The sequence below is a fragment of the Pseudomonas sp. G34 genome, from assembly GCF_031119625.1.
Taxonomy (GTDB): Bacteria; Pseudomonadota; Gammaproteobacteria; order Pseudomonadales; family Pseudomonadaceae; genus Aquipseudomonas.
The window spans coordinates 56355-113811 of sequence record NZ_JAVHZV010000009.1; the positions used below are offsets into that span (position 1 = coordinate 56355).

48 protein-coding genes, 3 tRNA genes and 1 pseudogene (2 of these 52 only partly in view) are annotated in these 57457 nt (G+C 64.5%); 37 read left to right on the forward strand and 15 right to left on the reverse strand.

What is annotated here, in order from left to right; translation table 11 throughout:
• Window positions 1-284 carry the beginning of an SDR family oxidoreductase gene (locus tag QYS36_RS05705; RefSeq protein WP_308838574.1) on the reverse strand. The gene continues 463 nt to the left of window position 1, outside the view, so the window shows 284 of its 747 coding nt (coding positions 1-284); its start codon is at window positions 282-284; the stop codon falls past the left edge of the window.
• A 120-nt stretch (window positions 285-404) separates the two neighbouring features.
• Here QYS36_RS05705 and QYS36_RS05710 point away from each other — a divergent pair, with 120 nt between their 5' ends.
• Window positions 405-851 (forward strand): Hsp20 family protein, encoded by a 447-nt coding sequence (locus tag QYS36_RS05710; protein ID WP_308838575.1) that lies wholly within the window; start codon window positions 405-407, stop codon window positions 849-851.
• Between the two features lie 50 nt (window positions 852-901).
• Here QYS36_RS05710 and QYS36_RS05715 read toward each other — a convergent pair whose 3' ends face one another.
• Complete coding sequence (locus QYS36_RS05715) at window positions 902-3826, reverse strand: EAL domain-containing protein (RefSeq protein WP_308838576.1); 2925 nt, start codon at window positions 3824-3826, stop codon at window positions 902-904.
• A gap of 114 nt (window positions 3827-3940) precedes the next feature.
• A complete protein-coding gene (locus QYS36_RS05720; RefSeq protein WP_308838577.1) occupies window positions 3941-4822 on the reverse strand; it encodes a LysR family transcriptional regulator in 882 nt (293 codons plus the stop codon).
• Window positions 4823-4997: 175 nt separating this feature from the next.
• Here QYS36_RS05720 and leuC point away from each other — a divergent pair, with 175 nt between their 5' ends.
• From leuC to glpT, 19 genes are all read left to right on the forward strand, one after another.
• Window positions 4998-6425: a 3-isopropylmalate dehydratase large subunit gene (gene leuC, locus QYS36_RS05725; protein WP_308838578.1), complete on the forward strand. Its 1428-nt coding sequence runs from the start codon at window positions 4998-5000 to the stop codon at window positions 6423-6425.
• A 10-nt stretch (window positions 6426-6435) separates the two neighbouring features.
• Window positions 6436-7083: a 3-isopropylmalate dehydratase small subunit gene (gene leuD, locus QYS36_RS05730; RefSeq protein ID WP_308838579.1), complete on the forward strand. Its 648-nt coding sequence runs from the start codon at window positions 6436-6438 to the stop codon at window positions 7081-7083.
• Between the two features lie 197 nt (window positions 7084-7280).
• Window positions 7281-8363, forward strand: a complete 1083-nt coding sequence (gene leuB / locus QYS36_RS05735) for a 3-isopropylmalate dehydrogenase (RefSeq protein ID WP_308838580.1) — start codon at window positions 7281-7283, stop codon at window positions 8361-8363.
• A 54-nt stretch (window positions 8364-8417) separates the two neighbouring features.
• On the forward strand, window positions 8418-9530 hold the full coding sequence (gene asd / locus QYS36_RS05740; RefSeq protein WP_230125565.1) for an aspartate-semialdehyde dehydrogenase: 1113 nt from the start codon (window positions 8418-8420) through the stop codon (window positions 9528-9530).
• Between the two features lie 137 nt (window positions 9531-9667).
• On the forward strand, window positions 9668-10675 hold the full coding sequence (locus QYS36_RS05745; protein ID WP_308838581.1) for an aspartate-semialdehyde dehydrogenase: 1008 nt from the start codon (window positions 9668-9670) through the stop codon (window positions 10673-10675).
• Window positions 10676-10821: 146 nt separating this feature from the next.
• Complete coding sequence (locus QYS36_RS05750; RefSeq protein ID WP_308838582.1) at window positions 10822-13644, forward strand: FimV/HubP family polar landmark protein; 2823 nt, start codon at window positions 10822-10824, stop codon at window positions 13642-13644.
• 160 nt (window positions 13645-13804) lie between these two features.
• A complete protein-coding gene (gene truA, locus QYS36_RS05755) occupies window positions 13805-14650 on the forward strand; it encodes a tRNA pseudouridine(38-40) synthase TruA (protein ID WP_374990421.1) in 846 nt (281 codons plus the stop codon).
• An 80-nt stretch (window positions 14651-14730) separates the two neighbouring features.
• Window positions 14731-15363 (forward strand): phosphoribosylanthranilate isomerase, encoded by a 633-nt coding sequence (locus QYS36_RS05760; protein WP_308838583.1) that lies wholly within the window; start codon window positions 14731-14733, stop codon window positions 15361-15363.
• 172 nt (window positions 15364-15535) lie between these two features.
• Window positions 15536-16420 (forward strand): acetyl-CoA carboxylase, carboxyltransferase subunit beta, encoded by an 885-nt coding sequence (gene accD, locus QYS36_RS05765; protein ID WP_308838584.1) that lies wholly within the window; start codon window positions 15536-15538, stop codon window positions 16418-16420.
• Window positions 16417-17724: a bifunctional tetrahydrofolate synthase/dihydrofolate synthase gene (gene folC / locus QYS36_RS05770; RefSeq protein ID WP_308838585.1), complete on the forward strand. Its 1308-nt coding sequence runs from the start codon at window positions 16417-16419 to the stop codon at window positions 17722-17724. The genes accD and folC overlap by 4 nt, the downstream gene beginning before the upstream one ends.
• Window positions 17708-18349 carry an SPOR domain-containing protein gene (locus QYS36_RS05775; protein WP_111463295.1) on the forward strand — a complete coding sequence of 214 codons (642 nt, stop codon included), beginning with the start codon at window positions 17708-17710 and terminating at the stop codon, window positions 18347-18349. The genes folC and QYS36_RS05775 overlap by 17 nt, the downstream gene beginning before the upstream one ends.
• Window positions 18350-18428: 79 nt before the next feature.
• A complete protein-coding gene (locus QYS36_RS05780) occupies window positions 18429-18995 on the forward strand; it encodes a CvpA family protein (protein ID WP_111463296.1) in 567 nt (188 codons plus the stop codon).
• A 28-nt stretch (window positions 18996-19023) separates the two neighbouring features.
• Window positions 19024-20529 carry an amidophosphoribosyltransferase gene (gene purF / locus QYS36_RS05785; protein ID WP_192423258.1) on the forward strand — a complete coding sequence of 502 codons (1506 nt, stop codon included), beginning with the start codon at window positions 19024-19026 and terminating at the stop codon, window positions 20527-20529.
• A gap of 65 nt (window positions 20530-20594) precedes the next feature.
• Complete coding sequence (locus QYS36_RS05790) at window positions 20595-21806, forward strand: O-succinylhomoserine sulfhydrylase (protein WP_308838586.1); 1212 nt, start codon at window positions 20595-20597, stop codon at window positions 21804-21806.
• Complete coding sequence (locus QYS36_RS05795; protein ID WP_308838587.1) at window positions 21803-22567, forward strand: SDR family oxidoreductase; 765 nt, start codon at window positions 21803-21805, stop codon at window positions 22565-22567. Before QYS36_RS05790 ends, QYS36_RS05795 begins: the two co-directional genes overlap by 4 nt.
• Window positions 22568-22666: 99 nt before the next feature.
• Window positions 22667-22742, forward strand: a tRNA-Val gene (locus QYS36_RS05800).
• Between the two features lie 37 nt (window positions 22743-22779).
• Window positions 22780-22856 (forward strand) — tRNA-Asp (locus QYS36_RS05805).
• Between the two features lie 97 nt (window positions 22857-22953).
• A tRNA-Asp gene (locus QYS36_RS05810) sits at window positions 22954-23030 on the forward strand.
• 322 nt (window positions 23031-23352) lie between these two features.
• Window positions 23353-24699: a glycerol-3-phosphate transporter gene (gene glpT, locus QYS36_RS05815; RefSeq protein WP_111463300.1), complete on the forward strand. Its 1347-nt coding sequence runs from the start codon at window positions 23353-23355 to the stop codon at window positions 24697-24699.
• Between the two features lie 171 nt (window positions 24700-24870).
• On the opposite strand, the gene QYS36_RS05820 is transcribed toward glpT, so the two are convergent.
• Window positions 24871-25866 (reverse strand): AraC family transcriptional regulator, encoded by a 996-nt coding sequence (locus tag QYS36_RS05820; protein WP_308838588.1) that lies wholly within the window; start codon window positions 25864-25866, stop codon window positions 24871-24873.
• Window positions 25867-26200: 334 nt separating this feature from the next.
• Here QYS36_RS05820 and QYS36_RS05825 point away from each other — a divergent pair, with 334 nt between their 5' ends.
• The 3 genes and pseudogenes from QYS36_RS05825 (at window position 26201) to QYS36_RS05830 (ending at window position 28725) form a co-directional block, all read left to right on the forward strand.
• The gene (locus tag QYS36_RS05825; protein ID WP_308838589.1) at window positions 26201-27016 is read left to right on the forward strand and encodes an EAL domain-containing protein; all 816 of its coding nucleotides are present in this window, start codon (window positions 26201-26203) and stop codon (window positions 27014-27016) included.
• A gap of 98 nt (window positions 27017-27114) precedes the next feature.
• Window positions 27115-27639: pseudogene (locus QYS36_RS23890) on the forward strand (MCP four helix bundle domain-containing protein); the annotation flags it as partial.
• 9 nt (window positions 27640-27648) lie between these two features.
• Entirely contained in the window at window positions 27649-28725 is a 1077-nt protein-coding gene (locus QYS36_RS05830) for a methyl-accepting chemotaxis protein (RefSeq protein WP_371923733.1), read from the forward strand.
• 6 nt (window positions 28726-28731) lie between these two features.
• Here the strand turns inward: QYS36_RS05830 and QYS36_RS05835 are convergent, their stop codons facing one another.
• Window positions 28732-30129, reverse strand: coding sequence for a PLP-dependent aminotransferase family protein (locus QYS36_RS05835; RefSeq protein WP_308838590.1), 1398 nt, complete (start codon window positions 30127-30129; stop codon window positions 28732-28734).
• Between the two features lie 117 nt (window positions 30130-30246).
• Between QYS36_RS05835 and QYS36_RS05840 the strand changes: the two genes are divergently transcribed.
• The 7 genes from QYS36_RS05840 to QYS36_RS05870 all read left to right on the forward strand — a co-directional run bounded on the left by QYS36_RS05840 (window position 30247) and on the right by QYS36_RS05870 (window position 36734).
• The gene (locus QYS36_RS05840) at window positions 30247-31533 is read left to right on the forward strand and encodes a hydroxymethylglutaryl-CoA reductase, degradative (RefSeq protein ID WP_308838591.1); all 1287 of its coding nucleotides are present in this window, start codon (window positions 30247-30249) and stop codon (window positions 31531-31533) included.
• A complete protein-coding gene (locus QYS36_RS05845) occupies window positions 31530-32432 on the forward strand; it encodes a hydroxymethylglutaryl-CoA lyase (protein WP_308838592.1) in 903 nt (300 codons plus the stop codon). Before QYS36_RS05840 ends, QYS36_RS05845 begins: the two co-directional genes overlap by 4 nt.
• 157 nt (window positions 32433-32589) lie before the next feature.
• Window positions 32590-33828, forward strand: a complete 1239-nt coding sequence (locus tag QYS36_RS05850; protein ID WP_308838593.1) for a CoA transferase — start codon at window positions 32590-32592, stop codon at window positions 33826-33828.
• Complete coding sequence (locus QYS36_RS05855; protein WP_308838594.1) at window positions 33828-34286, forward strand: MaoC family dehydratase N-terminal domain-containing protein; 459 nt, start codon at window positions 33828-33830, stop codon at window positions 34284-34286. Before QYS36_RS05850 ends, QYS36_RS05855 begins: the two co-directional genes overlap by 1 nt.
• Window positions 34287-34288: 2 nt before the next feature.
• On the forward strand, window positions 34289-34699 hold the full coding sequence (locus QYS36_RS05860) for a hypothetical protein (protein ID WP_308838595.1): 411 nt from the start codon (window positions 34289-34291) through the stop codon (window positions 34697-34699).
• 116 nt (window positions 34700-34815) lie between these two features.
• Window positions 34816-35352 (forward strand): hypothetical protein, encoded by a 537-nt coding sequence (locus QYS36_RS05865; protein ID WP_308838596.1) that lies wholly within the window; start codon window positions 34816-34818, stop codon window positions 35350-35352.
• Entirely contained in the window at window positions 35352-36734 is a 1383-nt protein-coding gene (locus tag QYS36_RS05870) for a tripartite tricarboxylate transporter permease (RefSeq protein WP_308838939.1), read from the forward strand. Before QYS36_RS05865 ends, QYS36_RS05870 begins: the two co-directional genes overlap by 1 nt.
• Window positions 36735-36873: 139 nt before the next feature.
• Here the strand turns inward: QYS36_RS05870 and QYS36_RS05875 are convergent, their stop codons facing one another.
• Window positions 36874-40008, reverse strand: a complete 3135-nt coding sequence (locus QYS36_RS05875; RefSeq protein WP_308838597.1) for an efflux RND transporter permease subunit — start codon at window positions 40006-40008, stop codon at window positions 36874-36876.
• A gap of 14 nt (window positions 40009-40022) precedes the next feature.
• The gene (locus QYS36_RS05880; RefSeq protein WP_308838598.1) at window positions 40023-41189 is read right to left on the reverse strand and encodes a MexC family multidrug efflux RND transporter periplasmic adaptor subunit; all 1167 of its coding nucleotides are present in this window, start codon (window positions 41187-41189) and stop codon (window positions 40023-40025) included.
• A gap of 177 nt (window positions 41190-41366) precedes the next feature.
• Between QYS36_RS05880 and QYS36_RS05885 the strand changes: the two genes are divergently transcribed.
• The 3 genes from QYS36_RS05885 (at window position 41367) to QYS36_RS05895 (ending at window position 42725) form a co-directional block, all read left to right on the forward strand.
• Complete coding sequence (locus tag QYS36_RS05885) at window positions 41367-41918, forward strand: TetR/AcrR family transcriptional regulator (protein ID WP_308838599.1); 552 nt, start codon at window positions 41367-41369, stop codon at window positions 41916-41918.
• Window positions 41919-42045: 127 nt separating this feature from the next.
• The gene (locus QYS36_RS05890; RefSeq protein WP_308838600.1) at window positions 42046-42363 is read left to right on the forward strand and encodes a helix-turn-helix transcriptional regulator; all 318 of its coding nucleotides are present in this window, start codon (window positions 42046-42048) and stop codon (window positions 42361-42363) included.
• Window positions 42360-42725 (forward strand): hypothetical protein, encoded by a 366-nt coding sequence (locus QYS36_RS05895; RefSeq protein ID WP_308838601.1) that lies wholly within the window; start codon window positions 42360-42362, stop codon window positions 42723-42725. The genes QYS36_RS05890 and QYS36_RS05895 overlap by 4 nt, the downstream gene beginning before the upstream one ends.
• On the opposite strand, the gene QYS36_RS05900 is transcribed toward QYS36_RS05895, so the two are convergent.
• Both QYS36_RS05900 and QYS36_RS05905 read right to left on the reverse strand, forming a co-directional pair.
• Window positions 42707-44491 carry a bifunctional diguanylate cyclase/phosphodiesterase gene (locus tag QYS36_RS05900; protein WP_308838602.1) on the reverse strand — a complete coding sequence of 595 codons (1785 nt, stop codon included), beginning with the start codon at window positions 44489-44491 and terminating at the stop codon, window positions 42707-42709. The two genes, QYS36_RS05895 and QYS36_RS05900, sit on opposite strands and share 19 nt — an antisense overlap.
• Before the next feature lie 209 nt (window positions 44492-44700).
• The gene (locus QYS36_RS05905; RefSeq protein ID WP_308838603.1) at window positions 44701-46824 is read right to left on the reverse strand and encodes a carboxy terminal-processing peptidase; all 2124 of its coding nucleotides are present in this window, start codon (window positions 46822-46824) and stop codon (window positions 44701-44703) included.
• 95 nt (window positions 46825-46919) lie between these two features.
• Here QYS36_RS05905 and QYS36_RS05910 point away from each other — a divergent pair, with 95 nt between their 5' ends.
• On the forward strand, window positions 46920-47888 hold the full coding sequence (locus tag QYS36_RS05910) for an NAD(P)H-quinone oxidoreductase (protein ID WP_308838604.1): 969 nt from the start codon (window positions 46920-46922) through the stop codon (window positions 47886-47888).
• A gap of 356 nt (window positions 47889-48244) precedes the next feature.
• Window positions 48245-49369, forward strand: a complete 1125-nt coding sequence (locus QYS36_RS05915) for a beta-ketoacyl-ACP synthase III (protein ID WP_308838605.1) — start codon at window positions 48245-48247, stop codon at window positions 49367-49369.
• A gap of 79 nt (window positions 49370-49448) precedes the next feature.
• Here the strand turns inward: QYS36_RS05915 and QYS36_RS05920 are convergent, their stop codons facing one another.
• Together QYS36_RS05920 and QYS36_RS05925 are read right to left on the reverse strand one after the other, a co-directional pair.
• Window positions 49449-50144, reverse strand: a complete 696-nt coding sequence (locus QYS36_RS05920; protein ID WP_230123873.1) for a DUF2057 family protein — start codon at window positions 50142-50144, stop codon at window positions 49449-49451.
• 157 nt (window positions 50145-50301) lie between these two features.
• Window positions 50302-51408, reverse strand: coding sequence for a porin (locus tag QYS36_RS05925; protein ID WP_230123874.1), 1107 nt, complete (start codon window positions 51406-51408; stop codon window positions 50302-50304).
• Window positions 51409-51782: 374 nt separating this feature from the next.
• Here QYS36_RS05925 and QYS36_RS05930 point away from each other — a divergent pair, with 374 nt between their 5' ends.
• Window positions 51783-52907 (forward strand): GNAT family N-acetyltransferase, encoded by a 1125-nt coding sequence (locus tag QYS36_RS05930; RefSeq protein WP_308838606.1) that lies wholly within the window; start codon window positions 51783-51785, stop codon window positions 52905-52907.
• A 48-nt stretch (window positions 52908-52955) separates the two neighbouring features.
• Here QYS36_RS05930 and QYS36_RS05935 read toward each other — a convergent pair whose 3' ends face one another.
• The 4 genes from QYS36_RS05935 to QYS36_RS05950 form a co-directional block, all read right to left on the reverse strand.
• On the reverse strand, window positions 52956-53219 hold the full coding sequence (locus tag QYS36_RS05935) for a DUF2790 domain-containing protein (RefSeq protein WP_230123876.1): 264 nt from the start codon (window positions 53217-53219) through the stop codon (window positions 52956-52958).
• 196 nt (window positions 53220-53415) lie between these two features.
• The gene (locus QYS36_RS05940) at window positions 53416-55251 is read right to left on the reverse strand and encodes an ABC transporter ATP-binding protein (protein ID WP_308838607.1); all 1836 of its coding nucleotides are present in this window, start codon (window positions 55249-55251) and stop codon (window positions 53416-53418) included.
• A gap of 128 nt (window positions 55252-55379) precedes the next feature.
• Window positions 55380-55934: a peptidylprolyl isomerase gene (locus tag QYS36_RS05945; RefSeq protein WP_308838608.1), complete on the reverse strand. Its 555-nt coding sequence runs from the start codon at window positions 55932-55934 to the stop codon at window positions 55380-55382.
• 266 nt (window positions 55935-56200) lie between these two features.
• Window positions 56201-57118 (reverse strand): LysR family transcriptional regulator, encoded by a 918-nt coding sequence (locus QYS36_RS05950; protein ID WP_308838609.1) that lies wholly within the window; start codon window positions 57116-57118, stop codon window positions 56201-56203.
• 74 nt (window positions 57119-57192) lie between these two features.
• Between QYS36_RS05950 and QYS36_RS05955 the strand changes: the two genes are divergently transcribed.
• Window positions 57193-57457, forward strand: the 5' portion of a protein-coding gene (locus QYS36_RS05955; protein ID WP_308838610.1) for a 3-phosphoglycerate kinase. 50 nt of this gene lie beyond the right edge of the window; 265 of the gene's 315 nt are visible here — the first part of the coding sequence; the start codon lies at window positions 57193-57195; the stop codon falls past the right edge of the window.

The following is a 57457-nucleotide window of genomic DNA, read 5'->3' on the forward strand; positions in this document are numbered from 1 at the left end:
ATCTGCTGCTCCAGCATGCCGGCGTTGTTGACCAGCACGTCCAGGCGCCCCAGGCGCTCATCGATCGCGGCGAACAGCCGGCGAACCTGGTCTTGGTCGGCGACATCGGCCTGCACCGCCAGGGCCTCGCCGCCCAAGGTGATGATCGACTCGACCAGCGCGTCGGCGGCGTCACGATTGCGCTGGTAGTTGACTATCACGCGGTATCCCTGGCGCGCTGCGAGCCTCGCCGTGGCCGCGCCGATGCCACGACTGGCGCCGGTAATCAGCATCACCTTGCTCATCGAAAAAATCTCCTTTTTCAGGCCCTTGAAATTTTTTCCGGCATCCACATTTTTCTCACCGTGGGATGCCGAAGACGGGTCCCGCACCTTATCACTCGCTGACTAATCAGGAGATTTACCATGAGCACTGCATTTTCCATGACCCCGCTGTTCCGTCAGTCCATTGGCTTCGACCGTTTCAACGACCTGTTCGAATCGGCGATGCGCAACGAGACGAGCAGCAGCTACCCGCCCTACAACGTCGAGAAGCATGCCGACGACCAGTACCGGATCGTCATCGCTGCCGCTGGTTTCCAGGATGAAGATCTGGATCTGCAGGTCGAGCGCGGCGTGCTGACCGTGACCGGCGGCAAGCGTGCGGGCAATGGTGAAAATGTCACCTACCTGTATCAGGGCATCGCTCAGCGTTCGTTCAAGCTGTCGTTCCGCCTGGCCGATCATATCGAGGTCAAGAGCGCCAACTTGGAGAACGGCCTGCTCAATATCGAGCTGGAGCGCCATGTGCCGGAAGAGGCCAAGGCCAAGCGCATCCCGATCGGGGCGGCACGTCCGGCATTGGAGAACTGATCGGCAACGCCGGTACACCGGAAAGGCGCCCTCGTGGCGCCTTTTCCGTTTCAGTGCGGCAGGCGCTGGTCGCCGTGGATGAGCAGGGCGCGGAACGCCGGCAGCGGCTGGGGGCGGCTGAACAGGTAGCCCTGGTAGCAGTTGCAACCCTGGCTCTGCAGGAAGTCCAGCTGGCTCTGCTGTTCGACGCCTTCGGCGATCACCTCCAGGCCCAGGCTCAGGCCGAGGGTCACCACCGCACGGATGATTTCCGCATCGTTCGGGTTGCTGGTGGCATCGCGCACGAACGACTGGTCGATCTTCAGTACATCCACCGGCAGGCGCTTGAGGTAGGTGAGTGACGAGTAGCCGGTGCCGAAATCGTCCATGGCGAAACTGACGCCCAGCTTGCGCAGGCGGTTCATCTTGGCGATGGTGTCGTCGATGTCCTCGATGACGATGCCTTCGGTGATTTCCAGCTTGAGCATGCCCTGGGGCAGCCTGTTCTGGCGCAGGCAATGCTCGACGCGCTCGACGAAGTCGCCCTGGCGGAACTGCCGCGTGCTGATGTTCACGCACAGGCTGAAGCGCTCGTCGATGAGGCCTTCTTCCAATAGCTGGGCGCAGGCGTGGCAGGCTTCGACCATCACCCAGGCGCCGACCTCCAGGATCAGCCCGCTTTCCTCCAGCACATGGATGAACAGCGCCGGCGATTGCTGGCCGAGGGTCGGATGGGCCCAGCGCAGCAGCGCTTCGGCGCCGATGATCTGATCGGTGCGGGCATCCACCTGGGCCTGGAAATACAGCTCGAATTCACCGCGGCTCAGGGCCGTGCGCAGCTCGTTCTCCAGGCGCAGGCGTTCGCTGGCGGCGTGCTGCATGGAGCCGTGGAACAGCTGGATGGCGTTGCGGCCGGAGTCCTTGGCGCGGTACAGGGCGATGTCGGCGCGCTTGAGCAGGTCGGCCGGGGTCTGGCCGTGGTCGGGAATCAGCGCGATACCGATGCTCGGGGTGACCTGCAGGCGATGGCCCTCCAGCAGCATCGGTTCGCTGAGCAGGGTGCGCAGCTTTTCGGCGGCCTGGCCGGCGTGGCTGATGACCTGCTCCAGGGGGCCCTCGAGGCCGGTCAGCAGTACCACGAACTCGTCACCGCCCAGGCGCGCCACGGTATCCTCTTCGCGCACGCTGACTTCCAGGCGCGCGGTGATCAGCTTGAGCACCGCATCGCCGAACGGATGGCCGAGCGAGTCGTTGATGTGCTTGAAATGGTCGAGATCGAGGAACAGCAGCGCGCCACGCAGGCCGTGGCGCTGCAGCAGGGCGATCTGCTGGGTCAGGCGATCCATCAGCAGGGCGCGGTTGGGCAGGCTGGTCAGCGGGTCGTGATAGGCCAGGTGCTGGATCTGTTGCTGGGCGGCCTTGAGTTCGCTGATGTCACGGGCGGTAACCAGCAGGCATTGGGTATTGTCCAGCTCGATCGGTTCGAACGAGATTTCCACTTCCAGGTGCTTGCCGTGGCGATCGCGGCCGCTCATCTCGATGCGCTGGATATGGCCCTGCTCGCGCAGGGTGGCGAGCAGTTGCTGACGTTGCTGCTCGTCGGGCCAGATACCCACTTCGGTCGAGGTACGGCCAATGACTTCCTCGGCGCTGTAGCCGGTCAGGCGGGTGAAACCATCGTTGATCTCGATATAGCGGCCGGTGTCACGGGTGGTGATGGTGATCGCGTCCGGGCTGGAGTGAAAGGCCTTGTAGAATTTCTCCTGGCTGGCCTTGAGCGCCGACTCGGCGCGCTGCTGCTCGGTGATGTCGCGAAACTTGCTGAGCACGCAGGGCTGGCCGGCGAGTTCCACGCGCCGGCAGGACACGATGCAGCTCATCAGCTGGCCCTGTGGGTCGTGCAGGTCGATGCGTTCGTCGGTTAGGTCGGTGCCGTTGAGAATCTTGGCGCGCAATGGCGAGTCCTCGGGCAGCGCCTGCCAGGGTGCGAGCTTGAAGATATTGCGCCCGGTGACTTCCGCCGGGCGCCAACCGAAGGCCTGGGTGAACGCCGGGTTGACATCCAGAATGCGCCCTTCGGGCAGGGTGGTCACGCAGATCGGGTCGGGGCTGGCCTGGAACAGCGTGGCGAACTTGCGTTCCGAGGCCTGCAGGCGCTGCTCGCGCAGGGTGCGTTCGCTGGTGTCGATCATGATGCCGGTCATGCGCATCGGCTGGCCCTGGGTATCGCGGTGCAGTTTGGCGGTGCTCTCCAGGTAATGGGTCTGGCCGTTGGCGTGCACCGTGCGGTAGGTCACCTGGGAATCCTGGCCGTTAGCGGGCAGCAGGTCGCGATAGGCCTGGCGCAGTGCCTGGCGGTCCTGCATGGGCACATGGGCAAAAAAATCCGGAAAGGGGCCCTGGAAGGGCGCGTTTGGCAGGCCATGCAGGACGGCGGCGCGCGGCGAGGCGAACATGGTGTCGCTGGGGATGTGCCAGTCCCAGGTGCCCAGGTCGGCCGATTCGAGGGCCATGCGCAGGCGCTCCTGGCTGTCGGCGAGGGCCTGTTCCTGTTTGCGCTGGCGGGTGATGTCGCGCATCACGCCGAACATCCGCTGCTGGCCGCCTTCGCCAGCCTGCAGGCTGCCGGTGATCTCGATCCAGCGCAGGCTGCCGTCCGGCAGGCGAATGCGATGCCGGATCGGCTCGCTGGTTGGTGAGCCGTCGATGACTGCCTGAAACAGGCGCAGCACTTCGCCGCGCTCTTCTTCGGGAATCAGCCCTATATAGTCGACCGGCGCGCTGAGTGGTCGGGTAGGGTCGAGGCCGAAGACCTTCTGGGCGCCGCGTGACCAGCTCACCTCACCACTGTCGATGTTCCAGAACCAGGCCCCGAGCCCTGCACCGTTGAGTGCCGCCAGCAGGTGCTGGCTGTCGTGCCAGGTCTTTTCGAACTCGGCGGGATCAAGCACTGGTATGTGGGGCAATGGTGGGCGTTTGTCGTTGGAGTTGCCCATTGACCCTTCCTCTATATAAGCCTTGCCAGAATCGTGGTCGGGCTAACGGCAGGTACGCCGAACGAATGCCGGCCAATGGCCGCTATGGGTGCCACGTTAGCTGGTGCCTTAGCGCTAAGGCAAGCTGTCACGCTGGTCGTCGAGCAGTTGCATGAAGGCCCTGGCGGCATTCGACAGGGTACGCTCGGTATGCACGATGTAGCCCAGCTGCCGCGACAGCTGGATGCCTGGCAACGGCAGGCGGAAGACCTGCTCATCGAGCATGGTGCGTGGCAATACGCTCCAGGCCAGACCAATGGACACCATCATCTTGATGGTTTCCAGGTAGTTGGTGCTCATGGCGATGTTGGGTGTCAGGTCTTCGGCCTCGAACAGGCGCTGGACGATATGGTGGGTAAAGGTGTTGCCGCCGGGGAACACCGCCGGGTGCAGGGCCACGTCGGCGAGCGTCACCCCCGTGCCCTGGGCCAGAGGATGTTCGGGGGCGGTGACGAAATCCAGCGGGTCGTTCCATACCGGTACGGCGCGCACCGGGTCGCGGGTATCGGGCGCCAGGGTGATCACCGCCAGCTCGGCACGGCCGTGGAATACCTCGTCGTAGGCCACCTCCGAGTCGAGAAACTGGATGTCCAGCGCCACCTGCGGGTGCGCGCGGGTAAAGGCGCGCAGCAGCGGCGGCAAGCGGTGCAGGCCGATGTGGTGGCTGGTGGCAAGGGTCAGGCGGCCGGTGATCTCGCCATTGAGGTTGGTCAGCGCCCGGCGGGTGTCTTCCAGCACATTGAGAATCTGGTAGGCGCGGGGCAGCAGGGCGCGACCCGCTTCGGTCAGGCTGACCTCGCGGCCCAGGCGGTCGAACAGGCGCACACGCAACTGCTGCTCCAGGCTGGCGATGCGTTTGCTCACCGCGGGCTGGGTCAGGTGCAGGCGGATGGCAGCCTCGGAAAAGCTGCCGAGCTCGGCGATGGCGATAAAGGCATTGAGGGTGGCGAGATCCATGGGGCTTCCAGAGGCGATCAGGGGGTGTTTATCGCGCGATGCTATATGAATTCCGTTCGGGAATCTTCTGGATGAAAAATATGAATTTGAGTTATTCACTACCGAGGCATAGCATTCTCCCCATAAGCCAAAGGGCTATTGCCCGGGCATAGAAATAAAGGTGAGGAACAGGCTGATGACCGGCAAGACGCTCTACGACAAGTTGTGGGAAATGCACGAAGTGAAGCGGCGCGATGATGGCTCGTCGCTCATTTACATCGACCGCCACATCCTTCACGAAGTGACGTCGCCCCAGGCCTTCGAAGGCCTGCGTCTGGCCGGGCGCAAGCCGTGGCGCATCGATGCCAACATCGCCACGCCGGATCACAACGTGCCGACCACCCGCGCCGAGCGCCTCGGTGGCCTGGACGCCATCGCCGATGAAGTCTCGCGCATTCAGGTCAAGACCCTGGACGAGAACTGCGACGATTTCGGCATCCTCGAATTCAAGATGAACGATGTGCGCCAGGGCATCGTTCACGTGGTCGGCCCGGAGCAGGGCGCCACCTTGCCCGGCATGACCGTGGTCTGTGGCGACTCGCACACCTCCACCCACGGTGCATTTGGCGCGCTGGCCCATGGCATCGGCACCTCCGAGGTCGAGCACGTGCTCGCCACCCAGTGCCTGGTCGCCAAGAAAATGAAGAACATGCAGGTGCGGGTCGAGGGCAAGCTGCCGTTCGGCGTGACCGCCAAGGACATCGTGCTCGCGGTGATCGGCAAGATCGGTACCGCTGGCGGTAACGGCCATGCCATGGAGTTCGCCGGCAGCGCGATCCGTGATCTGTCCCTGGAAGGGCGCATGACCATCTGCAACATGTCCATCGAAGCCGGTGCCCGGGTGGGCCTGGTGGCGGTCGACGAGAAAACCATCGCCTACGTCGAGGGCCGTCCTTATTCGCCGAAGGGTGCGGACTGGCAAAAAGCCGTGGCCGTGTGGCGTGACCTGGTGTCCGATGCCGACGCGCATTTCGACACTGTGGTCGAGCTGCGTGCCGAAGACATCAAGCCGCAGGTCAGCTGGGGTACCTCGCCAGAGATGGTGTTGGCCGTCGACCAGAACGTGCCGGACCCGGCCCGTGAAAGCGACCCGGTGAAGAAGGACTCGATCACTCGCGCCCTCAAGTACATGGGCCTCGCCGCCAACCAGCCGATCACCACTATCCAGCTCGATCGCGTGTTCATCGGCTCGTGCACCAACTCGCGTATCGAGGATCTGCGCGCCGCTGCCGAAGTGGCCAAGGGCCGCAAGGTCGCCAGCACCGTCAAGCAGGCTCTGGTGGTGCCGGGCTCCGGTCTGGTCAAGGCCCAGGCGGAAAGCGAAGGGCTGGACAAGATCTTTATCGAAGCCGGTTTCGAGTGGCGTGAACCCGGCTGCTCCATGTGCCTGGCGATGAACCCGGACAAACTCGGCAGCGGCGAGCATTGCGCCTCCACCTCCAACCGCAACTTCGAAGGCCGCCAGGGCGCTGGTGGCCGTACCCACCTGGTGAGCCCGGCCATGGCTGCCGCTGCAGCGGTGACCGGTCGTTTTATCGACGTTCGCGAATTGATCCAGGCCTGAGGAGCACGACATGACACCTTTTACTCAACACACCGGCCTGGTCGCACCGCTCGATCGCGCCAACGTCGACACCGACCAGATCATCCCCAAGCAGTTCTTGAAGTCGATCAAGCGCACCGGCTTTGGCCCGAACCTGTTCGACGAGTGGCGTTACCTGGATGTCGGGCAACCGAATCAGGACAACTCCAAGCGCCCGATCAACAAGGACTTCGTGCTCAACTTCCCGCGTTATCAGGGCGCCAGCGTGCTGCTGGCGCGGGAAAACTTCGGCTGTGGTTCGAGCCGCGAGCACGCGCCCTGGGCGCTGGACGAGTACGGTTTCCGCACGGTGATCGCGCCGAGCTTCGCCGATATCTTCTTCAACAACAGCTTCAAGAACGGCCTGTTGCCGATCGTGCTGGCCGAACAAGAAGTCGATGCGCTGTTCGAGCAGACCGAGGCCACCGAGGGTTACCAACTGACCGTCGACCTCGCTGCGCAGACCGTCACCCGGCCGGATGGCGTGCAATACCGCTTCGAAGTCGATGCATTTCGCAAACACTGCCTGCTCAATGGTCTCGATGATATCGGCCTGACCCTGCAGGACGCCGACGCGATCCGCGCGTTCGAAGTCGGCTATCAGCAGCGTCAGCCGTGGTTGTTCGGCGCCATCAAGTAAGCCGGCCGCGCCGCCTGGCGGCGTGGAAAAATAAGGTTACGTGTTATCGGCGAATGGGCCCGTAGCGCCTTGACCCCGCCCGAACGGACGCCGAACATGGCGCCCCTCGCGGCATTGGGTGATGGCCACGGGCCTGTTCGGGTTTTTACAGGTCGCGCACGGCAAGGCCGGCGGCCCGAAGGTATGAAGGAAAACGTATGAGCAAGCAGATTCTGGTTCTTCCCGGCGATGGCATCGGCCCGGAAATCATGGCCGAAGCGGTCAAGGTATTGCGCCTGGCCAATGACAAGTTCGACCTGAACGTCGAGTTGTCGTTCGACGAGCTGGGCGGCGCTGCCGTCGACAAGTACGGCGTGCCGCTGGCCGACGAGACCCTGGCGCGTGCCCGCGCGGCTGATGCGGTACTGCTCGGCGCCGTCGGTGGCCCCAAGTGGGACAAGATCGATCCGGCCATTCGTCCGGAGCGCGGCCTGCTGAAAATCCGCTCCCAGCTCGGCCTGTTCGCCAACCTGCGCCCGGCCATCCTGTACCCGCAGCTGGCCGACGCCTCGTCGCTCAAGCCGGAGGTGGTGGCTGGCCTGGATATCCTTATCGTCCGCGAGCTGACGGGCGGCATCTACTTCGGCCAGCCGCGCGAAACCAAGGTGCTCGATAACGGCGAGCGCATGGCCTACGACACGCTGCCCTACAGCGAGAGCGAGATCCGCCGCATCGCCAAGGTCGGTTTCGACATGGCCAGGGTGCGCAACAAGAAGCTCTGCTCGGTGGACAAGGCCAACGTGCTGGCCTCCAGCCAGTTGTGGCGCGCCGTGGTCGAGGAAGTGGCCAAGGATTACCCGGATGTCGAGCTGAGCCACATGTACGTCGACAACGCGGCCATGCAACTGGTGCGTGCGCCCAAGCAGTTCGACGTGATGGTCACCGACAACATGTTCGGCGACATCCTCTCCGACGAAGCCTCGATGCTCACCGGCTCCATCGGTATGCTGCCGTCCGCCTCGCTGGACGCCAACAACAAGGGCATGTACGAGCCATGCCACGGCAGCGCGCCGGATATCGCCGGGCAGGGCATCGCCAACCCGCTGGCGACCATTCTGTCGGTGTCGATGATGCTGCGTTACAGCTTCAACCAGGCTCAGGCCGCCGATGCCATCGAGCTGGCAGTCAGCAAGGTACTGGATCAAGGCCTGCGCACCGGCGACATCCATTCCGTCGGTACGACCAGGGTCGGCACCGCGGCGATGGGTGATGCAGTAGTCGAAGCGCTGCGTAGTCTGTAATCTTCCAGGCCGCTGGAAGCTGTCCGGCGGCTTGTTCATATAGGTGTAGTGGTTATGAAACGTGTAGGTCTTATCGGTTGGCGTGGCATGGTCGGTTCCGTGCTCATGCAGCGCATGCTGGAAGAACAGGATTTCGATCTGATCGAGCCGGTGTTCTTCACCACCTCCAATGTCGGCGGCCAAGGCCCGGCCATTGGCAAGGAAACCGAGGCGCTCAAGGATGCCTACAGCATCGACGAGCTCAAAGGCCTGGACGTGATTCTCACCTGCCAGGGTGGCGACTACACCAGCGAAGTGTTCCCCAAGCTGCGTGAAGCGGGTTGGAAGGGCTACTGGATCGACGCGGCGTCGTCGCTGCGCATGGCTGACGATGCGGTGATCGTGCTCGACCCGGTCAACCGTCGGGTCATCGATCACGCGCTGGATGCCGGCACCAAGAACTACATCGGCGGCAACTGCACCGTCAGCCTGATGCTGATGGCCCTCGGCGGCCTGTACGAAGCCGGCCTGGTCGAGTGGATGAGCGCCATGACCTACCAGGCGGCCTCTGGTGCCGGCGCGCAGAACATGCGCGAGCTGATCAAGCAGATGGGCACCATCAACGCCACCGTGGCCGATGAACTGGCCGACCCGGCCAGCGCCATCCTCGACATCGACCGTAAAGTGGCCGAAGCCATGCGTGGCGATGCCTTCCCGGTCGACAACTTCGGCGTGCCGCTGGCCGGCAGCCTGATTCCCTACATCGACAAGGAGCTGCCTAACGGCCAGAGCCGCGAAGAGTGGAAGGCCCAGGCGGAAACCAACAAGATTCTCGGCCGCTTCAAGAATCCGATTCCGGTCGACGGCATCTGCGTGCGCATCGGCGCCATGCGTTGCCACAGCCAGGCGCTGACCATCAAGCTCAACAAGGACGTGCCGCTGTCGGATATCGAAGGGCTGATCAGCCAGCACAACCCCTGGGTCAAGCTGGTGCCGAACCATCGCGAAGCCAGCATTCGCGAACTCGGCCCGACTGCCGTCACCGGCACCCTGAGCGTACCGGTCGGCCGTCTGCGCAAGCTCAACATGGGCTCGCAGTACCTGGGCGCCTTCACCGTGGGCGACCAGCTGCTGTGGGGCGCGGCCGAGCCGCTGCGCCGTATGCTGCGCATCCTGCTGGAGCGCTGATCGGGCCAGGGTGCGCCGACAGGTGTGCCACGAGAGGGGCGGGTAGAGGGTGGTCGCTTGCGATTGCCGTCGCCCGCCCCTCGGCTTTTCGGTAGAGTGCCGGGTCTGTTTCAGTTATCGAGCATCAGGCTCCCTTCATGACTTCTACCTTTGCTATCGCCATCGTCGGTGCCACCGGCAGTGTTGGCGAAACCCTGCTGCAAATCCTCGAAGAGCGCGACTTCCCGATCAGTGATCTGCATCTGCTGGCCAGCGACGAGTCGGCCGGCCGCACGCTGGCCTACAGAGGCCGTAACCTGCGCGTGCGCACGGTAGACGGTTTCGATTTTCGCACCGTGCAACTGGTGTTCTTCGCCGCCGACCCGTCGGTGACCCTGGCGCATGCCGAGGCGGTGCGCAAGGCCGGCTGTTCGCTGATCGATGTAACCGGTGCGCTGCCCGCTGACGTGGCGCCGCGCGTGGTGCCGGAAGTCAACGGCGCTGCGATCCGCGGCGAGGCACCCTTCGCGGTGACCAGCCCGTCCTCGGTGGCCGTTGCCGTCAGCCTGGTGCTTGGCGCGCTGCGCGAGCAGGTGCAGCTGCGCAGGCTGGTGATCGATGCCGGGCTGGCAGTCTCCAGTCGTGGGCGCCAAGGTGTGTCCGAGCTGGCGCGGCAAACCGCCGAGCTGCTCAATGGGCGGGCTTTCGAACCGCAGCTGTTCGACCGGCAAATGGCATTCAACGTGCTGGCCCAGGTTGACGAACCGGATGCCGAGGGCCACGGCCGCCTGGAGCGCCGGGTCAATGCAGACGTCAAGGCGCTGTTCGCTGACCAGGCGCTGAATGTCGCGGTCAGCTGTCATCAGGTGCCGGTATTTTTCGGCGATAGTTTGAGTGTCACCCTACAGGCGTCTACACCTGTAGAGCTGGACAAGGTCATTGCCGCGCTGGATGCCGCCGCTGGCATCGAACTGGTGGATGCCGGGGATTACCCCACGGTTATCGGTGATGCCGTCGGCCAGGATGAAGTCTACGTAGGCCGCGTACGCCGCGGGATCGATGACCCCTGTGAGCTCAGTTTGTGGATTGTGTCTGATAATGTGCGAAAAGGTGCTGCTTTGAACGCCGTGCAACTGGCCGAGTTATTGATAAAACACCATCTGTAAAAGATACTTATCCGGAAGTCTGCATATCTATTCGAGCTTGGCAAATACTGAGCGCGCTGATCGTTGGCTGGGGGGCCTGCAAAGGGGCAGCCACCGATCATCTATCCTCTCGTCTTGCGAGAGCAGTTAACACAAAGGAAAAGGCTATGGTTCGGGTTCGTAAACTGGTGCTGGCTATCGCTGCGGCGACGGCGCTGTCTTCCGGTATGGCGCATGCGCTGGGTGTCGGCGAGCTGACACTGCAGTCGTCTCTGAACCAGCCTTTGGTGGCGGAAATTGAACTGCTCGACGTGCGCGACCTTTCCGCCGCGGAAATGCGCCCCTCGCTGGCCTCGCCCGAAGAGTTCAACAAGGCCGGCGTCGATCGTCAGTACTTCCTGACCGATCTCAAGTTCACGCCGATCATCAAGCCCAACGGCAAGAGTGTGATTCGCGTCACCTCGAGCAAGCCGGTTCGCGAGCCGTACCTGAATTTCCTCGTCGAAGTGCTGTGGCCCAATGGCCGTCTGCTGCGCGAGTACACCCTGCTGCTCGACCCGCCGCTGTACTCGCCCCAGGCCGCTGCCGCCCCGCAAATGCCGGTTGCCGCGCCGGCGCCGGTACCGCGCCCGGCACCGAGTGCCGCCCCGCGTGCTACTGCCCCGGTTGCCAGCGCCCCTGCGGCGCCGCGCGCCGCCAGCGCCGGTGGTGACTACCGCACCAACGCCAATGACACGCTCTGGGAGGTCGCCCAGCGTGCCGGCGGCAGCGGCAGCGTGCACCAGAAGATGCTGGCCATCCAGGATCTCAACCCGGATGCGTTCATCGGCGGCAACATCAACCGCATGAAGAGCGGCCAGGTGCTGCGCCTGCCCGATGATCAGCAGATCGCCCGGCGCAGCCAGTCCGAAGCCCTGGCCCAGGTGGCCGCGCAGAACAGTTCCTGGCGTCAGGGGCGTAGCGCGCCCGCCGCCGCCGGCACCCGGCAGATCGATGCCACGCGGCGCAGTAGCGCTGGCGCGGCGCCAGCCGAGGTGACCGCCGAAGACAAGCTCAAGCTGGTCGCTGCCGAAGCCGGCAAGGCCACGTCGGGCAGCGAAAGTGGCACCGCCAACAACGCCGCGCTGGCCAATCAGCTGGCCGTGACCCAGGAAAGCCTGGACTCGACGCGCCGCGAGAACGACGAGCTCAAGGATCGCATGGGCGACCTGCAGAGCCAGCTCGACAAGCTGCAGCGACTGATTCAGCTCAAGGACAACCAGCTCGCCAAGCTGCAGGCCGATGTATCGGCACCTGCGGGTCAGGCCAGCGCCGGTGCTGCGTCCGCGCCGACGCCTGCTCCGGCTGAGCCGGCAGCAAGCCCTGCTGGCGAGGCACCAAGTGGCGCAGCCCCAACAGCTGAGGCGCCCGCCGCCAATGAAACCGCGCCGGAGTCGGCTCCGGTCGACCCGGCGGCTCCGCCAGCGGGCGAGCCGGCCGCCGAGGCACCGGCTGCCGAGAGCGCCCCTGCGCCGGCCCCTGAAGCGGCCACGCCAGCCGAACCGGCCGCACCCGCTGCCGAAGCGCCTGCCCAGGCGCCAGTCGCGGCAACCCCCGAGCCGGTCGAAGAAGACAGCGCGCTGGACAACCTGCTGGCCAACCCGATGATGCTCGGCCTGATCGGCGGCAGCCTGCTGCTGGCGCTGTTGCTGGTGCTGCTGATTCTGTCGCGCCGCAATGCACGCAAGGCCGAAGAGGAAGAGGTGAGCCTGTCGACCTATGAGGAAGACACCCATCGCTTCGACAGCGACCTGGAACTGCCGGCCGACAGCCTCAACGATCTGCCGGATGACCAGGTGGCCCTGTCGCCGTCCGTTGAAGAGCGGGTGACTGCCCAGACCGGTGATGCCCTGGGTGAGGCGGACATCTACATCGCCTACGGTCGCTTCAACCAGGCGGCCGAGCTGCTGCACAACGCGATCAACGATGAGCCGCAGCGTACCGACCTGCGTCTGAAGCTGATGGAGGTCTACGCCGAGCTGGGTGACCGCGAAGGCTTTGCCCGTCAGGAAAGCGAACTGCGCGAGATCGGTGGTGCCAATGCCCAGGTCGAGCAGTTGAAGAGCCGTTACCCGGCGATGATCATGCTCGGTGGTACCGCGGCCCTGGCCAGCACCGCCGCGGCTGATGACCTGGACTCCTTCAGCCTGGACGACCTGACCCTGGACGAGCCAGAGCAGCCGGTGGCGCCACTGCAGCCGGCCGCTGACGATTCCTTCGATCTCGACCTGGATGCCCTGGAGGCCGAGTTCGCCGCGGACCCGCTGCCCAACGCCGAGGACGACCGTGCCCGTTTCGACGAGATCGACACCCTGGGCCCGCAGTCCGATTTCGATCTGCCGGCCGAGGCGCCGCTTGCCGGCAAGGATGCGCCCCTGGACTTCGATCTGGACCTGGGTGACGAGCCGGTCAACCGTCAGGAGCCGGGCGGTGAGCTGGCCGATTTCAATCTGGACCTGGACACACCGGCCGCTCCGGCTGCCAGCCAGGACGACGACTTCCTGTTGAGCCTGGACGACGATGACGACAAGCCGGCCGCCGATCTGCCGGACCTCTCTTCGGCCCTGGATGACGACAAGGGGGATGATTTCGGCCTGCCCGCCGACTTCGACCTGTCGCTCAATGACGAGCCGGCTCAGGCAAACAGCGGTGCCAGCTTTGCCGCCCAGCTCGATGACGTGACCGCCGAGCTCGATCAACTGGCCGAAAGCCTCGAGCAGCAAGGCCAGGCGCCGCAGGAACTGCAGACCGAGCCGGTATCGCTCGACGAAGACGATGACTTCGACTTCCTCTCCGGCACCGATGAAACCGCCACCAAGCTGGATCTGGCGCGCGCCTACATTGACATGGGCGATACCGAGGGTGCCCGTGACATTCTCGACGAAGTGATCGCCGAAGGTAACGATGGTCAGCAGCAGGAAGCACGCGAGCTGATCGGCAAGCTGGTTTGACGAGCAGTTGATCGACATTGACGGCAGCCCGGTGGGCTGCCGTTTTTGCATCTACAGCACACAACTAAATCGGCAGCTGGCATGGCGGCCTCCCTGGGTGGCGGTATAATTGCCGGCTTTGCAGCTTTGATCTGGTCATGACCCATTGATTAACGAACCAATGACGGCAGCCGAAATGGCTGCCGTCGGCCTTTACAAGATTGCCCTGGGTGTCGAGTACCGTGGCGCCCGTTATCGCGGTTTTCAGCGCCAGCGCGACGGCGTGCCGTCGATCCAGGCGGCCCTCGAAAAAGCCCTGTCCAAGGTTGCCGGTGGCGCACCGGTCACGCTCAGCTGTGCCGGGCGTACCGATGCCCTGGTGCATGCCAGCGGCCAGGTGGTGCATTTCGACACCAGGGTTGAGCGCTCCATGCATGCCTGGGTGATGGGCGCCAACATGAACCTGCCCGGTGACATCAGCGTGACCTGGGCCAAGGCCATGCCGAGCCACTTCGATGCACGTTTCTGCGCCATGGCGCGGCGTTATCGCTACGTGATCTACAACGACCAGATCCGCCCGGCGCACATGGCCGAGGAAGTGACCTGGAACCACCGGCCGCTGGAGATCGAGCGCATGCGCGAGGCCGCGCGGGTATTTCTCGGCACCCATGACTTCAGTGCCTTCCGCGCCCGGCAGTGCCAGGCCAAGTCGCCGATCAAGACGGTTCACCATCTCGAGTTGCTGCAGCACGGCCGTTTTATCGTCCTGGATATCCGCGCCAACGCGTTTCTGCATCATATGGTGCGCAATATCGCTGGCGTGCTGATGACCATCGGCACTGGCGAGCGGCCGGTCGAGTGGGCAGGGCAGGTGCTGCAAACCGGCGTGCGCCGTACCGGCGGCGTGACGGCTCACCCGTATGGGTTGTATCTGGTGCAGGTGGATTACCCTGAAGAATTCGACTTGCCGACCCGCTATCTGGGGCCGCACTTCCTGTCGGGCCTGGAAGACGTAGCGGCAAGGTAGGAGGGGCAGGGCGCGGCAATTAATGGCGCGTCTTCGCCGGTCATTTGTTACCATCCGGCCTTTCGCGGAGGTATTCGTCCTTGTCAGTGGTTCGCAGCAAGATCTGTGGGATTACCCGCCTTGAAGACGCGCTGGTTGCGGTGGCGGCTGGTGCCGATGCAATTGGCCTGGTGTTCTATGCGCGCAGCCCGCGAGCTGTGTCTGTTGAGCAGGCGCGCGCCATTCTGGCCGGCTTGCCGCCATTCGTGACCACCGTTGGCCTGTTCGTCGATATGCCACGTAGCGAAATCGACGCAGTGCTGGCGAGCGTGCCGCTGGACCTGCTGCAGTTCCACGGCGACGAAACCGCCGCTGCGTGCGAGGCGCTCGCAAGGCCGTACATCAAGGCGCTGCGCGTTCGTGCAGGGGATGATGTGGCTGCGCTTGTCGATGCTTACCCTGGTGCACAGGCGGTGTTGCTCGATACCTATGTCGAGGGCGTGCCAGGCGGTACGGGGCAGGCGTTCGACTGGTCGCTGGTTCCGGCAACGCTTAGCAAACCGGTGATTCTGGCTGGTGGGCTGACGGCGGATAACGTCGCCGCCGCCATCGCGCAGGTGCGTCCCTATGCGGTGGACGTCAGTGGCGGTGTCGAGGCTGGCAAGGGCATCAAGGATGCCGCCAAGGTCAACGACTTCGTGCGCGCTGTGCGTGCGGTTGGAGCGTCGATGTGACGGCGCCGTGCAGCGAGCCGTCCATACTGCTATCGCCGCGAACAGTGCGCGCTTTTTTCGTGGTCGAAGCGGGTGGCGGGCAATCTGCCGGCCCCTGGGGCGACCACTTTGTGAATTCGCTTGTCATGTGCAGCAAGCATGTTGAAGCCTACAGCGTTGGAGAATTGAAAGCATGAGCAACTGGCTGGTAGACAAACTGATCCCCTCGATCATGCGTTCCGAGGTCAAGAAGAGTTCGGTACCCGAAGGCCTGTGGCACAAGTGCCCATCCTGCGAGGCGGTGCTGTACAAGCCCGAGCTGGAAAAGACCCTGGACGTTTGCCCCAAGTGCAGCCACCACATGCGCATCGACGCGCGTGCCCGCCTGAACATCTTCCTGGATGCCGATGGCCGCGAAGAGATCGGTGCCGATCTGGAACCCTCCGATCGCCTGAAATTCCGCGACAGCAAGAAGTACAAGGATCGCCTGGTTGCTGCCCAGAAGCAGACCGGCGAGAAAGACGCACTGATTTCCATGAGCGGCAGCCTGGAAGGCATGCCGGTGGTGGCCTGCGCATTCGAGTTCGCCTTCATGGGCGGGTCCATGGGCGCCATCGTCGGTGAGCGTTTCGTGCAGGCGGCCAACGTGGCGCTAGAAAAGCGTTGCCCGTTCATCTGCTTCGCCGCCTCCGGTGGCGCGCGCATGCAGGAAGCGCTGATCTCGCTGATGCAGATGGCCAAGACTTCGGCCGTGCTGGCGCGCCTGCGTGAAGAGGGCATTCCGTTCATCTCCGTGTTGACCGACCCGGTATATGGCGGCGTTTCCGCCAGCCTGGCAATGCTCGGTGACGTGATCGTCGCCGAGCCCAAGGCGCTGATCGGCTTCGCCGGCCCGCGGGTGATCGAGCAGACCGTGCGCGAGAAGCTGCCCGAAGGCTTCCAGCGCAGCGAGTTTCTCATCGAGCACGGCGCCATCGACATGATCATCCACCGTGCCGAGCTGCGTCCGCGTCTGGCCCGCCTGCTGGCGCAGTTCACCCACCAGCCGTCTCCTGCCGCTCTGCCGGTCAGCGCATGACCCAGCGCTCCCTGGCCGAGTGGCTGGCGTACCTGGAGCGTCTGCATCCAAGCGCCATCGACATGGGCCTGGAGCGCTCCCGCGAGGTCGCGGTACGCCTCGGCCTGTCCCGGCCGGCACCGCGGGTGATCACGGTCACCGGCACCAACGGCAAGGGCTCGACCTGCGCCTTCGTCGCCGCCTTGCTGCGCGCCCAGGGCCTCAAGGTCGGGGTGTACAGCTCGCCGCACCTGCTGCGTTACAACGAGCGGGTGCAGATCGATGACGAGCCGGCCAGTGACGCCAGCCTCTGCGAGGCATTCAGCGCGGTCGAAGCCGCCCGTGGCGAGACCTCGCTGACCTATTTCGAGATGGGCACCCTGGCCGCCTTCTGGCTGTTCGAGCGCGCCGAGCTGGATGTGGCGGTGCTCGAAGTCGGTCTGGGCGGGCGCCTGGATGCCGTCAACCTGATCGATGCCGACCTGGCGCTGATCACCAGCATTGGCGTCGATCATGCCGACTGGCTGGGCGATAGCCGTGAGTCGGTGGCCTTCGAGAAGGCCGGCATCATGCGTGCAGGCAAACCTGCGCTGTGTGGCGACTTCGACCCGCCGTTGCCGCTGCTCGAGCGCGTCATCGAACTCGATTCGCCGTTGTTTCTGCGTTGCCGGGATTTCGACCTGAGCGTCAACGAATCAGGCTGGAACTGGTATGGCCTGACCGCCACCGGCGAGGTGCTGCGCCTGCAGGATCTGCCACTGCTCGACCTGCCCATGGAAAACGCCGCGCTGGCGTTGCAGGCCTACGCCTTGCTCGACCTGCCCTGGGATGCCAGGCAAATCGCCGACGCCCTGCAGGCCACCCGGGTGACCGGTCGCCTGGATCGTCGTCACTTGAACTGGCGCGGCAAGTCCCTCACTCTGTTGCTCGACGTGGGGCACAATCCCCACGCCGCGCAGTTTCTTGCCGGTCGCTTGCAGGCGCGCGCCACTGCCGGCAGGCGCCTGGCCGTATTCGGCCTGCTGGCCGACAAGGAGCTGCCCGGCGTGGTGGCGCCGCTGCTGGCCGACATCGCACACTGGGCGGTGACGACGCTGCCCAGCGAACGCTCGCGTCCTGCTGCCGAGCTGCATGCGCACCTGGCATCCCGTGGTGCCCAGGTCGAGGCCTACGGCGATGTCGCCAGTGCCCTCGAAGCGCAGTGCGAGCGTGCGGCGGCAGGGGATGAAATTCTGCTCTTTGGGTCTTTTTTCTGCGTGGCCGAAGCCCTGATGTGGCTGGAGCGCTACGCCCAGGAGGATGTGCAGGATGGCAATGCTCGATAGTGCAACCAAGCAACGTATCGTCGGCGCGCTGGTGCTGGTGGCGCTGGCGGTGATTTTTCTGCCGATGCTGCTTTCCCGTCCCGACGAGTTGCGGCATGTGGTGGTCGATGCGCCGAGCATCCCCGCCAAGCCGGTCACGCCTGAAATCGAAATGCAGCCGGTGATCGTGCCCGATCCCCAGGAGCTGCCCCAGGAACCGGTGCCGGTCGACAGCTCGCCCAGCGATCAGGCGCAGCCGCCTGTCGAGCAGCCCATCGTCGAGCTGCCGGCCAGCGAGCCTCCGGCGCCCACGCCACCGCCGGCTGCGCAGCCCACGCCCAGCAAGCCTGCGGAGGTGACGCCGCCACCGCAGAAGGCGCCGACCGAGCGCCTGGATGTCAACAGCCTGCCGGTCAGCTGGTCGGTGCAACTGGCCAGCCTGTCCAGTCGTCCCGGTGCCGAAACCCTGCAGAAGACCCTGCGTGCCCAGGGCTACAACGCTTACATCCGCACGGCCGATGGCATGAACCGGGTGTTCGTCGGGCCGCTGGTCGAGCGTGTCGAAGCCGATCGCTTGCGTGATCAGCTCAACCGCCAGCACAAGCTCAATGGCTTCGTGGTGCGCTTCCAGCCGGAAAGCAACTGACGCCTCGCACGTATCTGCGCTTAACCGATGGGCAGGGCTCTGCTAAAATGCAGCGCCTCTTCCATCGGTAGCCTGCATCGTGGCATTCACCTGGGTTGATTGGGCGATCATCGCCATCATCGCCGTTTCGAGTCTGATCAGTTTGAGCAGAGGCTTCGTCAAGGAGGCCCTGTCGCTCGTCACCTGGATTATTGCCGGCGTGGTTGCCTGGATGTTCGGTGGTGCACTCTCGCAGCACCTGGGCGCTTATATCGAAACTCCGTCTGCCCGCGTTATCGCTGCCTGCGTACTGTTATTCGTTCTGACGTTGCTGGTCGGCGCGCTGATCAATTACCTGATCGGCGAGCTGATCCGGGTGACCGGCCTGTCTGGCACCGATCGCTTTCTGGGCATGGTGTTTGGCGCCGCGCGCGGCGCCTTGCTGGTGGTGGTGGCGGTCGGCCTGCTCAGCCTGGGGCCTGTGCAGCAGGATGCCTGGTGGCAGCAGTCGGCCTTGCTGCCGCATTTTCTACTGGTGGCAGACTGGTCGAAGAATCTCATATTGGGTGTGTCCAGCGAGTGGCTGGCAAGCGGTATCCGCGAGCCGGTCGAGCTGCCATTCAAAGAGGTGCTGCAGGGGGCTTCTCCCCTCGGTGCCGGTAAATAGTCGTTTCACTGAGTAGGGGTTGCGTCACATGTGTGGCATTGTCGGTATCGTCGGTAAATCGAACGTCAATCAGGCGCTGTATGACGGCCTCACCGTCCTCCAGCACCGCGGCCAGGATGCTGCCGGTATCGTCACCAGCCATGAAGGCCGCCTGTTCCTGCGCAAGGACAACGGCCTGGTGCGCGACGTGTTCCAGCAGCGCCACATGCAGCGCCTGGTCGGCCACATGGGCATCGGCCATGTGCGCTACCCGACCGCGGGCAGCTCCAGCTCGGCGGAAGCCCAGCCGTTCTACGTCAATTCGCCGTACGGCATCACCCTGGCGCACAACGGCAACCTGACCAATGTCGAGCAGTTGGCCAAGGAGATCTACGAATCGGATCTGCGCCACGTCAACACCAACTCCGACTCCGAGGTGCTGCTCAACGTGTTCGCCCATGAGCTGGCCGTGCGTGGCAAGCTCAACCCCAGCGAAGAAGACGTGTTCGCCGCGGTCAAGGACGTGCACAAGCGTTGCCGTGGCGGCTATGCCGTGGTGGCGATGATCACCGGTTACGGCATCGTCGGTTTCCGCGACCCGAACGGCATCCGCCCGATCGTGTTCGGCCAGCGCCATACCGACGAAGGCGTCGAGTACATGATCGCCTCCGAGAGCGTGGCCCTGGATGTACTCGGCTTCACCCTGATCCGCGACCTGGCGCCGGGCGAAGCGGTGTACATCACCGAAGAAGGGCAGATGTTCACCCGCCAGTGCGCGCCCAACCCGCAGCTCAAGCCGTGCATCTTCGAGCATGTGTACCTGGCGCGCCCGGATTCGATCATGGACGGCGTGTCGGTGTACAAGGCGCGCCTGCGCATGGGTGAGAAACTCGCCGACAAGATCCGCCGCGAGCGCCCGGAGCACGACATCGACGTGGTCATCCCGATTCCCGACACCAGCCGTACCTCGGCACTGGAGCTGGCCAACCACCTGGGCGTCAAGTTCCGCGAGGGCTTCGTCAAGAACCGCTACATCGGCCGGACCTTCATCATGCCGGGCCAGGCGGCGCGCAAGAAGTCGGTGCGTCAGAAGCTCAACGCCATCGAGCTGGAGTTCCGTGGCAAGAACGTGATGCTGGTCGACGATTCCATCGTGCGCGGCACCACCTGCAAACAGATCATCCAGATGGCCCGCGAAGCCGGCGCCAAGAACGTGTATTTCTGCTCTGCGGCCCCGGCCGTTCGCTACCCGAACGTGTACGGTATCGACATGCCGAGCCCCCACGAGCTGATCGCCCATGGCCGTACCACCGAGCAGGTGGCCGAGCTGATCGGCGCCGACTGGCTGGTGTACCAGGATCTCGACGATCTGAAGGAAGCGGTCGGTGGCGGCAAGATCAAGATTGAGCAGTTCGACAGCGCGGTGTTCGATGGCGAGTACGTCACCGGCGATGTCGACGAGGCCTACCTGAATCGTATCGACCTGGCGCGCAACGATGGCAGCAAGGCCAAGTCGCAGGCGGTCAGCGAGATCATCGATCTGTACAACAACTGATCGACAATACAGCGTAAATATCCGGGCCCATGTGGCCCGGAATGGTTTCTGGACGAGGACGCGATATGACGCAGGAATGGGATGCTGGTCGGCTGAACAGTGATCTGGAGGGTGTCGGCTTCGACACGCTGGCGGTACGTGCCGGGCAGCACCGCACGCCGGAAGGCGAGCACAGCGAGGCGCTGTTCCCGACCTCCAGTTATGTGTTCCGCACCGCTGGCGATGCCGCGGCGCGTTTCGCCGGTGAAGTGCCGGGTAACGTCTACTCGCGTTACACCAACCCGACGGTGCGCGCCTTCGAAGAGCGCATCGCCGCCATGGAGGGCGCCGAGCAGGCGGTCGCCACGGCCTCGGGCATGTCGGCGATCCTGTCCATCGTCATGAGCCTGTGCAGCGCCGGTGATCATGTGCTGGTCTCGCGCAGCGTATTCGGCTCCACCATCAGCCTGTTCGAGAAGTACCTCAAGCGCTTTGGCGTGCAGGTCGACTATGTGCCGCTGGCCGACCTGCAGGGCTGGGCTGCTGCGTTCAAGCCCAACACCAGGCTGCTGTTCGTCGAGTCACCCTCCAACCCGCTGGCCGAGCTGGTCGACATCGCCGCGCTGGCAGCCATTGCCCATGAGCGCGGCGCGCTGCTGGCGGTGGACAACTGCTTCTGCACCCCGGCCCTGCAGCAACCGCTGAAGCTGGGCGCGGATATCGTCATGCATTCGGCGACCAAGTACATCGATGGCCAGGGCCGGGCGATGGGCGGCGTGGTGGCCGGTAGCGCCAAGCTGATGACCGAGGTGGTCGGCTTTCTGCGTACCGCCGGGCCGACCCTCAGCCCGTTCAATGCCTGGATCTTCCTCAAGGGCCTCGAGACCCTGCGCATCCGCATGCAGGCCCATTGCAGCAGTGCGTTGGAGCTGGCGCGCTGGCTGGAGCAGCAGGAGGGTATCGACAAGGTCTACTACGCAGGGCTTGCCAGCCATCCGCAGCACGAACTGGCTGCGCGTCAGCAAAGCGCCTTCGGTGCGGTGGTCAGTTTCGAGGTCAGGGGCGGCAGGGAGGGTGCCTGGCGTTTCATCGACGCCACGCGGGTGATCTCCATCACCACCAACCTGGGTGACACCAAGACCACCATCGCTCACCCGGCCACCACCTCCCATGGTCGCCTGTCGCCCCAGGAGCGCGAGAATGCCGGGATCCGCGACAGCCTGATTCGGGTGGCCGTCGGCCTGGAAGACATCGCCGACCTCAAGGCCGACCTGAGCCGCGGTCTGCAAGCGCTGTGAGCGCGGGCAGTGTCGAGCAGCAGGGGCGCGTCGCGCTGGTCTCCGGTGCTGCCCGCGGCATCGGTGCCGGCATTGCGCGCTGGCTGTTGGCCCGTGGCTGGCGGGTGGCGCTCTGCGATCTGGCGGACAGCCAGGGCGACGCGCTCGCGGCAGCCCTTGGTGACAACGCGATGTTCGTGGCCATGGATGTGGCCGACGAAGGTCAGGTCGAGCGCGGCGTAGCAGCGGTCATCGCACGGTTCGGCAGGCTCGACGGTCTGGTGTGCAACGCCGGGGTGGCCAGCCCCCATAACGGCCCGTTGGAAGACCTGGCGCTGGCGCAGTGGAACCAGGTACTGGCAATCAACCTCAGCGGGCCGATGCTGTTGGCCAAGCACTGCACGGCGCACCTGCGCGCCAGTGGTGGTGCCATCGTCAACATGGCATCGACCCGCGCCAGCCAGTCCGAGCCGCAAAGCGAAGCCTATGCCGCCAGCAAGGGTGGCCTGGTGGCCTTGACCCATGCGCTGGCCATCAGCCTCGGCCCGGACATCCGGGTGAATGTGGTGAGCCCGGGCTGGATCGATTCCCGCGATCCGGCGCAGCGTGCCAGTGAGCCGCTGAGCGCTGACGAGCATGCCCAGCATCCGGTTGGGCGGGTGGGGCAGGTGGACGACGTCGCGGCGCTGGTGGCCTGGTTGCTGTCGGCCGAGGCAGGCTTCGTGACGGGCCAGGAGTTGATCAGCGACGGCGGTATGACGCGCAAGATGATCTACCGTTGAAGAACCGTCGCACGCGCCGCGTCTTTTTTGAAAAAAATTCAACGGCGGCCTTGACTTAGGTTGGGTGCCCGCGTAAATTTCGCCTCCTCGCAAGGCCAAGGGTGATTAGCTCAGCCGGGAGAGCATCTGCCTTACAAGCAGAGGGTCGGCGGTTCGATCCCGTCATCACCCACCACTTGCCTTGAGAGAATCGGACGCAAGTCCACCGACGCGCAGCGGTAGTTCAGTCGGTTAGAATACCGGCCTGTCACGCCGGGGGTCGCGGGTTCGAGTCCCGTCCGCTGCGCCATATTTTCCATCTGAGATTGAGTTCTGGGATGTGATGGGGAAGCCAGGCTTGCCCATCTGACGAAGCACGAGTTCCATGGACGCAAGTCCACCGACACGCAGCGGTAGTTCAGTCGGTTAGAATACCGGCCTGTCACGCCGGGGGTCGCGGGTTCGAGTCCCGTCCGCTGCGCCATATCCACCTGCCTCGAGCAGGTTTCCTGAAAAGCGACCCTTGGGTCGCTTTTCTTGTTTCTGCCTTTCGGTTGTGCATCCTCGCCTGGCAGCCGAATGCGGCAGTATCGCAGCGCCGCCGACTTCCCTGGCCCTGGTGCCCGCCCTTTTCACGATGATTACCGATGGCTCTTTCGGCCTTCGGTCTGAATCGTCGATTTAGTTCGAATTCCAACAGATTTCTGGCTTTACCGCTTCACTAGCGAGTGATATTTTCGCAAATGAAAATGTCACATAATTGTCACATTCGCCCGTGCAGCTAAAACAAGAACTGGAGCCTTTGGATGTTCGCCTTCTTCCGTCCTGCCCCCCATCGGGAGCCTCTGCCCGATGATCAGATAGACAGCACCTACCGTCGCCTTCGCTGGCAGATCTTCGCCGGTATCTTCATCGGCTATGCCGGCTACTACCTGTTGCGCAAGAACTTCTCGCTGGCCATGCCCTACCTGATCGAAGAGGAGGGCTATTCCCGTGGGCAGCTGGGCCTGGCGATGTCGGCCATCGCCATCTCCTATGGTTTGTCGAAGTTCCTCATGGGGCTGATTTCCGACCGCTCCAATCCGCGTTATTTCCTGCCATTCGGCCTGATGGTGTCGGCTGGGGTGATGTTCGTTTTCGGTTTCGCGCCCTGGGCAACCTCCAGCGTGACCATCATGTTCATCCTCCTGTTCATCAACGGCTGGGCCCAGGGCATGGGCTGGCCGCCCAGTGGCCGAACCATGGTGCACTGGTGGTCGCAGAAGGAGCGCGGTGGCGTGGTGTCGGTGTGGAACGTCGCACACAACGTGGGTGGTGGCCTGATCGGCCCGCTGTTCCTGCTCGGCATGGGTCTGTTCAATGAGTGGCATGCGGCGTTCTACGTGCCGGCTGCGGTCGCCATGCTGGTCGCCGTGTTCGCCTTCGCGACCATGCGCGACACGCCGCAATCGGTCGGCCTGCCGCCGATCGAGAAGTACAAGAACGACTACCCCGAGGGCTACGACGACAGCCACGAGAAGGAATTCAGCACCAAGGAAATCTTCGTCAAGTACGTGCTGCGCAACAAGATGCTGTGGTTCATCGCCCTGGCCAACGTGTTCGTCTATCTGCTGCGCTACGGCGTGCTGGACTGGGCGCCGACCTACCTCAAGGAGGTCAAGCACTTCACCGTCGACAAGAGCTCCTGGGCCTACTTCTTCTACGAGTGGGCGGGCATTCCCGGTACGCTGCTGTGCGGCTGGATGTCGGACAAGGTGTTTCGCGGCAACCGTGGCCTGACCGGCGTGGTGTTCATGGCCCTGGTGACCGTGGCCACCGTGGTCTACTGGCTGAACCCGCCGGGTAACCCGATCGTCGACATGGCGGCGCTGGTGTCCATCGGCTTCCTGATCTATGGCCCGGTGATGCTGATCGGTCTGCACGCGCTGGAACTGGCACCGAAGAAGGCGGCAGGTACCGCGGCCGGCTTTACCGGTCTGTTCGGCTACCTCGGCGGCTCGGTCGCGGCGAGCGCGGCGATGGGCTATACGGTCGACCATTTCGGCTGGGATGGCGGCTTCGTGCTGCTGGTCGGCGCCTGCCTGCTGGCCATCGTGTTCCTGATCCCGACCTTGTGGCACAAGCAGATCCCAAGCGAAGAGCGCGCGACCTGATCGCACAGCCCAACGCGCGGCAAGCGCCGCGCGTTGGGCAGGTTGTGCTGGCGAAGCTTGCTGCCAGCCCGGCCCATGCCGAAGCGCAATGCTCGGCAGCCAGCGTTGCTGCAGACCGTTTCCAACCTACACCGATGGCGTGCCGATCATTCAAGCGCGTGATGGCCTAGGCTACGCCCCATGATTGCGATACTGGCTGGGCGGCATGCCGAACCAGCGCATGCTCGCCTTGTGGAAACTGCTCTGATCGCGGAAACCCAGGGTCGCCGAGATGTACTTGAGGCTCCGCGTGGAGTTGCGCAACAGATTGTGCGCCAGCTTGAGGCGTGCCTCTTCCTGCAACTGGATGAAACTCACCGCTTCGCGTTCCAGTGCCTTCTGCAGGCCGCGCTTGCTGATCTGCAGGGTATCAGCGGCTTCGCTCAGATCCAGATTGATGCCCAGGGTGAGCTGCTGCGCGAGCAGACGTGCCACGCGCGCGGCGATCGAACCCTTGACCAGATCGTCGAGGCGCGATTGTGCGTACTCCTGATGCATGACGTGCAGTGCCGCATCGGCCGTCGGCAGCGCGATGGCACCGTCGCGCGCCTTGAAGATCAGGCTGTTGTGGGGCGCCGAGAAGCGCAGGTTGTCGCCGAACAACTGGTGCAGGTGGCGGGTATCGGCCGGCTGCGCATAGGTGAACTCGGCGCCCAGCGGCTGGGGGCGTTGATGAGGCGTCAGCCAGTGAATGACGCCGAGGGTCAGTGCCGCGCCGGCATCGATAAAGGCGCGCGGCGCCGGTAGGGGCGAGGTGCCGACTTCCAGGCCGATCAGCTTCAGGGTGTCCTGGCGTTGTTCGAGCAGGTAGTGCGAGCCATTGGTGACCAGTGGATGGTAGTCGACCATCAATTTCAGTGCGCTGCCCAGGGTCGGGCTGGACATCAGTGGGTAGCACTGAGCACCCAGGGCACTGGGATGGGCGTGGGCATAGGTACCCAGGCCGATGTCGGGATTGCCGGTCTGTTCGCTGGCCTGGCTGAACAGGCTGTACACCTGGGCCAGGGTGACCGGCGTGCCGCTGCTCAGGGCCAGGAGCAGTTGCTGGTCGAGCTTGCGTGGGTCGACGCCTTGTTCGACAAAGCTCTTCGCCATCACCTGGAAGCAGTTGCTGGTCACTGTGTACATCGCGTGTCCTGGAAAGCCGCTGGCGCTGAGATGAGCAGCACATGCATGTGCGGACAACAACCGGGCGCCTGGGAACACTGGTCATTGCCTGGGTGCGCTGGGAACATGGCCGCCTGTAAACCTTGCGAGGCCGCTTCAGCGCCGGCCTTGGCGCTCTTTGCGAAGCCGCAGAACGCCAGCAGCGTGTGAGTCGCTACCTTGCCCAATCGGCGGCGCAGTGGCCGTGCACCCTTTCTCAGTTTGGATTGCGATTTTAGCGAATAGCCTCGGCGAGCAGCCATAAGCAAACGTTTGCGAGGTGGCGATCTAGCGGACCAGTTATGGACAACAGGTAATGCCCTCGATGTTTGCCGCGCACCCACTGCTCAATCTGGATGCCCTTTGCGTGGCCACTGCTGCGGCTGACGAGGTGCGGGTGCGGCATTTCTACCAGCAACTGCAGCGCGGCCGCTTTCACCTGGCCTTCCAGCCGGTCAGGGCGGCGGCTGATACCGAACGCACGCTCTATCAGGAGGGTCTGTTACGCAGCGACGGCGAGCCCCTGGGCTTCAACCCGTTCGCGGTGCTGGAGCGCCGGCACTCGATGCGCCGCCTCGACCACTGCGTCGTCGAGGCGCTTATCGACCTGCTGCAGGGCCATCCGGCGCTGACCCTGGGCTGCAACGTTTCCGCCCAGAGCGCGACGCTCGATTATCACTGGGAGCAGGTGCTGCAGCGCCTCGCCGACAGCGGCATCGCCTCGCGCCTGGTCATCGAGATCACCGAAAGCTCGGCACCGATCAGCCACGATCAGGCCGTGGAATTCGTCCACCAGCTGCGCAGCACTGGCTGCCATGTGGCCATCGACGATTTCGGCTCGGGGTTCGGCACCCTGGCCTTTATCCAGCAGGCACAGCCCGACATCATCAAGATCGACCAGGGTTATGTGCAGCGCGCCCGCCGCTCCTCGCTGCATGCCAAGACCCTCCGGCACCTGATAGGGCTGTGCAACAGCCTGGCCGCCCATGTGGTGGTCGAGGGTATCGAGACCGCGGCCGACCTGGCGATCAGCCGCCAATGCGAGGCCCAGTGGGTGCAGGGATTTCTCTTCGCCCGCGCGCAGAAGTTGATCCCAGGGCTCGCTACGCCCTGTGTGCTGCAGGCCGACTGAACAGGCGAGTGCGCGCCGATGGCTGCGTGTAACCCCGCTACCCCATTCCCGAAAGGGCAACCGATAACGAAAGGGCAGGATTGATGTCGCTCAGAAATATGAAAATTGGCTTGCGTGCCGGTATTTGCTTCGCCGCCCTGGCGACCTTGCTGGTGCTGCTTGGCGTCATCACACTGTCGCAGATGCAGCGCATGGACAGCATGAGCGACGCCATCGAGACCAAGTGGTTTCCATCCACCCTGGCATTGAACGACCTGGGTGTCTCGGCCATGCGGGTCAGGGCACTGACCTTGCGCTTCTATGCGCTCGACACTGACCAGGCAAGGCGCGCCGCCCTGCCCGGGCTGGACGCTACCAAGGCGGACCTGGCCAGCGCACAGAGCCGTTACCTGGCGCTGGTCGAGTCCGACGCCGAACGGCTGGTGTTCGAGCAACTGCTCGGCATCAAGGATCGCTACCTGCAGCACCAGAGTGAGGCGGTCGAGCTGATGCTGCGCGGCGAGCGCATGGCTGCCGGGCAGATTCTCACCGGGGTGATGGCCGAGGAAGGGGACCTGCTGGTCAGAAAGCTCAAGGAGCTGACCGAGTACAACCGCCAGGGCGCCACGCAGGCCTTTGGCGAGAGCGACGAGGTGTACGAGCACAGCACCAGTACCGTGGTGCTGGTGGTGATCGTCGCGACGGTGCTGACCATCCTGCTGGCGATCTACCTGACGCGCAGCATCGTCAAACCGCTCGGCAGGGCGGTCGAGGTCGCGAAGACCATCGCCGCCGGTGACCTCACCGGTAACGTCGACGACCACGGCCGCGACGAGCCTGCCCAGCTGCTGCAGGCGCTGGCTGCCATGCAGCGCAGCCTGCGCGACACCCTGCAACGTATCGGCGAATCCTCCAATCAGCTGGCCTCGTCGTCGGAAGAGTTGCATGCGGTAACCGAAGATGCGACCCGCGGTCTGCACCTGCAGAACGAGGAAATCGAACAGGCGGCCACGGCGGTGAACCAGATGACCGCCACGGTGGAGGAGGTGGCGCAGAATGCGGTCAGCACCTCCGAAGCGTCGCGCCAGTCGGACCAGACCGCGCGCCTCGGGCAGGATCAGGTGCGCCAGACCGTCGATTCCATCCACCTGCTGACCCAGGACGTCAACGCTACCTCCGGCGAGATCGGCAAGCTGGCTGGCAACGTCCGCGAGATCAGCCAGGTGGTCACGGTGATTCGCGCGATTGCCGAGCAGACCAACCTGCTGGCCCTGAACGCCGCCATCGAGGCAGCCAGGGCAGGGGAGCAGGGGCGTGGTTTCGCCGTGGTGGCCGACGAGGTGCGCGCCCTGGCGCATCGCACCCAGCAGTCGACCCGGGAAATCGAGCAGATGATCGAGGGTATCCAGCGCGGTACCGAACAGGCGGTGGCGGCCATGCACAACAGCAGTTCACGCGCCGGCGCCACCCTGACCCTGGCCCAGGCCGCGGGGGATGCCCTGGAGGCGATCGTGCAGGCCATCGCCGCGATCACCGAGCGCAACCTGGTGATCGCCAGCGCTGCGGAGCAGCAGGCGCAGGTGGCTCGCGAGGTCGATCGCAACCTGGTGAACATTCGCGACCTGTCGCAGCAGACCTCGGCCGGTGCCAACCAGACCCGCGCGGCGAGCCAGGAACTGTCGTGCCTGGCGGTCAGCCTCAATGGCCTGGTGACCGCTTTCCGGGTCTGACCCGCGTTACCGTGCGCCGACAGCCTGTTGCGCTTGGCGCGCCAGGCTGCGGCGGAACGCCGGGTCATCCAGGTAGGCCACATTGAGGCGCGTCCAGGGTACCGGCGTCTGCCGGTTGACGGCGAAGATCGAGCCCGGTGCAAGCATCACCCCCTGGGTCAGGCAATGTCGTGTCAGGGCGTTGGCGTCGTCGATGCCGGGAAAACGCGCCCACAGATAAAGGCTTTGCTCCGGCCTGCAGAACACCTCGGCGCCCAGCTCGTCGAGCACTTCGAGGCCGCGTTGCGTGGCGGCGCGCAGGCGATCCTGCAGGCGTGACAGGTGACGCAGGAAATGCCCCTCGCCGAGGATCACCTCGATGGTGCGCTCGCTGTATTCGGCGCCGCTGTTGTGCAGCAGCATCTTCAGGTCGGCCAGCTCCTCGATGCGCTGCTTGCTGCCGGCGATGAAGCCGACGCGCAAGGCGGCGGAAATCGATTTGGAAAAGCTGCCCAGGTACAGGGTGCGCTCGCACTGGTTCAGTGCCGTCAGCTTGGTTGCCGAGCTGGGCTTGAAGTCGGCCATGGCGTCGTTCTCCACCAGCAGCAGGTCGTGCGCTTCGGCAATCTGCAGCAGGCGGTGGGCCTTGGCGGGGGAGATGTCCGAGCCGGTGGGGTTGTGGCCCACCGACTGCAGGAAGAACAGCCTGGGTCTTGCCCTTTTCAGCACCCGCTCCAATGCATCCAGATCCGGTCCGTCAGCCTCCCGCGGTACGCCGAGCATGCGCGCGCCCTGCAACTGCAATTTGCCGAACAGCGGGTAATAGCCGGGGTCTTCGACCAGCACCGTGTCGCCGGGAATGACGTAGCGGCGGATGATCAGGTCCATACCGTGGTTGGCGCCCAGGGTGGTGACCAGTTGCCGGGGCGAGACGGCGATGCGGTAGTCCGCCAGCTTCTGCGCCAGGCGCTGGCGCAGGCCGGGGTTGCCCAGCCGTGTGCCGTAGCGAAACAGGGTGGTCACCCCGCCGCGCACCACCTGGCGGTGGAATTTGTCCAGGCGCATGTCCATCAGCCATTGCACCGGTGGGAAGCCTTCGCCAAGGTGCGAGTGGCCGGGGTCGCGGACGAACTGCTGGCGCATCATCCAGATGGTGTCCAGCGCCCTCGTGTAGGGCTGCGCCTCGTCGTCCTCGACACTGGCGCTGACGCTCGTGCAGACGAAGAACCCCTTGCCGTGGCGTGCCTCCACCAGCCCCTGGGAGGCCAGGTGCTCGTAGGCGGTAATCACCGTGTTCTTGGAGTGCCCGTGCAGGCGCATGTACTCGCGCAGCGAGGGCAGTTTGCTGCCTGCCGGCAGGGCACCATCGGCAATCTGCCTGGCAATGGCGTCGGCGACTTTCTGGGCGAGGGTCTGTCTGGGCATGGCGCAAATCCCTGGGTACAGGAATGAAGTGTCCGGGCAAACTGTACCTTCTTTCAGGGATACAGTGAGGATAACGTTCGCCCCAACCAAGAACAAACGACTCCCCGAGGAGCGCCCATGTCGATCGATTCCCGCCTGCCCGATTTCCGTAACCTGTCCCCCGCGCAACGCCTCGAGCATGTGCAGCAATTGCTTGGCCTGTCCGCCGAGGACACCGCGCTTTTGCGTGACGCCGGTGCGCTGCCGCTGGAGATCGCCGACGGCATGATCGAGAACGTGATCGGCACGTTCGAGCTGCCCTATGCGCTGGCCAGCAACTTCCGCATCAACGGCCGGGAGATGCTCATTCCGCTGGTGGTGGAAGAGCCTTCGGTGGTCGCTGCGGCCTCGTTCATGGCCAAGCTGACCCGGCCGGCCGGTGGTTTCCAGACTTCCAGCAGCGCGCCACTGATGCGTGCCCAGGTACAGATCATCGGTGTCAGCGATCCCTACAACGCGCGCCTCAGCCTGCTGCGCAACAAGGACGAGATCATCACCCTGGCCAACAGTAAGGATCAGCTGCTGAACAGCCTGGGCGGCGGTTGCCGTGATATCGAGGTGCACACCTTCATCGACAGCCCGCGCGGGCCGATGCTGGTCGCGCACCTGATCGTCGACGTGCGCGACGCCATGGGTGCGAACACGGTCAACACCATGGCCGAGGCCGTGGCGCCGCTGATGGAACAACTTACGGGCGGCAAGGTGCGCTTGCGCATCCTTTCCAATCTTGCCGATCTGCGCCTGGCGCGGGCCCAGTTGCGGATCGCCCCGGAACACCTGGATACCGCCGAGTACAAGGGCACGGAGGTCATCGAGGGAGTGATCGATGCCTATACCTTCGCGGCCATCGATCCGTACCGCGCCGCGACCCACAACAAGGGCATCATGAACGGCATCGACCCGCTGGTGGTGGCTACCGGCAACGACTGGCGGGCCGTGGAGGCGGGCGCCCATGCCTATGCCTGCCGCAATGGTCATTACGGCTCCCTGACCACCTGGGAGAAGGATCGCCAAGGCCATCTGGTCGGCACCATCGAGATGCCCATGCCCCTCGGTCTGGTCGGTGGCGCCACCAAGACCCACCCACTGGCGCAGCTGTCGTTGCGCATTCTTGGCGTGAAGAGTGCCCAGGAACTGGGCGAGATCGCCGTCGCCGTCGGCCTGGCGCAGAATCTCGGGGCCTTGCGTGCCCTGGCTACCGAAGGCATCCAGCGCGGCCACATGGCCCTGCATGCGCGCAATATCGCGCTGTCGGCCGGTGCCCGGGGCGATGAGCTGGACTGGCTGGTCAAACGCATGGTCGAGACCCGCGACGTACGTGCCGACCGCGCCGAGGCGTTGTTGCGCGAAAAGCGCGGGCAATGAGCATGAATGCCGTACGGCTGGTGGAGGTCGGTGCGCGGGACGGCCTGCAGAACGAAGCCCTGACCCTGCCGGTCGAGGTGCGCGTGGCGCTGATCGAACGGCTGGTCGCGGCCGGGCTGCGAACGCTTGAGGCCGGTGCGTTCGTGTCGCCACGCTGGGTGCCGCAGATGGCCGACTCCGACCAGGTGTTGCGCCGCCTCGGGCAACATCCGGGGGTGACCTACACGGCGCTGGTGCCCAATCTTCAGGGGCTCGATGCCGCACTGCAGGCCGGGTGCCGGGAGGTGGCGGTTTTCGCCGCCGCCTCCGAGGCGTTTTCGCAGAAGAACATCAACTGCTCGATCGCCGAAAGCCTGCAGCGCTTCCAACCGGTGCTGGGCAAGGCGCTGGAGCAGGGTGTGGCGGTGCGCGGCTATGTCTCCTGCGTACTCGGTTGCCCGTTCACTGGTGAGGTGCCGGTGGCGGAGGTGGTGCGGGTCGCCCGCGAGCTGCACGCCATGGGCTGCTACGAGATCAGCCTTGGCGACACCATCGGCCGAGGTACCCCGGGCAAGGCCAGAGCACTGATCCAGGCCTGCGCCAGCGAGGTGCCGATCACCGCACTGGCCGGGCATTTCCACGACACGTACGGCATGGCGGTGGCCAATGTCCAGGCTGCTCTGGAAACCGGGGTAAGGGTGTTCGACAGTTCGGTTTCCGGCCTGGGTGGCTGCCCGTATTCGCCCGGGGCCACCGGTAATGTGGCGACCGAGGAGCTGGTCTATCTGCTCGAGGGCCAGGGCCTGCCGACCGGTGTGGATCTGTCGGCACTGCTCGAGGCCGGTGCTTTCATCGACGCCGCGCTGGGTAAACCGTCGGCTTCGAGAGTGGCCACCGCCCTGCGCAACAGGGCGCATTGAGCCAATAGAACAACAACCCGGAAAGGGTGCGGGCCCGCTGCGACAGCCATCAGGTCGCATTGCCCGGATCACTCCGTCAACTCACTGTACGAGCGTACCTCGGCTCTTTCATGGCGGCGCTCTGCGCCCCCGGCGACGTACCGACACAGGAGAACCCATGAGTTCACTGACCGATGCACCGGCGAGCTTCGCCAGAACGGCCGGCCCGCTGAAGGGCGTGACCATCCTCGACCTGACCCGTGTTGTCGCCGGCCCCTACTGCGCCATGCTGCTGGCCGACATGGGCGCCACGGTGATCAAGATCGAGAACCCCGCCGATCCCGATCTCACCCGCGAGTTTCCGCCGCTCAGTCGCAGCAGCAGCGAGCCGGTGAGTGGCTTCTTCGCCCAGTTCAACCGCAACAAGATGGCGGTCGGCCTGGACCTGAAGAAGGCCGAGGGCAAGGCCACCTTCCTGGACATGGTGCGCAAGGCCGATATCGTCATCGAGAACTTTCGGCCCGGCACCATGGCCAGGCTGGGGCTGGGCTACGAGGTGCTCAGGGAGGTCAATCCAGCCATCGTGTTCACCGCCATCAGTGGCTTCGGCCAGTACGGCCCGAACTCGCTGCGCCCGGCATTCGACAGCAGCGCCCAGGCCAGCGGCGGGCTGTGGTCGATGAATGGCACGGTTGAAGAGCCGATGCGCGTGGGCACGGTGCTGGGTGACCTGTCCGCTGCGCTGTATGCGGCCATCGGTACCCTCGGCGCATTGCGTGAAGCGGAGCGCACCGGCCTGGGCCAGCTGGTGGACGTGTCGCAGCAGGATTCGATCGTCTCGCTCACCGAAAACGCGCTGGTGACCTACACCGAAACCGGCAAGGTCACGGTGCCCGAGGGCAATGGCCATCCGTTCGTGCGTCCCTACGGACGCTACGCCTGCAAGGATGGCTACGTGTTCTTCGGTGCCTACACCGACAAGTTCTGGCGCGAGGCCTGCCTGACCTTCGGTGACGAGGCGACGGCCTCGGACCCTGAGCTCGACAGCATGGCCAAGCGCTTCGAAACCGACGTCTACCTGCGCAAGGTCAAGCCTGCCGTGGAGCGCTGGCTCGGCGCCCACACCAAGGCCGAACTGGAAGCCATGACCGGTGATCGCTTTCCATTGTCGCCGATCAAGAGCATCGATGAAGTGGTGGCCGATCCCCACCTGCGCGAACGCGACATGCTGGTGCCGGTCGATTGTCAGGGTGCCCGCTTCGAGGTTTTCGGCAACCCGATCAAACTCTCCGGTGGCACCCTGGAACGCGGCGCCAGCGCCCCCGCGGTCGGCGAGCACAACGCCTCCATCTATCGCCAGTGGCTGGGCCTGGACGAAGCCGAATACGCCGAGCTGGTCAGGCTGGGGGTGATCTGATGACGGATCTGATCAGCGATGCGGCCCGGCGCAGTATCGGCACCTCGCTGCCGCCGTCGCGCTTCGAGGTGAACCGTAACGACATCAAAAAATATGCGGTGGCCACCGGGCAGCGTCAGCGCCGTTATCTCGATGGTGACGAAGCGCCGCTGCTGTTCCTGTTCAGCGCGATGATGCCGGTGCTGCCGCTGGAGCAACTGCTCGAGGACGGGCACAAGCCCGACGATGCGCTGCTTCCCGAGTTGCCGCTCAAGCGCATCATGGCCGGCGGCAGCGAGTACCAGGTGCACCGCAGGATCTTCGCCGGCGACGTGCTGTTGTGCCGGCAGACCCTGCTGGACATCTACCAGAAACAGGGCGCCGAAGGGCCGCTGATCTTTCTGGTGTTCGAGAACCGTTTTGCAACCGAAGCGGGCGAGCCGGTGGTGACCGAACGCCTGACCCGGATCGCGAGGTGAGCATGGCCAGGCAGATGATCAGAGCAGGCCAGCGGCTGCCCGAGCGCGAGTACCGGCCCGGCACCGTGCAGCTGTTTCTGTATAACGCGGCGATCTGGAATGCCCACCGTATCCACTATGACCTGCCCTATGCCCAGCAGCGCGAGGGGCACCCGGCGCTCTTGGTGGACGGCCCGTTGCAGGGCGACTGGCTGACCCAACTGGTGTACGACTGGATGGAGGAGGGCGACGAACTGCTGAGCTTCCAATACAGCAATCGACGCGCCGGTTATGTGGGCGATGTGCTGACCGCCGCCGGCGAAATCGTCGCGGTAGAGGCCGGGCGAGTGAACCTGGCGCTGCGCCTGAGCAACCAGACGGGCCAGGTGATCACCCGGGGAGGCGCCAGCGTACGCCTTGCCGGCGCGGCATGACCAACAGCGACACAGGCGCCATGGCCGGCACCTGCAGTGCACACGAAACCGACCTTGCGGTCGTCAACCAGCTGCTTCCTCGATAACAACAAGAGCCCGAAAGGGCGGGGGACACCATGAGCCAAGAGCTTGCCAGAATCGCCGCGACACCGCCCAGCGCGGACGCGGCGCGTAACACCGACAACCTCTACGAGGTGTGGGGCGATACCGTCGATGCCCGGCACCTGGTGCTGGCCATCATCGTCAGCGCCATCGTCAGCCTGGGTGCCTATGGGCTGGCGCTGTTGATACTCGGCGGCCTGGTCGAGTCGGCGCAGATGGCCAAGGCCTACGCCATGCTCTTCGGCATTCTCGGTTGCCTGGGCGGTGGGGCGATCAGTGCGATGCTGTTCAAACCCAAGCGCGATGTGGTCGAGCACGTGGCGGATCCGGCTTTTCGCGAGCAGGTGGTGGGTGACCTGCTCAAGGAATACGGCAGCCTCGGCCGTCTCGAGGACACCTCGCCCGAGGTGGTCGCCGAGCTCCACGAACTCGGCCTCTATGAGCTGTTCCGGGATGCCCAGGCCCGGGAAGAACAGGCGCGTGACAATGGCCCCGTCGAAGCCGATGCGGACACGCGCGATGCCCTGGCGCTGAGCGGAGGGCGTTCGTGATGGAGGGCCTACTCTACGAAATACTCATGGCCCTGGCGCTTGGCCTGTTCGGCGCTGTGCTGTTCTCCGCCATCGGCCTGGTATCGGGAACCGACGAAACCACCACCCTGGCGCCACTGACCATGCTGGTGGTGCTGCTCGGCGCGCCGCCGGCCGGGATTCTCACCTTCTTCCTGGCCGGTGCGGTGGCCAAGCACATGACCCACGCGGTGCCCACTGCGCTGCTGGGCATTCCCGGTGATACCTCGGCGACCGCGCTGATCGGTGACGCCAACCATCTGCGCCGCCTTGGTGTGCCCCATGTGGCGCTGCGCAAGATGATTTCCGGTGGCGCCGTGGCAGCCGTCATCGCAGTGCCGCTGGCGGTGCTGTTCGCCGTGCTGCTGGCGCCGTTCGGTGACGTCATCAAGCAGTTCGCCCCCTGGGTGTTTCTCTGCGCCGCCTTCACCATCGCCTACTTCTCGGCCGGGCGCTGGGCCTCGGTGCTGGCCTTGCTGCCCTTCGTGCTGGTGATCGTCGCCCTGCAGACCCTGACGGCCCAGTACGGCGTCAAGCTGGCGGTCAGTTACTTCCTCGGCATCGCCGTGGCACCGCTGATCACTTCGCTGTTCTCGATGCTGGCGCCAGCCGAGCGTGAACGCATGCGTCGCGACCAGTATCGGGTGTTCTCCCTGGCGCCGGACATGAAGGGCTGGCGCGGCTACTTTCCCAACCCGTTGCGGGTGATCAACAAGCGCCAGACGCGCATGACCGCCATGGCGGCGAGCGTGACCAGTGCCACCTTCGTGTTCAGCCCGGTGGCCATGACCGTGATCATGGGCGAGCTGATCGGCGCGCGCATCAAGCAGGCCTACGAGCGCCTGACCACGGTGATCACCGCCCGTAACGGGGTGACCGAGTCCACCTACATCGCCGAGGCGCTGATTCCGCTGATCGCCTTCGGTCTGCCGCTCAGCCCGGTGGCTGCCGGCCCGGCCGCGCCGCTGTTCAACGCACCGCCGCGCTTCACCGTGGACAGCGTCAGCGGTGAGGTCAACAACCTGCATAACCTGCTCAACAACTGGGAGTTCTTCGGCTACGGCATGATGGCGGTGCTGGTGGCCATTCTGATCGCCTATCCCTTCACCATGAACTTCGCCCACCAGGCAGCTTCTTTCGTGTCGCGCAGGATCAGCCACGAAGCGGTGATCGCCACCTTCATCGGCCTGGTGCTGGTGGTCGGGATCTGGGAGGGCGGCCTGCTCGGGCTGCTGGTGATCGTCACCATCGGCCTGCTCGGCGGCCTTCTGGGGCGCTTCCTGGGCTTCAACATCGGTGTGCAGTTCATGGGCTACTACACGGCGGTACTCAGCGTACCTGCGTTGATCGCCTTGCTGAACTGAATGACAAAGGGCGTGCGGCTTTTGCCAGCACGCCCCCTCTCATCAGTGCTGCAGGGGTGGCGATAGAGCCGCCCTGGCCACGCCATCGTCCGTCCTACCCGCGGACAATGAGCGCCGCAGGCTCGGCGCGGCCATGGCCTTACTCCGCCTTGTGCAGCGGGTGATGGTCGGTCTGCTTGGGCTTGGTACGCAGCAGCGACAACACCCAGACGAAGAAGATCGGCACGAAGATCACCCCCAGCAGGGTCGCGCTGAACATCCCGCCGAGCACCCCGGTGCCGATGGCGCGCTGGCTGGCCGCGCCGGCGCCGGTGGCGATCACCAGCGGCACCACGCCGAGCATGAAGGCCATGGAGGTCATGATGATCGGCCGGAAGCGCAGGCGTGCGGCCTCGATGGCGGCGTCACGCAGCGAGTAGCCGTCTTCCCACAGGTCCTTGGCGAACTCGACGATCAGGATGGCGTTCTTCGCCGCCAGGCCGATCACGGTGATCAGCCCGACCTTGAAGTACACGTCGTTGGGCAGGCCGATGGCGGTTACCGCCAGTACCGCGCCAAGGGCGCCGACCGGCACGATGAGCAGGACCGCCAGGGGAATCGCCCAGCTCTCGTAGAGGGCCACCAGCAGCAGGAACACCACCACGATGGCCAGGGCGAAGAGCATTGTCGCCTGGCCGCTGGCGACCTTTTCCTGGTAGGAGAGGCCGGTCCATTCGTAACCGATGCCCGCCGGCAGCTCGGCGACGATGCGCTCCAGCTCGGCCATGGCCTCGCCGGTGCTGACCCCCGGGGCGGCGTCGCCGGAAATGCGGATCGACGGGTAGCCGTTGTAGCGCGCCACCTGCACCGGGCCTTGTTCCCACTGGGTGGTCACGAAGGCGCTCAGCGGCACCAGGCTGCCGCTGTCGTTGGGCACGTGCAGCTTGAGCACGCTGTCCGGCGTCATCCGTGCGGCCTGTTCGGCCTGCACCACCACGCGCTGCTGGCGCCCGGCGTTGGCGAAGTCGTTGATCACCGCGGAGCCGAAGGCGGTGGACAGCGCATTGCTGATCGACTCGAAACTGACGCCCTGGGCGCGCGCCTTGTCACGGTCGATGACCAGGCGCAGCTGGGGCGCCTCGGCCAGGCCTTCCATCATGCCGTAGAGGAACAGCGGGTTGCCGTTGACCTTGCCGAGCACCTGGTCGCGCGCCGCGAGCAGCGCCTCGCGGCCGAGGCTGCTGCGGTCCTGCAGGCGCAGCGAGAAGCCGCCCGAGTTGCCCAGGCCGTCGATCGGTGGCGGTGGCACGGCCATCATCGCGCCGTCGTCGAGGTTGGCGAAGCGGCCGTTGACCGCAGCCGTCTCTGCCTCGACCGATTGCTCCGAATCACGCTCGGACCAGTCCTTGAGCAGCGGGAAGGCGATGGCGGCGTTCTCGCCCATGCCCGAGAAGCTGAAGCCCAGTACCAGGAAGGAGGTCGCCACGGCCTCGCGGGAGGCGAGAAATTCCTCCAGCTGCTTGCCGGTGGCCGAGGTACGTTCGCGCGTCGCGCCGGGTGGCAGCTGGATATCGACGATCATGTAGCCCTGGTCCTCGACCGGCACGAAGGATTCCGGCAGGCGCAGGTAGAAGAAGCCCATCAGCACCACGATGCCCAGGTAGATGAACATGAAGCGGCCGGCGCGCGGTACCAGCTTGCTGTTGAGCTTGGTGTAGCGCCCGGTCAGCCCGGTGAACGTGCGGTTGAACCAGCCGAAGAAACCGGTTTTCTCGTGATGCCCCTGGGGAATCGGCTTGAGCAGGGTGGCGCACAGCGCCGGGGTGAAGGTCAGCGCCAGGAAGCCCGAGAACAGGATCGACACCGCCAGCGACAGCGAGAACTGCTGGTAGATCACCCCCACCGAGCCCGCCATGAACGCCAGGGGCAGGAACACCGCCGACAGCACCAGGGTGATACCGAGGATCGCGCCGGACACCTGGCCCATCGCCTTGATGGTCGCCGGCACCGGCTCCAGGCCTTCTTCGGCCATGATCCGCTCGACGTTCTCGACCACCACGATGGCGTCGTCGACCAGAATGCCGATGGCCAGCACCATGCCGAACATGGTCATCATGTTCACCGAGAAGCCCAGCAGGTACATGAAAGTCAGGGTGCCGAGCAGGCACACCGGCACCACGATGGACGGGATCAGCGTGTAGCGCACGTTCTGCAGGAACAGGAACATCACCAGGAACACCAGCACCATGGCCTCGACCAGGGTCATGATGACCTTGTCGATGGCCACGTCGACGAACCGCGAGGTGTCGTAGGGCACCGAGAACTGCACGTTGTCCGGGAAGTTGGCGGATAGTTCGGTAAGGCGCTGCTTGACCGCTTCGGCGGTCTGGATGGCGTTGGCGCCTGGCGCCAGCTGCACGGCGGCGGCCACGGCCGGCTTGCCGTCCTGGCGCGAGCCGAAGTTGTAATCCTGGCTGCCGACCTCGATGCGGGCGACGTCGCCCAGGGTCAGGCGCGTGCCGTCCTGGTTGGCGCGCAGCACGATGGCGGCGAATTCCTCGGGATTGTCCAGGGTACCCTTGACCGCCAGGGTCGCGGTCAGCTCCTGCTCCGCGCTGCCCGGCGTGCTGCCGAAGGCGCCGGCCGGCACCTGCACGTTCTGGGCGCGGATGGCGTTGTTGACGTCGTCGATCGACAGGCCGTAACCGACCAGCTTCTGCGGGTCGATCCACACGCGCATCGCCGCTTCGGAGGCGAAGAACTGCAGCTTGCCGACACCGGCAACCCGGCGGATCTCATTGTTGATGTTGCGCGCTGCATAGTCGGCCAGGGCCGTGGTGTCGTCGTTGGCGCCGCCATCCTTGTAGGTCAGCGAATAGATCAGCAGAAAGCCTGCAGTGGCCTGTTCGGTCTGGATGCCGAGGGTCAGTACGGCCTGGGGCATGCGTGCCTCGGCCCGTTTCAGGCGGTTCTGCACGTCGACCTGGGCCAGCTCCGGGTCGGTGCCCGGCTGGAAGGTCACGGTGATCTCGGCGATGCCGTTGGCGTTGCTGGTGGACTCGAAGTACAGCAGGTTCTTGGCGCCGTTGAGTTCTTCCTCGATCACGCTGGTGACCGAGTCGGTCAGCACCTGGGCCGACGCCCCCGGGTAGGTGGCGGTGACGGTAATCTGCGGTGGCGCCACGTTGGGGTACTGGGCCACCGGCAGGAAGGGAATGGCCAGCAAGCCACCCATGGTGATGAACAGCGCGACCACCCAGGCGAAGTTCGGGCGCCGGATAAAAAACAAGGACATGTCGGTGCTCCGGCTTATTGCGCCTGGGAAGTGGTGTCGTTCTGGGCCTCAGCGCCTGGCTTGCGCGGTATCACCTTGGCGCCGGGGCGGATGGCCGACAGCGAGCTGGTGATCACCTGGTCACCGGCCTTCAGGCCGTCGGTGATCTGCCAGCGGCCGCCCTGCATGGCGCCGGTGGTGACCGGCCGCGCCTCCACGGTGTCGTCGGCACCGAGCAGCATCACGCTGGCCTTGCCATCGGCGGCGCGCTGCACGGCGCGTTGCGGCACCAGGATGGCGTCCTGATCGAGGCCCTGGGGCGTGCTCACGCGCACGTACATGCCGGGTAGCAGCACCCCGTTCGGGTTGTCGAAGCGACCACGCAGGGCGATCTGTCCGGTGCTGCGATCCACCGAAATGTCGGTGAACAGCAGTGTGCCCTGGCTTTCGATGTCGGTGCCGTCGACGCGCAGTGACAGGGTCTTGTCGCCGTCACCGGAGACCTTGCCATCGGCGATGGCGGCGCGCAGGCGCAGGGCATCGGCAGCCGGCTGGCTGAAGTCGGCATACACCGGGTCGAGCTGCTGGATACGGGCGAGCAGGGTGGTCTCGCCCTGGCCAACCAGTGCGCCTTCGGTCACCTGGGCACGGCCGATGCGCCCGGCAATGGGCGCGCGCACCTGGGCGTAACCCAGGTCCAGCTTGGCGGTTTCCACGCTGGCCTGGGCCGAGCGTTTGTCGGCCTGGGCGCTGCGCAAGGTGGCGCGGGCCACGTCGAAGTCCTGCTGGCTGACCGCGTTGATCTTCACCAGCGGCTCGTAGCGCTTGACCGTGGCCTGGGCCTGGAACAGTTGCGCATCGGCGCGTGCCAGTTCGGCCTCGGCGCGCGACAGCGCAGCCTTGAACGGGGCGGGGTCGATCTGGAACAGCAGGTCGCCGGCCTTGACGTCGGCGCCTTCCTCGAAGGTGCGCTTGAGCACGATGCCGGCGACCCTGGCGCGGACCTCGGCGACCCGTACGGGCTCGATCCGCCCCGGCAATTCGGCCACCACGGTGAAGGGCTCGGTCTTGATGGTCAGCACGTCGACCTCGCGAGGCGGCGCCTCGCCCCAGCCTTGGTCGCCTTTGTCACAGCCGGCCAGGCCGATGACGATTGAAAGGGTGATCGCCGATACGACGTGACCTGTGCGAATCCTGCTCATGCTTCACCTGGGGCGATGGCCCAATCCAGTTAGTCCTTGAAAGGCGTGAATGGTCGGTTATAGATGCAGGTGAGTCAACATTGTCTCATTTGCATTTTTTGTGACTAAACTTGCCAGCCCTTTGGAACAAATGGGCTTTTCCTGCACAATGACGCGACTACCGAGAAGAGCCGATAGATGCCAAGACCTGTTGCTGAAGAAAAACTGCTCAAGGCCCTGGCCGTTGCCATGGTCGAGCAGCCGCGTGGCACCTTCAAGGAGATCGCGCAGGCGGCAGGTGTCAGCAAGGCAACCCTGAACCGGTTCTGCGGCACTCGCGACAACCTCATCGAAATGCTCTTCGACTATGGCTCCGAGGTCATGAACCAGGTCATCGCCGAGGCCGACCTGCAGCATGCGCCGCTGTCCGAAGCCTTGCAACGCCTGGTGGACGGGCATCTGGTGCACCGCGACCTGCTGGTTTTCCTGATGTTCCAGTGGCGCCCGGACTCGCTGCACGAGTGCGGCGAAGAGGCGCGCTGGCTGCCGTACACCAATGCCCTGGATCAGTTCTTCCTGCGTGGCCAGCAGGAGGGCGTCTTTCGTATCGACATTGGTGCGCCGGTGCTGACCGAGCTGTTCGCCTCGCTGCTGTTCGGCCTGGTCGATGGCGAGCGCCGTGGGCGGGTCGCGCGGGCCAGCATGGGCTCGTCGCTGCTGCAGTTCTTCATGCAGGGCGCGGCGACCTGACGGCGCCTGGCACACGGCATGGATGCCGACGAGCGCGTCGGGTCGGAGGGCTGGTAGTATGCGGCTCATGTTGTGGCCCTGAGCCGGATTACGCAGAGCGACGCTGCGCCTCGCGGAGAACCCAAGCATGAATGTACAAGTGATCGAGCGTGACGGCGAACCGGAATACGCGGTCGTGCCGTGGGCCGATTATCAGGCGCTGCTCCAGGCCGCTGGCCAGGGTGGCGCGACACCGGCGAGTCGGCCGGCTGTCGACGCCCCGAAAGCGCTGACCGAGCTGAGCGCGCTGCGCGAGGCCAAGGGCCTGAGCCGCGATGAGCTGGCGCGGGCCGTGGGCATCAGCCCGCATTACCTGGGCATGATCGAAAGCGGCGAGCGCCAGCCCGATGCGGCCATTCTGCGTGCCCTGGCCTGGGTGCTCGGCATCTCCGGTTGGCAGGCATGAGCGTGCGCATCAGCCGGGCGCACTGGGAGGCGCTGCTCGCGGCTCTCGACGATGCCCGCCGCCAGCGCCACCTGCTGACCTACCGCGCGCTGATCGAGCGCCTGTCGCTGCCGGCGCCTGCCATGCAGACCCTCACCGCTGCGCTGGAACACCTGGCCGCACTGGATGCCCGCAGCGACCGCCCACTGCGCAGCGCCCTGGTGATCAGCCAGGGTGCCAGCCGCCTGCCGCGCACCGGCTTCTTCGAATGTGTATCGCGCCTGGGCCGCTTCGACGGCGCGCCCGATGGCATCGCCGCCGCCTCCTGGCATGCTTCGGAAGTGGCCCGGGTATTCGAGTTCGATTATCCCGCCGATGCCTGAGCAGGGCGCTCCTGCAACATATGGGTGTCGATCACGTGCAGGCTGTAACCCGGTATCGCCTTGGCCTGGCGCTTGGCTTCGGAGGCCAGGCCAGCCAGCTCGCTGGCGTCCAGCTGCGGGCAGTGCTGCGGGTGCAGGTGAACCACGCCGAGCGACAGTGACAGCAGCGCGAACTCCTCGCGCTGGCCCTGGCGGTTATGGCTGATGAAGCAGCCGGCGTCCAGGTGTTCCTCCAGGTAGAAGCGTCGACACTGGCTCTGGAAGTCTTCGAGCAACTGGTTGAGGCGCGCGCGCCAGTCCCGCGAGCCGAATACCAGCAGGAAATCATCACCGCCGATGTGGCCGACGAAATCCCGGCTGGGGTCGATGCGCTCGTTCAGGCAATGCGCCAGGCACAACAGCACCTCATCGCCCTTGGCGTAGCCGTACAGGTCGTTGAAGGGTTTGAAGCTGTCGATGTCGACGTAGCAGACCGCCGCTTCGCGATTCTGCTGCAGCAGACGGGCCAGGCACTGCTGGATCGGCACGTTGCCCGGCAGCAGGGTCAGCGGGTTGGCATAGCGGGCCTGCTGGATCTTCAGCTCGGTGATCAGCTTGAGCACGTCGATCACTCGTCCCAGGCCCTGGTAGCAGCCCTCTACGGTGATCACGAAATCCTCTTCCATGCGCTGGCGCGCGCGGCTGGTCAACAGCCGGCTGACCTGCTGCAGCGAGGTGGTGATCTCCACGGCCAGGAAGTCGTTGCTCATCAGCCGGCTGATCGGCTTGCGCGCGTACAGCTCGGTGGCGAAGGGCTTGAGCAGCACGTCCGACAGCGAATGGCGGTGCACGATGCCCACCGGGCGCTGTTCCTCATCGAGAACCGCCAGGGAGTTGAGGTTGGCCTGGGCGCGAAACGCCTCCAGCACGTCGGCGGTAGGGGTGGCCGTGGAGACCGCCTGCTGTTCGTTGAGCAGCGCGGTGAGATCGCTGCCTTCCTCGCCCAGTGGCGTCGGCGCCTGGCCCAGGGTGGGCAGCATCTTGTGTACGTCGGTGGGCGGCTCCTCCTGGGGGCGGCAGAGCAGGTAGCCCTGTAGCAGGTCGACGCCCATCTCGCAGAGTACGGTGAGTTCTTCCTCGAGTTCGATGCCTTCGGCGATCACCCTCGAGCGCGAGGCCTTGGCCATTTGCAGGATGGAACCGACAAACTCGCGTTTCACCGCATCACGGTGGATGCCGTCGATGAAGTGGCGATCGATCTTCACGTAGTCGGGGCGCAGTTCCGACCACAGGCGCAGGCTCGAATAGCCGGCGCCCAGGTCGTCCAGGGCGATGGAGAAACCCATGTCGCGGTAATGGTGCAGGGCGGTATCGAGCAGGTAGAAATCGTCGGTGGGCGATTGCTCGGTCAGTTCGATCACCACCCGGCTCGGGGGGATACCGTAGGCCTGCAGCAACTGCAGGGTGCGGCCTGGCTGGTGATTGGCGTCGAGCAGCGAATCCGGCGAGACGTTGAGAAACAGCAAGCCATCGAGTTGCAGCTCGCTGAAGCGGCGACAGGCACTCTTGCGACAGGCCACCTCCAGTTCGCTGAGCAGCCCGGTCTGGCGGGCGGCGGCGAACAGCGTCAGCGGCGAATGCAGGGGGCTGTTGGAAGGGCCACGGGTCAGCGCTTCATAACCGAGAATGCGTCGTTCGGCGACCGACACGATGGGCTGGAACAGGCTGTGCAAGTCACCGTGGGCGAGAATCTGCCCCAGCGAGCTCAACTGATCGGTGACGGTCATGGTGAATCTCTATGCGTATCGGAAAGCGGGAGATGGCGATTGGCCAGGATGGGGCGCCCCGCTAGATGAGCATGATTCGACTACAGAATGATGACCGATTGATGAATATGGCCGGGCGTCAGAAATAAATGAATGATTTTCTGGCACCGCTCAAGCAATAAAAAGGGCGTCGCAGTGGCGACGCCCTTCGGGTTACCGCTGGCCGGTGATTACTGCTTGGCCAGGCGGGTATTGAGCTTGAGGTAGTCGATGAGGATGTGGCCGGTTTCCGTCAGGTAGGCATCGTCTTCCGGCTTGGTCTTCTTGTCTTCCTCGGCCTGTGCCAGCACGTCGTCCTCGTCTTCCTTCTTCAGCTCCTTGAGCGGCTCTTCGCCTTTGGCGGTGCGACGAGCATTCTCGATCGCCAGTTGGCGTTTCTCGATGTCGGCCTGCTGAGCGCGGCGCTTGGCTTCGTTGAGGCTGACGGTCTTCTCGGCCATCAGCTCGCGGGACAGGGCCAGGCGGTCGCGGGCAAAGTTGAAGTCCGGGTTGTCCGCGGTGCGGGCGTCGTAGCGGTTCTTCAGTTCGGTGAGGAACGGCTTGATCGGATCCAGCTCGGGCTTGATCGCCGGGCGGATGCTGTCCCATGGCATGGCCTCGGGCAGGGCGCTTTCACCGATTTCCTTGTTGTCCATCACGTCCGGGTAGGCGATGTCCGGCACCACGCCGCGGTGCTGGGTGCTCTGCCCGGAAACCCGGTAGAACTTGGCCAGGGTCAGCTTCAGTTCGCCATGGTTGAGCGGCTGGATGGTCTGCACGGTGCCCTTGCCGAAGGTCTGGCCACCGAGGATCAGCGCGCGGTGGTAGTCCTGCATGGCACCGGCGAAAATCTCCGAAGCCGAGGCGGACAGGCGGTTGATCAGCACGGCCATGGGACCTTTGTAGAATGCGCCGTCCTGTTCGTCAGCCAGCACGTCGACTCGTCCATCGCTGTTGCGCACCAGCACGGTCGGGCCCTTGTCGATGAACAGACCGGTCAGTTCGGTGGCTTCCTGCAGGGAGCCGCCGCCGTTGTTGCGCAGGTCGATGACGATACCGTCGACCTTTTCGGCCTGCAGTTCGGTGATCAGTTTCTTGACGTCGCGGGTGGTGCTCTTGTAATCCGGGTTGCCGGCACGGAAGGCCTTGAAGTCCAGATAGAAAGCCGGGATTTCGATCACGCCCAGCTTGTAGGCACGGCCGCCCTGCTCGAGCTCGAGGACGGATTTCTTGGCCGCCTGCTCTTCGAGCTTCACCGCTTCGCGGGTGATGCTGACCACCTTGCTGGTCATGTCGTTCGGCGCATTGCTGGCCGGGATCACTTCCAGGCGTACCCGCGAGCCTTTCGGGCCGCGGATCAGCTTGACCACTTCATCGAGGCGCCAGCCGATCACGTCGACGATTTCGTCGTCGCCCTGGCCAACCCCGACGATCTTGTCGGCAGGCGAGATCTGCTTGCTCTTCTCGGCCGGGCCGGCGGGTACCAGGCGCACCACCTTGACGTGTTCGTTGTCGCTCTGCAGCACGGCGCCGATGCCCTCGAGGGACAGGCTCATGTTGATGTCGAAGTTTTCCGCGCTGTCCGGCGACAGGTAGTTGGTATGCGGATCGTAGGTCATGGCGAAGGCGTTGATGTAGGCCTGGAACACGTCCTCGCTGCGGGTCTGCTGCAGGCGCGCCTGCTGAGCCTTGTAGCGCTTGGTGAGCAGTTCCTGAATCGCCTTGGGTTCCTTGCCGGCCAGCTTCAGGCGCAGCACTTCGTCCTTCAGGCGCTTGCGCCACAGGTCGTCGAGTTCGGCGACGTCCTTGGCCCAGGGGGCTTTCTCGCGATCGACCAGCAGGCTTTCGTCAACCGTGAAGTCGATCTTGTCGACGCCCTTGGCCAGCAGCCCCTGCACGTAGTTCAGGCGCTCCTGCTGGCGTTCGAGATGGCGCTTGTAGATATGGAAGCCGGGTTCCAGGTCGCCCTTTTTCAGCAAGTCGTCGAACTTGTCTTTCCAACGGTCGAATTCGGCGATGTCGGCGGCGGTGAAGTAGCTGCGCGCCGGGTCGAGCATCTTCAGGTAACCCTGATAGATCTTTTCCGACCGGGCGTCGTCCAACGGAGGCTTGCTGTAGTGATGGCGCTGCAGCAATTCGACCACGTTGAGGCTGGCGATCACCTGCTCACGATCGGGCTGCAGGTATTCCCACTGATCGGCCTGGCTGGTTTTGGCGGCGAGGGGTAGAGCGCCCAGCCCGAGAACGAGGGCCAGGGTGGCGCTGATAAAGGATCGCTTCATGCTGATTCGACGTGGGGACAGTTGATAACGCATATTAGGCCGTCTTTGAGGGCGCCAGGTTCCATCGGCGCAATGCAAAGGCCCGTCGCTGAGCGACGGGCCAGGTTCAAATGCACTATGGAGGCACCGTGAAAGCATTGCAAGGCGTTGAAGGGCAGGTGGAATGGGTCGATCGTCCCACGCCTGCCTGTGATGTAGGGGAAGTACGTATTCGCGTGGCGGCAGCGGGCCTGAACCGCGCCGACCTGTTGCAGCGGGCCGGTAATTACCCGCCGCCGCCGGGCGCCAGCGATACGCTGGGCCTGGAGTGTGCGGGTATCGTCAGTGAAGTGGGGCCGGGTTGTGATGACTGGCAGGTGGGCGATCGCGTTTGTGCATTGCTGGCTGGCGGCGGTGTAGCGGAACAGGTGGTGGTCGATGCGCGCCACGTGCTGCCGGTGCCGGAAGGCCTGTCGCTGCACGAGGCCGCTGCGCTGCCTGAGGTGTACGCCACCGCCTGGCTCAACCTGTTCCAGCTGGCCGGCCTGAAACCCGGCGAGAAGGTGCTGCTGCATGCCGGCGCCAGTGGCGTCGGTTCGGCGGCCATCCAGCTGTGCAAGGCCTTCGGCAGCAGCTGCTGGGTGACCGTCGGTTCGCAGGAGCGCCTTGCCTACTGCGAAAGCCTGGGCGCCAGCGGCGGCGCGATTCGTGGCAAGGACGGCCTGCAGGTGGCGGATGATTTCGGCCCGTTCGAGGTCATTCTCGACCCGGTTGGCGCCAGCTACGCCACGCTCAACCTCAAGCTGCTGGCGCTCGACGGCCGCTGGGTGAACATCGGCCTGATGGGCGGGCGCAAGGCCGAAATCGACATGGCGCAGGTGCTCGGCAAACGCATCCAGCTGATCGGCTCGACCCTGCGCAACCGCGATGACCTGTTCAAGGCCGAACTGCTGCGCGACCTGCGCCAGCACGTGTGGCCGCTGTTCAGCGAGGGTCGCCTCAAGCCGCAACTGGCCCGCACCTTCCCGATTGCCGAAGCCCACGAAGCCTACTCGACCCTGGAAGGTAACCAGGTCAACGGCAAGCTGGTGCTGGTCATCGATGACAGCTTGAGCTGAAGCCTGCCCGCCAGCGTCCACGCGGGTGGACGCTGGTGGGTATCCGCGCTGGGGCAGCCCCACGGCACGCTGATCAGACGGCGCGGGTCACGCCGCCATCCACCCGAATGTTCTGGGCGGTTGCGTTTCTCGCCGGCTCATTTAGCCCGCTAAACTTCGCGGCTCATGCCTTGCCTCGCGGCAAAACGGGCTCTGGCGCGGTCGTGTGGAAGTGTCAACAGGCCCTAGGCCTGTGGCACACTTGAGCGCCAGTGAAGCCGGGTTGTGAAGCGGCGTGTGTCGCTCGCCCGTGCACCGGTGCCGCCGGCCCTTTGTCGCGGTCAGCCCGGCCATCGCCAACAACAAGAGGAAGCAGCGTGCATAACGTCGTCATCAGCGGTACGGGCCTGTATACCCCGGCCAACAGCATCTCCAACGACGAGTTGGTGGCGTCCTTCAATGCCTATGTGCAGCAGTTCAATGCGGACAACGCCGAGGCCATCGAGCGCGGCGAGGTCGAGGCGCTGAGCGAATCGAACAGCGCGTTCATCGAAAAAGCCTCGGGCATCAAGAGCCGCTTCGTGATCGACAAGCAGGGCATTCTCGATCCACGGCGCATGGTGCCGTTGATCCCCGAGCGCGATAACGGGCAGTGGGGCATCCTCTGCGAGATGGCCGTGGCGGCTGCCGAAGAGGCGCTGGCTCGCGCCGGCAAGACAGCCGCGGACATCGACGGGGTGATCGTCGCCTGTTCCAACCTGCAGCGCGCCTATCCGGCGGTGGCCATCGAAGTGCAGGCGGCGCTGGGTATCCAGGGCTTCGGTTTCGACATGAACGTGGCGTGTTCCTCGGCCACCTTCGGCATCCAGGCGGCGGCCAACAGCATCCAGCTCGGCCAGGCGCGGGCGATCCTGATGGTCAACCCGGAGATCTGCACCGGGCACCTGAACTTCCGTGACCGCGACAGCCATTTCATCTTTGGCGATGCGGCGACCGCGGTGATTCTGGAACGCGCGGATCTGGCGACCTCCGAGCATCAGTTCGAGATCGTCGGCACCAAGCTGCTGACCCAGTTTTCCAACAACATCCGCAACAACTTCGGCTTTCTCAACCGCGCTGCCGACGAGGGCGGCTCGCTGGCCGAAGGTCGACTGTTCGTGCAGGAAGGGCGCAAGGTGTTCAAGGAAGTCTGCCCGATGGTCGCCGAGCTGATCGCTGCCCATCTGCAGGAGAATGGCCTGGATGTGGCCGAGGTGAAGCGCTTCTGGCTGCACCAGGCCAACCTCAACATGAACCAGCTGATCGCCCGCAAGCTGTTGGGTCGTGACCCCGAAGCCCATGAGGCGCCGGTGATTCTCGATACCTACGCCAACACCAGTTCCGCCGGTTCGGTGATTGCCCTGCACAAGCATCAGGATGATCTGCCGGCAGGCAGCCTGGGCGTGCTCAGCTCGTTTGGCGCTGGCTACTCCATCGGTAGCGTGATTCTGCGCAAGCGCTGATTACGTGTGGAGGAGGGGGCGCGAGGTTTACAAGCGCTGAGGAGAAGCTCCCGCCGGTGGCAGGAGCTTGGTTCATCAATTACGGCTTGGCCCATTTCAGGAAGGCGCTGCGGCTTTCCGGCGTCAGCAAATTCCACATCTGCTGCAAGGTGGTCAGGGTGGCGTCGTTGTGCGGCAGGGCTGCAGCCTGGGCCGGCGCGGGATGCAGCGCCACGGGCTGTGCGGCTTGTGCGGGAGCACTGCCCAGCGGGGCGACCGTGGTGGGCTGAGCGGCGATTTCGCTGGTACCCATCAGGGCTGCGAGTGCCGAGACGTTGCGATTGCCCTGTTGGGCCTGTTCACGTTCACCGGTGCGAGTGTTCACCGCCCAGGCCTTGAATTCATCTTCGAACTTCTTGGCTTCGGCCAGGTTCTCCGGGCGGTCGAACTCCAGGCGCCAGACATCGCCCGCTTTGCCGTCAATGTCGAAGATGGCGGTGCGGCCGCGCACTATTTCATGGCTGATGCCACCGGCAACGTCGAAACCGTACTTGTAGAAGGCTTGAACCTGATAGGCACCCGGCTGCAGCAGCAACTGCTTGTCATCCAGGTTGTAGGCAGCATTGGCCGCCGTATAGGGCTGGCCGTTGATGCTGCGGATTTCCAGTTCGCCAGGTACCACGACAGTCAGCACTTCGCTCTGCGGCTGAGGTGCACCGGGATACAGCTGAACTTTGGGCTGCTGGGCGCAAGCGGCCAGCAGACCGGCCAGGGCGATAATGAACAAGCGGCGCATGAAAACTCCTAGGGGCGAAGACCCGCCGATGCCCGGCGGTGTGGGGACGGTTACATTTCGAAAACGAGAATAAGACGGGTAGGTGTCAGTTAAATGACAAGCCGGGCTGTCCTCAGAGAACAGCCCGGCTTGTTTTCATTCCGATCCGCGAATGGGATCAGAAGTCGTAACGCAGACCTACGGTGAAGCCAGAGGCTTTCTCGCCCAGCGCGCGGTTTACCTCAACACCATTGACCGTCTCGATCGACTGGCCGGTAGGGTTGGCGGTACGCGACTGGCTCCACGGGGTGTAGGCAACCAGATCATCGTTGTCTACCACGGCGTAGTTGGCATAGACGCGTACGGCCTTGTCCAGCTTGTGCTCGACACCCACGACCCACATGGTGGCATCACGGTCCTTGGCATCGTTGTTATGGGTCATCCAGGTGGCTTTCAGCGCAGTGTTCTTGGCAACGGCGAATTCGCCACCCAGACCGTAGACGTCGAAAGTACCCTGATCACGTTGAGCGGAGGTGGTGGTGCTGACGCCTTCGAAATCAGTGGTCTGGTAGAAGCCGACCAGCTTGAAGTTGTCGACGATCTTGTAGGCGACAGCGGCGCGAATGGAGTCGGCCTCGCCACGCAGGGTGTCTTCTTCCACCTTCTCGTAGGCCAGGGAGGCTTCCAGCGGGCCGCCGATGTAGTTCAGCGAGGTGCTGAAAGCGTCGCTGTCTTCGTTGTTGCCGGTGTCGGTGATGTTCAGCGATTGGCCCTGATACATCGAGTAAGCCACTTTGACGTTGAAGCCAGAGAAATCCGGAGTGGTGTACTGGATGGTGTTGTCGTAACGCTCGTCGAGGCGGCCGGAGGTGACGCGAGCGAGGTTGTTCATGTCGCCGACCTGGTCACCGAACAGGTTGAACGGGCCGCGGGCCACCTTGAACGGGCTGTCGAAACGGCCAACCTGAATGGCGCCAAAGTTGCCGCCCAGGCCTACGAAGGTGTCACGGGTGGCGAAGCTGGTGCCGCCGCTGGAGGAGCCGGTGGTGAAGTTGATCTGTTGTTCGATCTGGAAGAAGGCTTTCAGATCCGGGTTGATTTCATGGTCGCCTTTGAAGCCCAGACGCGAGGAGTTGCTCGACAGGTTGGTTTCGGAATAACGGGCACCGTCATCGAGGTAGTCAACCGATACGTGCGCACGGCCGTAGATGCTCACGTCTGCCATTGCCACAGCAGGTACCGACAGTGCAGCACCAACAGCAACCGCAATCAACTTCATCTTCATTGAAAAAAGCTCCTTCGTTTATGAAACGCCGTCAGTGCCGGTGGCATGACATCGTCGGTTTGGACGGAGGCGATTATGGAAATCGGATGTGACAGATGGCTTGCTGTGGCGTGACATTTTCAAGTCTGTGGAACTTTTTTAGAATCAAACGGTTGCGTTATATGAAAGGCATTTTTGGCGGGCGCCGGCAGCGCTGTCGAAGAGGCGTAATTACGCGGCCGAACCTTATAGGTCGATTATTAAAGTTTGAGGATGACGGCGGTTGTGGTCGCCAGTAGGCGACGGCATCATGCTGGGCAACTGCCAGGGCTTGCCCTCGCTGGCGCGTTGCTGCAGCGCACCGGCCCCAAGATATTTTCTGCTGGAGCCTTGCCATGATCGTTCTTTTCGCCGATTCCTTGAACGGCGTGCCGCCTGCGAGTTGGGATGCGCTGTTGTCCAGCGACCAACCGTTTCTACGCCATGCCTTTCTGACCAGCCTCGAGGACAGCGGCAGCGTCGGTGGGCGTAGCGGCTGGCAGGCCGCGCACCAGGTGTTACTCGGTGCAGAAGGGCAGCCCCTGGCCGCGCTGCCGGCTTACGTCAAGCACCACTCCCAGGGTGAATACGTGTTCGATCATGGCTGGGCCGATGCCTGCCGGCGTGCCGGGATCGGCTATTACCCGAAGCTGCTCGGCGCGATTCCATTTTCACCGGTGACGGGCCAGCGCCTGCTGGGATCGCCCGAGGCGGCAGGGCAACTGCTCGATGGGGTGACCGCGACCCTGGAGGAACAGGGGCTATCGAGCCTGCATGTGAACTTCACCGACGCCGATAGCGATGCGCTGCTGCAGGGCCGTGATGGCTGGCTGCAACGCCTGGGCTGCCAGTTCCACTGGCACAACCGCGGCTACCGGGATTTTCAGGATTTTCTCGACACCTTGAGTTCGCGCAAGCGCAAGCAGATGCGCAAGGAGCGCGAGCAGGTGGCCGGGCAGGGCATCGTGTTCGACTGGCGCGAGGGCCACCAGTTGAGCGAGGCAGAGTGGGATTTCGTCTACCACTGTTACGCCAATACCTACCACGTGCGTGGCCAGCGGCCGTACCTGACCCGGGAGTTCTTCAGCCTGCTGGCCGAGCGCATGCCCGAGGCGATTCGCGTGGTGCTGGCCTGCCGCGGTGCCCAGCCGGTGGCCATGGCCTTCAGCCTGCAGGGGGGCGACAGCCTGTATGGGCGTTATTGGGGGTGCCTGGCCGAGTTCGATCGGCTGCACTTCGAAACCTGCTTCTATCAGGGCATGGAGCAGGCGATCGCGCAGGGGCTGCAGCGCTTCGATGCGGGTGCCCAGGGCGAGCACAAGTTGATTCGCGGCTTCGAGCCGACCATCACCCACTCCTGGCACTACCTGGTGCACGAGGGGTTGCGTGATGCGGTGGCGGGTTTTCTGCAGGAGGAGCGGCTGGGTGTGCTGGCCTATGCCGAGCAGGCGCGGGACATGTTGCCTTACCGGCAGGCGTGAGCGGTGCGCTGCGGTTGCCCGCAGCGCGCCAGCGCAGCACACGACCGATCAACCATCGTAGCGGCCGCCCCACTCGAGAAAACGCATCTTATGGGTCTCACCCTGGCTGTCGGTGAACACCATGATCACCGGCACTACGCCTCGCTTGTCGGAAACGTCGGTGCGGTACAGCACCTTCTGTACATCGACCTTCATGCCGTAGTGGTAATCCTCGGTCGGCAGGCCGGCACCCGGCTCGGGCTGGATGTTGGCGGCGAATACGGCGGGGGCGAGACTGGAGAGCAGGGCGGTGACAGCGGTTGCAACTTTCATGATGGAGTCCTCGATTGTTCGATGACCGGCAGCAGGATCGACCTATTCGATTGCGTTGCCTGGTGGACTCATATGACCAGCAAAGCCGAAGCGGCGGAAATTGATGGTCGTATTAGTGGGTATCATGAAAATTGATATTTGTTAGCTAGCTATCTAGTTGCCCCGACCGGCCCCGCCGAGCCGAGGTGCACTCGCCTCAGTCGACGCCGACGAAACCGCCGGTCTGGTGCTGCCACAGGCGCGCGTAGAGGCCGCCGCGCTCGATCAGCTCGGCGTGGGTGCCGGTCTCGATCACCTGGCCCCCGTCGATCACCACCAGGCGATCCATGCGCGCGATGGTCGACAGGCGGTGGGCGATGGCGATCACCGTCTTGCCGTCCATGAGGCTGTCGAGACTCTCCTGGATCGCCGATTCGACTTCCGAGTCCAGCGCCGAAGTGGCTTCGTCGAGCACCAGGATCGGTGCGTCCTTGAGCAGTACCCGGGCGATGGCGATGCGCTGGCGCTGGCCGCCGGAGAGTTTGACGCCGCGCTCGCCCACCTGGGCCTCGAAGCCCAGGCCACCCTGGCTGTCGTCGAGGGTGGCGATGAAACCATCGGCGCGGGCTTTGCGGGCGGCGGTCCACAGCTCTTCATCGCTGGCGTCGGGCCGGCCGTAGCGCAGGTTGTCGCGGATCGAGCGGTGCAGCAGGGAGGTGTCCTGGGTGACCACGCCGATATTGGCACGCAGGCTTTCCTGGGTCACCGTGGCGATGTCCTGGCCGTCGATGAGGATGCGCCCGCTCTCCAGGTCGTAGAGGCGCAGCAGCAGGTTGACCAGGGTCGACTTGCCGGCGCCGGATGGGCCGACCAGGCCGATCTTCTCGCCAGGGCGGATCGCAATGTTCAGGCCGCTGATCACGCCGCCTTGCTTGCCGTAGTGAAAGTGCACGTCGTCGAAGCGCACGCCGCCTTGCTGCACCTGCAGCGGCTTGGCGTCTTCACGGTCGAGCACGTGGCGTGGCTGGACGATGCTCTGCATGCCGTCCTGCACGGTGCCGACGTTCTCGAAAATGCCGTTGACCACCCACATGATCCACTCGGCCATGTTGTTGATGCGGATCACCAGGCCCAGGGCCAGGGCGATGGCGCCGGTGCTGATCAGCGATTCGCTCCACAGCCACAGGGCCAGGGCGCCGGTGCCGACGATCAGCAGGCCGTTCATGCAGGTGATCAGGAAGTCCAGGCTGGTGATGGTGCGCGACTGCAGACGGAATTTGTCGAGCAGCTCCTGCATGGCCTCGCGGGCGTAGCTTTCTTCCTCGCGCGAATGGGCGAACAGCTTCAGCGTTGCGGCGTTGCTGTAGCCATCGACCACCCGGCCCATCACCTTGGAACGTGCTGCCGAAGCAGCCGCCGAGCGCTCCTTGATGCGTGGCACGAAGTACCAGAGGGCCGCGCTGTAGCCGACGATCCACAGCGTCAGCGGCACGATCAGCCGCAGGTCGGCCGCGGCGAACAGGTACAGCGCGCTGCCGGCGTAGACCACCACGTGCCACAGCGCATCGATCACCTGCATGGCCGAGTCGCGCAGCGACGGCCCGGTCTGCATGACGCGCTGGGCGATACGCCCGGCGAAATCGTTCTGGAAGAACGTCAGGCTCTGCTTGAGCACGTAGCGATGGTTCTGCCAGCGGATCAGGTTGGTCAGCCCCGGGTTGATCGCCTGGTGGGTGAGCAGGTTGTGCAGGCCGAATACCAGCGGGCGGATGACCAGCGCCACCAGGGCCATCCACAGCAGCTCGCCCTGATGCTCGGCAAAGAAGGTGCGGGCATCGGCGGTAGCCTGGGCCATGTCGATCAGCTGGCCGAGAAAGCTGAACAGCGCCACTTCGATCACCGCCGCGAGGAAGCCGACGATCAGCACTACCACCATCAGCGGCCATACCTGCTTCAGGTAATGGGCGTAGAACCGCAGCATGCCGCTGGGCGGCGCCACGTCGGGGCTGGGTTTGAAGACGTCGATGAGGCTTTCGAAACGGCGAAACAACATGGGGTGCAGTCTGCTCTGGCGAATGATGGGTAGTGGCGTATGGAGACGGCTGCCGAGGGGCAGGAGCGCAGGGCACTGAGGTAACCCATGCGCTCAGGTGCGTGGGTTACCGGGGGAGGGTAGCAGTGTCAGAGGCGTTTGGCGTCGAGAATCACCACCGGGTCGACCGGCACGTTCTGCTGGCCGGCGCGGTTGGCGGTGCGCACCTGGGCGATACGGTCGACCACTTCCATGCCACGGGTCACCTTGCCGAATACCGCGTAACCGAAGTCGCGCGAGCCGTTATCCAGGAAGGCGTTGTCAGTGTGGTTGATGAAGAACTGGCTGGTGGCCGAGTCACGTACCTGGGTACGCGCCATGGCCAGGGTGCCGCGCACGTTGTGCAGGCCGTTGTCGGCCTCGTTCTTGATCGGTGCCTTGGTCTGCTTCTGGCGCATGCTCTCGTCGAAGCCGCCGCCCTGCACCATGAAGCCCGGAATCACGCGGTGAAACACGGTGCCCTTGTAGAAGCCGCTGTCCACGTAGGCGAGGAAGTTCTGGGTACTGATCGGCGCTTTCTGCTCGTCGAGCTGCACTTCGATTTCACCCAGGCTGGTGGTCAGCAGCACGGTGGGGTTTTCCGCGGCCATCAGGTGGGCGGTGAACAGCAGCGAGCAGGCGGTTAGGGCGAGTTTCTTCAGCATCGGGTCTAGTCCTTGGATGGGGTGGCGGCAGTGTTTTCGACTTCCAGCAGAAAGGCAAGCAGGCTGCGCTCGAACCGTTCGCGCAGGTCGAGCGGCGTGGCACGTGGAAAGCCGCTCATTACCCGCAGGCGGGTGCAAGGCAAGCCTTGGCTATGGACCTGCAGGTGCGACCGGCCTGGGCACCCGCGTAGGACAGGTGATAGGGCGCAGGCGTTCCGGTACGCGCCAGGCCGTGCAGCGCTGCTCGATATGGCCATTTACAGCGCTCAGGCCGGCGAGTCGGGCGCTTCGTCGAGCGGCGCCGCATCGAAACGCTGGATCAGGTCGGTGAGGATCTGCGTGGCCGGGCCCAGCGCCTTGTCCTTGCTGGCGTAGAGAAAGAACACCGGCTTGCGGTTGCCGCCCTTGTCCAGGGGCAGTGGCTTGAGCAGGCCATCCTTGAGTTCGCGCTCGATCATGTGCCGCGGCAGCCAGGCGAAGCCCAGGCCGCTGCCGACGAAGGTGGCTGCGGTGGCCAGGCTGCCCACCGTCCAGCGCTGCTCGGCGCCGAGCCAGCCCATATCGCGGGGCTGATGACGCCCCGAGTCGCGGATCACCACCTGCATCTGGGTTTCCAGGTCCTGGAAGTTGAGCTCGCGCTGCAGGCGATGCAGCGGGTGATCGGGATGGGCCACGGCGAGAAATTCCACCGGGCTCATTTCCGAACCGAGAAAGCCGGGAATGCTGTAGGCGCTGATCGCCAGGTCGGCGACGCCTTCCTTGAGCACTTCCTCGACGCCGGACAGCACTTCCTCGCGCAGGCGCACGCGGCAGCCACGGCTCTGCGGCATGAAGGCGGTCAGGGCGCGCACCAGGCGCGCGCTCGGGTAGGCGGCGTCGACCACCAGCCGCACCTCGGCCTCCCAGCCTTGTTCCATGTGGTGCGCCAGGTCTTCGAGCTGGCTGGCCTGCTTGACCAGTTGCCGGGAACGGCGCAGCAGCACGTCGCCGGCTTCGGTGAGCACCGCCTTGCGCCCGTCGATGCGCAGCAGCGGCACGCCCAGTTGCTCCTGCATGCGTGCCACGGTGTAGCTCACCGACGATTGCGAGCGGTGCAGCACCTCGGCCGCCTGGGCGAAGCCGCCGTGATCGACCACGGCCTGCAGGGTGCGCCATTGATCGAGGGTAACGCGTGGAGCCTTCATCTGTTCTCCTTCACCAGCGGCTGTGCACGGCCAGGCACTGGCTCTAAACTGACGGCCCACCTCGGAGGCTGGCCATGAAAAAATTCTGTTGCGCACTGCTTGCCTGCTTGCCCCTGGCTGCGCAGGCGTATCCCATCGAACTGGAAAAGCAGTTCAACGGCGCCGAAGTATCGGCGAGCACCCAGGAAATCGATCACAACATGGCTGCCGTACGGGTGCAGAACTACGGTCAGCGGGCTGCTTCCTGCAAGGCGGTGTTTCGCAACGGCCCCGAGGCGCCGCGCACCCGCAGCGTCAACCTGGCGGCCGGGCAAAGCGGCAACCTCACGGTAAAGTTCG

Coding starts and splice junctions, on each gene's coding strand:
- leuD (WP_308838579.1), top strand. CDS start 6,436: ATGACACCTTTTACTCAACACACCGGCCTGGTCGCACCGCTCGATCGC.
- QYS36_RS05890 (WP_308838600.1), top strand. CDS start 42,046: ATGAATGTACAAGTGATCGAGCGTGACGGCGAACCGGAATACGCGGTC.
- QYS36_RS05790 (WP_308838586.1), top strand. CDS start 20,595: ATGACGCAGGAATGGGATGCTGGTCGGCTGAACAGTGATCTGGAGGGT.
- QYS36_RS05930 (WP_308838606.1), top strand. CDS start 51,783: ATGATCGTTCTTTTCGCCGATTCCTTGAACGGCGTGCCGCCTGCGAGT.
- asd (WP_230125565.1), top strand. CDS start 8,418: ATGAAACGTGTAGGTCTTATCGGTTGGCGTGGCATGGTCGGTTCCGTG.
- QYS36_RS05925 (WP_230123874.1), bottom strand. CDS start 51,408: ATGAAGATGAAGTTGATTGCGGTTGCTGTTGGTGCTGCACTGTCGGTA.
- QYS36_RS05875 (WP_308838597.1), bottom strand. CDS start 40,008: ATGTCCTTGTTTTTTATCCGGCGCCCGAACTTCGCCTGGGTGGTCGCG.
- leuB (WP_308838580.1), top strand. CDS start 7,281: ATGAGCAAGCAGATTCTGGTTCTTCCCGGCGATGGCATCGGCCCGGAA.
- QYS36_RS05840 (WP_308838591.1), top strand. CDS start 30,247: ATGTCGATCGATTCCCGCCTGCCCGATTTCCGTAACCTGTCCCCCGCG.
- QYS36_RS05845 (WP_308838592.1), top strand. CDS start 31,530: ATGAGCATGAATGCCGTACGGCTGGTGGAGGTCGGTGCGCGGGACGGC.
- QYS36_RS05825 (WP_308838589.1), top strand. CDS start 26,201: ATGCCCTCGATGTTTGCCGCGCACCCACTGCTCAATCTGGATGCCCTT.
- folC (WP_308838585.1), top strand. CDS start 16,417: ATGACCCAGCGCTCCCTGGCCGAGTGGCTGGCGTACCTGGAGCGTCTG.
- QYS36_RS05720 (WP_308838577.1), bottom strand. CDS start 4,822: ATGGATCTCGCCACCCTCAATGCCTTTATCGCCATCGCCGAGCTCGGC.
- QYS36_RS05850 (WP_308838593.1), top strand. CDS start 32,590: ATGAGTTCACTGACCGATGCACCGGCGAGCTTCGCCAGAACGGCCGGC.
- purF (WP_192423258.1), top strand. CDS start 19,024: ATGTGTGGCATTGTCGGTATCGTCGGTAAATCGAACGTCAATCAGGCG.
- QYS36_RS05900 (WP_308838602.1), bottom strand. CDS start 44,491: ATGACCGTCACCGATCAGTTGAGCTCGCTGGGGCAGATTCTCGCCCAC.
- QYS36_RS05945 (WP_308838608.1), bottom strand. CDS start 55,934: ATGCTGAAGAAACTCGCCCTAACCGCCTGCTCGCTGCTGTTCACCGCC.
- QYS36_RS05920 (WP_230123873.1), bottom strand. CDS start 50,144: ATGCGCCGCTTGTTCATTATCGCCCTGGCCGGTCTGCTGGCCGCTTGC.
- QYS36_RS05750 (WP_308838582.1), top strand. CDS start 10,822: ATGGTTCGGGTTCGTAAACTGGTGCTGGCTATCGCTGCGGCGACGGCG.
- QYS36_RS05935 (WP_230123876.1), bottom strand. CDS start 53,219: ATGAAAGTTGCAACCGCTGTCACCGCCCTGCTCTCCAGTCTCGCCCCC.
- QYS36_RS05950 (WP_308838609.1), bottom strand. CDS start 57,118: ATGAAGGCTCCACGCGTTACCCTCGATCAATGGCGCACCCTGCAGGCC.
- QYS36_RS05775 (WP_111463295.1), top strand. CDS start 17,708: ATGGCAATGCTCGATAGTGCAACCAAGCAACGTATCGTCGGCGCGCTG.
- QYS36_RS05870 (WP_308838939.1), top strand. CDS start 35,352: ATGGAGGGCCTACTCTACGAAATACTCATGGCCCTGGCGCTTGGCCTG.
- QYS36_RS05895 (WP_308838601.1), top strand. CDS start 42,360: ATGAGCGTGCGCATCAGCCGGGCGCACTGGGAGGCGCTGCTCGCGGCT.
- QYS36_RS05820 (WP_308838588.1), bottom strand. CDS start 25,866: ATGTACACAGTGACCAGCAACTGCTTCCAGGTGATGGCGAAGAGCTTT.
- glpT (WP_111463300.1), top strand. CDS start 23,353: ATGTTCGCCTTCTTCCGTCCTGCCCCCCATCGGGAGCCTCTGCCCGAT.
- leuC (WP_308838578.1), top strand. CDS start 4,998: ATGACCGGCAAGACGCTCTACGACAAGTTGTGGGAAATGCACGAAGTG.
- QYS36_RS05745 (WP_308838581.1), top strand. CDS start 9,668: ATGACTTCTACCTTTGCTATCGCCATCGTCGGTGCCACCGGCAGTGTT.
- QYS36_RS05715 (WP_308838576.1), bottom strand. CDS start 3,826: ATGGGCAACTCCAACGACAAACGCCCACCATTGCCCCACATACCAGTG.
- truA (WP_374990421.1), top strand. CDS start 13,805: ATGACGGCAGCCGAAATGGCTGCCGTCGGCCTTTACAAGATTGCCCTG.
- accD (WP_308838584.1), top strand. CDS start 15,536: ATGAGCAACTGGCTGGTAGACAAACTGATCCCCTCGATCATGCGTTCC.
- QYS36_RS05835 (WP_308838590.1), bottom strand. CDS start 30,129: ATGCCCAGACAGACCCTCGCCCAGAAAGTCGCCGACGCCATTGCCAGG.
- QYS36_RS05710 (WP_308838575.1), top strand. CDS start 405: ATGAGCACTGCATTTTCCATGACCCCGCTGTTCCGTCAGTCCATTGGC.
- QYS36_RS05905 (WP_308838603.1), bottom strand. CDS start 46,824: ATGCGTTATCAACTGTCCCCACGTCGAATCAGCATGAAGCGATCCTTT.
- QYS36_RS05865 (WP_308838596.1), top strand. CDS start 34,816: ATGAGCCAAGAGCTTGCCAGAATCGCCGCGACACCGCCCAGCGCGGAC.
- QYS36_RS05940 (WP_308838607.1), bottom strand. CDS start 55,251: ATGTTGTTTCGCCGTTTCGAAAGCCTCATCGACGTCTTCAAACCCAGC.
- QYS36_RS05855 (WP_308838594.1), top strand. CDS start 33,828: ATGACGGATCTGATCAGCGATGCGGCCCGGCGCAGTATCGGCACCTCG.
- QYS36_RS05885 (WP_308838599.1), top strand. CDS start 41,367: ATGCCAAGACCTGTTGCTGAAGAAAAACTGCTCAAGGCCCTGGCCGTT.
- QYS36_RS05880 (WP_308838598.1), bottom strand. CDS start 41,189: ATGAGCAGGATTCGCACAGGTCACGTCGTATCGGCGATCACCCTTTCA.
- QYS36_RS05860 (WP_308838595.1), top strand. CDS start 34,289: ATGGCCAGGCAGATGATCAGAGCAGGCCAGCGGCTGCCCGAGCGCGAG.